Raw genomic sequence first — 41,400 nt, 5'->3', positions numbered from 1 at the left:
ACTGGTAACAATCGGCGGCGTCAAACGTATTGCCGCTTATTCGCAGTGGTTGGTACCTATCATGGGAGGCATGTATTTGCTCATCACATTAATTGTAATGAGCAGGCATTTCTCTCAAATTCCGCAAGCCTTGGCAATTATGGTTACTAGTGCTTTTACCGGCAAGGCCCTATATGGAGGAGCCGTAGGAACTACCTTATACGCCGTTGTGGTATCTGCCCTAAACGGTATGGGAATTGGCGTATCACGCAGTGTGATGAGCACGGAAGCCGGTATGGGAAGTGCCTCTATTGCCGCTTCTGCAGCCACTACACATAGTCCGGCTCGAATGGGTATTATCTCTGCCACATCTGTTATCTGGACCATGTTTATTTGTTTACTTTCCGGTTTGGTAATCATTTTGGCCGGAGATTGGCAAAATCCGGACGTATTTGCGGCCAATTTATGCAACAGCGCTTTTCACACGGTCCCTTATATTGGCACACCTGTTTTAACCTTCTCCTTAATTATTTTTTCCTTCACCACTTTAATCAGTTGGTCTTATTATGGAGAAAAAGCAACAGAATTTCTATTTGGTAGCAAATGGATTAAAACTTGGCGCGTACTTTATTTAATAGCCTGTGCGATAGGAGGCGGATTAGGGACCACTTTTTCGCTTAGTTTAACTGTTTCCCTAGATGCTTCCGAAGTGGGAATCAGCACCCGTTTCGCGTGGGCACTGGCCGTCCTAACGATGACCGTAATGACCTTGCCCAACCTGTATATGATTTGGCGCTTACGTCACAAATTAGCTACAGAAACAAAACGTTATTTGCACAAGGCACTCCGGTAAGCGATATAATCCGATTTTCAGCTTGCTTACCGTATGTAAAAATTTTATACTAAACGCTGAGAAAGCAATAAAAAACTGACTTCTGTTTCAAGGAGCATTTATGGAAGAAATAATTCAAGGAACTTATAGCAATAATTCCCAAGTAACACTTCAAATCAGCGGTATTAGCGACATCTTACACACCATTCACGATAACAGTGGCCGCTACGTAACGCCGGGCGATATGTTGGTGGCATCTTTAGGAGCTTGTATGCTTACCATGATTGGAGCCGTTGCGCAAAAATACAAACAGAATATGGACGGCTTGCAAATACAACTAAAACCTGTATTTGGCGAAAATTTATCCGGTCTAAAATCGGTTGCGGTGCATTTGCATTTTCCGCCGGATACACCGGCAGACATTCGCAACAAACTAGTGGCAGCGGCCGAAAAATGTCCGGTACATAACAGTTTACGACCCGACATTACTTTTTCAGTCACCGCTGACTAAATTTTATAGGCCTCTTGTAAAGCAAGAGGCTTTTTTCTGCGCAAAATTGCTACAATAGATATATGATAAAACAATGCCTGCACTGGATTATAGTCTGTCTACAGTTTATACGAAATAGCCTTCGCAGATACACCTTATTTGTATTGCGCTTATCGCCGCATCAAAATATGTTACGGGCGGTATTGCTATACTCCTTTACCGGTTTTATCATTTTATCCTTGCCTTTTATGCAGAGTAAACCCATCAGTTTGATTGACAATCTATTTACCGCTGCTTCCGCTGTTTCTACTACAGGACTGACAAGTGTTAATTTTGCAGAGTCTTACAATTTTTTGGGCAAACTAATCGTGCTACTGTTTATTCAGTTCGCTGGGATTGGTTACATGACTATGTCTTCTTTTATTTATCTGTCTTTTTCCCACCGGCTGCGCCACCGCCATATGGAATTGTTAAATACGGAATTTGCACTCCCCCGCACGGTACGGCTCAATGACTTTTTGCACGCGGTTATTATTTTTACTTTCGTGGCGGAACTGATTGGGACGGCTTTCTTATACAATTATTTTTATCGCCACGGCTATGGGGTATTCAATGCAATATGGTACGCTGTTTTTCATAGTGTATCTGCATTTTGTACGGCCGGATTTAGCTTGTTTCCGGATAGTTTCCTATCCTTTGAAGGGAGCAAAACAATCAACCTTGTCATTTCTCTGTTATCACTGGCGGGAGCCATGGGCTTTATTGTGGTAACCGATTTGTTTAACCGCCTTTTCCGCCGTACTGCAGAAATTTCTTATACCACTAAAATTATCGTACTTTCTACACTGGCAGCCTTGTTGGCAAGCACTTTTGTGATTATAGTGACTAATCCCGGCTTAGATGCCTCTGCGGCGCTTTTCCAAGCCATTGCGGCCATGACTACTGCCGGTTTTTCCACGGTATCTATCCAGTCATGGGCTCCTTGTTCTTTGCTCATTATCATGGCACTGATGACTATAGGCGGCTCCCCCTCCGGCACCGGCGGCGGTTTGAAAACGACCACTTTTACTTGTCTGATAGCCACTGTTTCCAGTCATTTACTGGGACGCAAACATATTACCTTTTTAGGCAAACAAATTCCGGTACACCGCTTATATATTGCTAACTCTACCTTTATTTTCTATAGCATTTTATTGTTCTGGACTTTGTTCTTGTTAGTGTGGACGGAAAATTTACCGTTCTTGGATTTGTTTTTTGAAGCGGTCGCCGCTTTGGGTACCGGCGGAATGAGTATCGGCGCCACCGAGAAGCTCAGCGTACTTGGCAAGCTAATTATTATCATGGCAATGTTAGTAGGCCGCGTCGGGGTGCTCACATTTGGTATGGCTTTGTTAAAACGGGATGAAGACGAATTGCTCAAAGAAGAAGAAAAAACCCAACGGGCCGACCTCGCTGTCTGATTTTTTATATTACCCGATATCAATATGAAATTTTCTCTGATTAGTTTAGGCTGTCCTAAAAATTTAACCAATAGCGAAGAATTTACCGCTCGCTTGCTGGCCAAAGGGCATGAGTTCCAGCTCGACCCTGAAGGAACGGATGTGCTTATCATTAACACCTGCGGCTTTATTGCTTCGGCAGTCGAAGAGGCCGAAAACGAAATCCGCGCCGCTTTGGCACTTAAAAAATCCGGCCGCATCAAAAAAGTAGCCGTGACCGGATGTATGGTGGAACGGTTCAAAGAGAAAATTTTGAAAGACTTTCCGGATATTGATGTTGCCTTTTCCATTTCCGAGCAAGAAAACATTGAAGAAACTTTACAAAAAAAGGGAGCCATACTCTCCCCCCTTCCTAAAAGTTTATATTTGCCGCAATACAAAATGAGTCTGACCGCTCCGCATACGGCATATCTCAAAATTGCCGACGGTTGTAACAACCGATGTGCCTATTGCACCATTCCTTTTTTACGCGGTGCTTACCGTTCTAAACCTATGAAAGAAGTCCTGCGCGAGGCAGATTTAATGGCTCAAAACGGGGTCAAAGAAATTTCGCTCATTGCGCAAGACACCACCTCTTACGGGCAAGATTTATATGGTAAGCCGCAGTTGGTAGAATTACTGGAAAAACTGTTGCAAAACCGTCGCATTAAACGCTTGCGTATTATGTACGGTTATCCGCATCGTGTCACGCCGCAACTGGCGCAGTTAATGGCCTCTACGGCCCGTATTTTTCACTATGTGGATATTCCTTTGCAACACATTGCTGATCCGGTATTAAAGCGGATGAACCGCCACTGTGACGGAGCGCAAATCCGCCGCACCTTGGATATGCTGAAAAAACGGGTGCCGGATGTGTCTTTGCGCACCAATTTTATTGTAGGGTTTCCGGGCGAAACGGAACAGGATTTCCAAGAGTTACTGGCTTTTACCCATGAATATGAATTTGATAATTTAGGCGTCTTTGAATATTTTAGAGAAGCCGGCACCGCCGCTTATGATTTGCCAGACCAAGTGCCGCAAGCACTTAAGCAAGAACGCCACCAACGCCTGGAAGAAGTGCAAAGCCGCGTTATTGACCGTATTAACAAACGTTTGCTAGGCACTACACTGGAAGCGATTGCCGACAGCGAAACCTTTGGGCGCACTTATAAAGATGCCCCCGATATTGATGGACAAGTGACCTTTACACGCCCTGTCAAGGCGGGCTCTATTTTCAAAGCCAAAGTAGTTAAAGCAGACGGCTACAAACGCTGGCTGGAACCGCTCCGGTAAACTAACATTTGGGCGCATTACTCGGGCAATAGGGCCCTTCACAACAGCCACCGTCATAAGTAACACTCCCGTACCAATTGCAGCCATTCACACAACACGTATTGGGAGCATTCGCAATACATTTACTACCCGCTTTAAATGTAGATCTACCACAACCTTGAGTCTGATTGGCTTTACAGCTAGCCCCCTCATTAAAAGTGCTTCCATAACAAGTAGTACTTATATTAGCTTCACATACAGCCCCACTGCTAAAGGTAGAATTTCTACAACCGTCTGGCCCATTAGCGGTACAAGTACTTTCAGATGCATAATGAGAATCCATACACCCCCATTGTGCAGTAGCGGTGCATTGGGCTCCATTTTTAAAATTACCATACCGACAGTTATCAAATGAATCTCTTGTTTCACAACTACTTTCATTTCCATCAAATGTAATATGGCTACAGCCATTGTTTCCTGTTGCGATACACATACCTTCCTTTATGGTTAGATTAGAGGAAGAAGTATTCGTATAGCCACACACATCCCCTTCGCTGGCTAAGACCGGCATACCTAAGGCTTCACATCTATCCGTTGTGGTTCGGTAACATTTGGTTTTACTCGTGCTCCAACTGCGGCTGGCGTTATCACACGTGGCTTTATCAATCTCTTGGTCTAATAAATACGCCGTGTAGCCGTCTGATGAAGTTAGTTCTTGTCCCATAAGTAATTTTCCGCAAAGTCTTTCTGCCCGTTCATCGCCTGTCTTAGCTTCACAATGCAACTGCCCGGCAAACATGGGACTTTGGTCTAAATAACTGGCTAACCGTACATTAGCTAACTTACTATTCGTCACTCTGATTACATTGGGCTCAGAGGTGTTATTGGGTGTAATTAAGTTAAATATTAAATCGCTGTTCTCCATAGTCACGTCCAAATTAGCCATCGTGTCGGTATATCCGTCATTGGACATTTTAAAGGCTTCCTCTGCGTCTTTTATCGCTTTGGCTCCCGGTAACATTGTGCTCCAATGACTTTTATCTACTGCTCCTTGGTACATTGGTATTGCAATAGCTGACAAAATACCGATAATAAGAACTACGATTAATAGTTCTATTAAAGTAAAGGCTTTCTTTGACATTTTTATTCTCCTGTTTAATAATCTTAAAACGCCCGTAATGCAACGTTTCGCAAGCAAGTGTCTTGAAAACAGCGGCGTTCTAAGAAATCGTAGCAAAAAAAAAAAACGAGTCAAGCCTTTTTTATTTCCCGACGAGAAAACGACCAAACAAGAAAAGCAGGCCCCTGCAGGGTTTCATACATTACATAAAAAGACGATGTGTCTATGAAAATTCTTTCATAACATTAGTGCGGCAAATCTGTAGGCTTTGCGGGAACAAAAGGGGCCCGCTTTTTCTGGGTATCAATATTTTTCCATATAGGTCTTTTGACCTATGGACTTTTTTGAAAGAAATGCTATACTAATATGCGAGGAGTACATTTTACAGGAGGCGTATTATGAAAAAACTAGTAACACTTATCTGCTTGGTCATCGCAAGCACCGTGCTGTTTGCTAAACCAGCAAAAAACGCTCAATCTGGCGAAGCTCTAATCAATGAAGCCAGCTTAGAGGCAGCAAGCGCAGAAGCTCAAGAAGCTTACGAACAACAAAATATCCCTGCTACCAATCCGGTAGTTAAAATTAATAATGAGGTATTGCCTCTCCGTGATGTGCATCATGGCGCATACGAGGAAGTAGATTTCTATCTCGATAAAGATGTTATAAATACTTATTCAAATGATGAGAACTCTCCTCGCCGCTTTACAGTTACCAAATACATAGTGGCGCCGCGCCTGAATTTTCCGCACTTGCAGTATTTCTATCGTAATGAGTTGTTGGCTCCTTATTCTCAGGTAAAAGCAGAGGTTTTAGATCGTCCTTACCGGAAAACGTTTAGAGGGATTAACAATAGAGATACATGGGCATCTTATTTACCGCAAACGGAAGGGGTTGAACCGACACTTTATCGCATAGTACCTGAAAAAGATTCCGCTGTATTTGCTTACTATTATCCGGAAACAGGTCGTTTTGTGGTCATCCGTATGGTCTACAATTACAATAACAAAAGATACAATTATGACGGTTCAAGCTATATCACCTCATATGTGTATGAAGATCAGCTCAAAACCGAAGGTAAAGATGAAAGACAATTACAACAATTGCAGCTGGGCATCTTCCAACAAGTTGAACAAATGCCCTTGCCCACTACTCAACGGGAAGGACAAAAAGTGAACATTTAACTATTCACTACACTTAAAAACCCACCCGTGAGGGTGGGTTTTTTATGACCAAGATTTCCATCCGTGATACGCTTAATATTCTCTCTTACGCGCGCGGTTGCGCGCAAGCGCGCGGAATTTGTACAATGTAAAGGTAGTTAGTATCTGCCGTAACCGGCAGGAAACGTTTTATATTACCAACAAGGAGATTTACAATATGGCTAAATTAGTCGCGATGGATGGTAATGCGGCCGTTTCACACGTCGCACACGCCACCAATGAAGTCATCGCTATTTACCCCATTACTCCGTCTTCCACGATGGGTGAAATCTGCGATGCGAAAAGCGCCAAAGGCGAGACCAACATCTGGGGCAATGTACCCGTTGTTACGGAAATGCAATCCGAAGGCGGTGCTTCCGGTGCCGTACATGGTGCATTAACTGCCGGTGCTTTGACCACCACTTTTACCGCTTCTCAAGGTTTACTCTTGATGATCCCGAATATGTACAAAATCGCGGGTGAATTGACCCCTACCGTATTTCACGTGTCTGCCCGTGCATTAGCCACCACGGCTTTGTCCATTTTCGGAGACCACTCCGACATTATGTCCGTACGCCAAACCGGTTGGGCAATGCTCTGCTCTGATAATCCGCAAGAAGCTATGGATATGGCTCTGATTGCTCAATCCGCTACACTCAAAGCCCGCGTACCGTTTGTACACTTCTTTGACGGTTTCCGCACCAGCCACGAATTAAACATGGTCGAACCCTTGACCAAAGAACAAATGGCCAGCATGATGGACGCAAAATTAATTGCCCAACATAAAGGCCGCGGCTTAAATCCGGAACATCCGACCGTGCGCGGTACCGCCGCTAACCCGGATGTGTATTTCCAAGAACGCGAAGCCGTGAACAAATTTTACAATGCCGTACCGGAAATCGTAAAAGAAAAAATGGCCGAATTTGAAAAATTGACCGGCCGCAAATACGATTTGTTCCAATATGTCGGTGATGCTGATGCGGAACGCTTGATCGTGGTTATGGGTTCCGGCGCCGACGTAGCTCAAATTGCCGCCGAAGCCTTGAAAGGTCAAAAAGTGGGCGTACTCAAAGTAAAATTATTCCGCCCCTTCTCTATTGCCGATTTCATCCGTGTCATTCCTAACACCGTTAAAAAAGTGGCTGTCTTGGACCGCACCAAAGAACCGGGTTCCTTGGGTGAGCCGTTGTTCCAAGATGTTTGCGCGGCTTTCTTGACCGATGAAGCAAAAGCCAAATTTGCGACCACCCCGCTTATCATTGGCGGACGTTATGGTATCGGTTCTAAAGATTTCACACCGGCCGATGTAAAAGCCGTTTATGACAATCTGGCTCTGAAAGAACCGAAAAAAGATTTTACCGTCGGAATCGTAGACGATTTGACCCATAAATCTTTGCCGACCACCACTTTGCAAGGCAAAACGCACGAAGATGTATTTGAAGCTATGTTCTTCGGTTTAGGTTCTGACGGTACCGTCGGTGCCAACAAAAACACCATGAAGATCATCAGCGCCAACGGATTTTTTGCTCAAGGTTACTTTGTGTATGACTCTAAGAAATCCGGCTCCATGACCACTTCTCATATTCGCTTTGGTAAAAATTACATCCGCGCTCCGTACTTAATTCAAGCGGCCGATTTTATCGGCGTACATATGTTTGATTTCTTGGACAAGTACGATGTGCTCGGCAAAGCCAAAGAAGGAGCCACGGTGCTCATTAACGCTCCGTATGCTGCCGATGAAATTTGGAATCATTTAACGGCCGAAGTACAAAAGCAAATTATCGACAAAAAGCTCAAAGTTTATACCATTGACGCTTCCGATATTGCTTTGGCCACCGGCATGGGTAGCCGCACCAACACCATCATGCAAACGGCATTCTTCGGTATCGCCGGTGTAATCCCGACGGAAAAAGCCATCGCCGACATTAAGCACGCCATTGAAAAAACTTATTCCAAAAAAGGCGAAGAAATCGTACAGAAAAACTACAAAGCCGTTGATGCCGCCTTGGCAGGATTACACGAAGTCAAATATCCGGCTCAAGTAACCTCTACCAAACACACCAAGGCTCCTGTACCGGCTGATGCTCCTGCCTTTGTAAAAGATGTATTAGGCGAAATGATTGCCGGACGCGGCGACAGCTTGCCGACCTCTAAGATGCCGGAAGGCGGCGTTTTCCCCACGGGTACCACCCAATATGAAAAACGCAATATCGCCATTCAAGTACCGGCCTGGGATCCGGAAACTTGTATCCAATGTGGTTTCTGCTCTATGGTCTGCCCGCACGCAGCAATCCGCATCAAAGCCTATGAAGCAGATGAGCTCAAAAACGCTCCCAAAACCTTTAAATCTGTCGACGGTAAAGCCGACTTGGCCGGTAAGAAATTTACCGTACAAGTAGCAGTAGAAGACTGCACCGGTTGCGGTGCCTGTATCTTTAACTGCCCGGCTAAGAACAAAACCAACCCGGAAAAGAAAGCTATCAATATGGTACATCAACTCGAAGTACGCGATAATGAAATTGATAATTTCGCTTTCTTCTTGGGCCTCAAACAAGCCGACGTAAAAACCAAAAAAGAATCTGTCAAAGGTTCTCAAATGAGAAAACCGTTGTTTGAGTTCTCCGGTGCGTGTGCGGGTTGCGGTGAAACGCCGTATGTAAAACTCTTGACCCAATTATTCGGCGATCGTTTAGCGGTAGCCAATGCAACCGGCTGTTCCTCCATTTATGGTGGTAACTTGCCCACTACGCCGTATTGCACCCGCGAAGACGGTAAAGGCCCTGCCTGGTCTAACTCCTTGTTCGAAGACAACGCAGAGTTCGGTTTAGGTATTCGCGTGGCCTATGACCAACTCACCAAAGATGCCTTAGCCCTCGTGGAAGAAACCAAGAATTGCTGCTTGAAAGAACACATTGCTTTAGCAGATGCTATTATCAACAACGCACAAAAAACCGACGCAGAAATAGAAGAACAACGCAAGAACGTTGCTCAAATGAAAGAAATTCTTTCTAAATCTACCTGCGAAAAAGGCCAACGCCTCTTGAGCTTTGCCGATTATCTCGTCCGCAAATCCGTCTGGATCTTGGGCGGTGACGGTTGGGCTTACGATATCGGTTACGGCGGTTTGGACCATGTGTTAGCTTCCGGTAAAAACATCAAGATTTTGGTGTTAGATACCGAAGTATATTCCAACACCGGCGGTCAAATGTCTAAAGCCACTCCGTTAGGCGCCAAAGCCTTGTTCGCTGCGGGTGGCAAAACGATGCCGAAGAAAGACCTCGGTATGATTGCCATGACCTACGGAAACATCTATGTAGCGCAAATTGCTATGGGGGCCAACATGAACCAAGCCATCCAAGCCTTAGCCGAAGCTGATGCTTATGACGGCCCGGCCTTGGTCATTGCGTACTCTCACTGTATTGCCCACGGCATTGATATGGCCAAAGGTATGGGAGAAGCCAAACGCGCCGTACAGGCCGGACGCTGGATTTTGTACCGCTTCAATCCGGAAATGCGCTACGAGGGTAAAAACCCTCTCAAGGTGGACAGCCCGCTTACCGCGCCGACCTTGCCGTTAGCCGATTACATGAGTGGTGAAAACCGCTTCAAAGGCTTAATGCGCGATAACCCGGCTTTAGCCCAAGAGTTAATCAAGCGCGCCGAAAGCGAATATGCTTGGAGACGCGACTTGTACAAACACTTGGCCGCTATCCAACCGGAAGAAAAAGTCTTGAAATAAAATCTATATCTCAAGCATTGAAAGCCCCGATTGCGCAAGCAAGAAGGGGCTTTCTTATATCTGACAGACGCGACTTATATAAACAAAACTCACGGTTATTGAGCCTGACGAAAAAATTATTACTACTAGAAACTGAACGCTAAAAACCCCTGCTCACACGAGCAGGGGTTTTTTATATATCTTATATACTATTTACTTTTATTCCATGCTATACCAATCTATTCCGTCATTGTTGACCAAACGCGTGGTGGAATAGGTTTTGCACGTCTTAAGGGCTGAAGCAGAGTTTTTATCAGCCACACAGGTCAAGCGTATTTGTGGTCCGTCTGCGGTATTGACGTAAAACCCGCTACCAATCGCGTCCGTCTCATTAGCTACTCCGTTGGGAGCATATATAAAGTAAGCCATATGTTTGGTGGTGCTGGTAATACGATATAGAACTGCATAATCCCCCACTGTACACGTACAAGACCCGCTGGGTTTATTTTGTGCTTTACAACTGCTGCTATCACAGGTCTTATCAGGGAAATCCAACAATTCACTAAATTCCAACAGGTTAGGCATAGCATCATTCTCCATTACCCACGCAGCCGCTTTATCACGCATGGTGCGCGCCATGACCAGTCCCTGTGCCGTGCGTGCTTTTTGCACAGCCTTATTGTACTGTGGCAAAGCAATGGCTGACAAAATACCAATAATTAACACTACTACCAATAATTCAATCAACGTAAAGGCTTTCTTGTTCATAATTCCTCCTTATTATCAAAAAGGGTACTTCTTTGTAGTATAGCTGAAAAAACCCCAGAAATCAACTTTTACATTTTGCTACAATAGACACATGAAGAAATTAATTATTTTTCTTTTAATCATTTTGGTGTCTATATTAGCCATCGGCTACCGCAAAGCCCATCAGGCCCAATTGGGAGAAGAACTTATTGCTGCCGCCTACGAGGGCGATTTAATCGGCGTAAAAAATCTTTTGGAAGAGGGAGCCCCTCTGAACTATGTGCTTTATTTTAATGACCCGGCTCGCCATTACGAAAATATGGATTTTGATCCGTTACAAGCCGCCGCTTCTAGCGGTAATGAAAAATTAATCTCTTATTTAATCAATCAAAGATTGGATGTAAACATAGAAAACAGCCGCCAATGGACGCCCTTGTTTATTGCCGTGCGAGATGGACATGCGGAATCAGCAGCCCGCTTAATACGAGCCGGCGCGGACATCAATCATCTCACAGACACAAAAACCACCGCTCTTATCATGGCAATACTGGCCGATTTCAAAACAGAAAAAGACCGGGAAACCCTCATAAAATATTTACTGAAAAGAGGAGCCAACCCCAATTTGCAGACTCAATGGAAAACCGATGCGCTTTATTATGCTGTTACGGAATTGCAAAGTCCGGCAATCGTACAACTGTTATTAAAGTACAAAGCTAATGTTTGCCAAACTTACGAAGGAAAATCGGCACCGGAAATAGCTCCGGCGCCGATGTATGATTTACTGCAAGATATCTATCTGAAAAATTGTCTTGCGGGCAATAAAAATTCCTATTAATTGCTTGTATTACACGTTCCGACTGAGAAATTATCCATACCATATTCTTCACAGTGTGTACCGCCGCAAAACACTTTCGTACTGCGCAAGCAATATTCATGGCACACGCTACCGCTACTGTGCGAAGTAGAACAATCACAATAGTCCGCGGCAGCATCCCCTAAGTACAAAAAGACAGTGCCCTGATATTCTCCTTTTGCCCGCACCGCGCAAACAGCATTGGGATAACTCTCCGGATACAACGAATAGGTAAATTCATTACTAGTAGGCATTTCTACGTCCAGAGATTTCATGTTGAAATCATTACTGGCACCCCCATGAAAATTAGCTAAGTTCATCTGATCCATAATCCGCAACTTGGAATCCCCAATCTTTTTCAAAGTGGTACTTACTTCCGCCACACGGGATTTTTCAATAGCCTTCTCATACATTGGCACCGCCATTGTGACCAAAATAATCATAATTAAAACAGCTACCAGAATCTCAATGAGAGTAAAACCATTTTTATTATTTTTCATATATACTCCTTAGTCCAAACCATAGACATTGCAAGCTGTTGCATTGCCACTGCAAGAAAAACTGGCCCCGTTATATCCAACGGAAACCCCGGCATAGGCATCTCCGGATGGCTTAGTAATGGTTACGTAACAAGCTCCGGAATTGCGCAATGTGTAGATAAATCCGGCCCCGGTAATAGTTTCCCCGGATATACTGAAACCATTAGGTAATAAACTATTTTCGCCAATATCCAAGCGGGCTAATTTACGTGCGGAAGAATTAATATCCCCCCACTCTTCTACGCCCCACTCCGCTACCATACGCTCGCAGGAGTCATACAAAGACTTAGCCATCACTTCTGCCTTGGTAAAACTAGCTTTTTCCATCACTTTACGGTATTGCGGTAAAGCAACCGCCGACAAAATACCAATAATGACTACTACCACCAACACTTCAACCAACGTAAATCCTTTTTTATTCATAATATCCCCTTATTTATTCCACGTACTGGATCCCCAGGCTGTACAGGCATTGGCTGCGTCACCGGAAGAACCTGCTTGGCAAGTAAATGTTTGTCCGTTAAACTTAACTACAGCTCCTGCATAGTTTCCTTTTGTAGCTTGTGCTTTTAATCCCGCAACACCACTTTCTGATAATTTGTAGGAAAAGTTTTCCGTATTGAGGGTAAGATCACCATCTGCGTAAGTCCCTTTTACAGCAATGTCTAACTTAGGGAATGTAATCTCCCCTTCGCTAATCGCCTCTTCGCACGAATTCCATTGTTTTTCCCAGGCTCTTCTCTCGCAAGAGTCATAAATAGCACGTAGCAAAGATAATGCTTCCGCCACGCGCGTTCTTTCTATTGACCGCCGGTATTGTGGCAATGCAATAGCAGATAAAATACCAATAATTAACACAACTGTTAACAGTTCTATCAAGGTAAAACCCTTTTTTCTATTTTTCTGAGACATAATTCCCCTTCCCAATAATATATTTCCTATTTTCCATTATAACTTAATCCCTTCAATTTGCCAATACCTCGCTTCAAATTTGCTATGATATGTAGCGGACTTGTTGATGACTTATTTTAGTATGTAGGAGAGATTATGCGAATTCAAGATGATATTCAGTTAGATTATTGTGATGTATTATTACGTCCCAAACGTTCCATGTTGGCCTCACGCTCTCAAGTAAATGTATTACGCACGTATTCCTTTAAGTGGTGTCCCCGTTCCATTGAAGCGACCGGTATTGTGGCATCTAATATGTTCACCACCGGTACTTTTGCCATTGCCAAAGAGATGCAAAAACATCATCTTTTTACTGCCCTGCATAAACATTATCAAGTCGATGAAATCATCACCTTTTTACAAGAAAATTTAAAGCAATTTAAAACCAATGATTTACTCTTTATCAGTTCCGGTGTTTCGGAAGAGGACTTTCAACGGATAAGCACCATTATGAAGTCCGGACTGGTTCATAATATTTGTATTGATGTGGCCAACGGATACTCTCCTTATTTGGTAGATTATGTCAAAAAAGTACGCTCCGCTTGGCCGGATAGTTTAATCATGGCCGGAAATGTAGTAACCGGTGATATGTGCGAAGATTTAATTTTAAGCGGAGCCGATATCGTCAAAGTAGGCATCGGTCCCGGTTCTGTTTGTACAACTCGCAAATTAACCGGCGTGGGCCGACCGCAATTTTCTACGGTGATTGAGTGTGCAGATGCCACCCATGGGCTAAGCGGTATGGTGTGTGCGGACGGCGGCTGCACGTGTCCGGGAGATATTTGCAAAAGTTTCTGTGCCGGTGCGGACTTTGTTATGTTGGGCGGTATGTTGGCCGGCCACGAAGAAAGTGACGGAGAACTAGCCACCAAATATTATCAAACCCCCGAAGTAGAAATGATTGATAAAGAACATTGTGCTTTGCATATTGAAGAAAAACAATTTAAGAAATTCTACGGCATGAGCTCTGCCTATGCGCAGGACGCCCACTACGGTGGCTTGAAAAAATATCGTGCCAGCGAAGGCAAAGTGGTGGAAATACCTTTCCGCGGGCCGATTGAACCTACCTTACTGCAGATTTTAGGTGGACTGCGCAGCTGCATGACCTATATCGGATCTAAACGGCTAAAAGACATGTCCAAACGAGCCACTTTTTACCGTGTAAACCGGCAGCTGAATAATATATTTGGGAGTGAGTCTTAAATTTGTTACAATAGGAAAAACCGCCCTGACCAGCGGATAAAGGAGAAAAACATGATTCAAAAAGGCGCAAAAGTAAAATTTGATTATACCTTAACTGTAGACGGCAAAGTACAAGATACTTCCGCCGGACGGGGTCCGCTGGAATATACGCACGGTGCCGGACAAATCATTAAAGGATTAGAAGAAGTATTGGAACAAATGAATGTCGGCGACAAAAAAACTGTAAAAATTGCCGCCGAAAAAGCATACGGTCCCGTATTGGAAGAAGCTATCAAACGTGTTCCTAAAACCGCTATTATGAATGCAGATCAACTCAAAATAGGGGATATGGTGGGAGCCAGCAATGCCGGACATACCTTCCGCGCTATTGTGAAGGAAATTTCCGATCAAGAAATTACCTTGGACTTTAATCACCCACTGGCAGGCAAAGAATTAACCTTTGAAGTGGAAGTAAAAGAAATTAATCAATAGTCGCTGGAAATGCGGCTTGTTGTCACCCTAGTATAAAAATTTTGTTATACTAGGTACGTAGTATCAATTTAATCTGTTTTTGGAACCGCATGTGGAATGCGGAGAGCTTTGGGGAACCCCAAGGCACTTTTCACCTCCAAAAACAGCTCGTTATCAGGCAAGTATCTTAATGGGTAGCTCCCAAAGGGATACTTGCCGAGTGTTTGCCACGCCTTCGGGCGCGGCAAACCACGGCTGTTTTGTTTGGATTAGGTGAAAAGGCTCAAATAGGACGGCCGTTTTTTTGCGTCTATTTTCCAAAACAGAAATAAAAGGAGAATAGTATGCAAAACAGCAAACATGCCTTTACCCTAGTAGAACTACTAGTAGTCGTACTGATTATCGGTGTTTTATCAGCCATTGCTATCCCCATGTATCAAGGCGCAATTGACAAAAGCCGCTGGAGCACCCTATTGGCCCCGGCCAAAGCATTACAAACCGCTCAAACGGCCGCCTATATGGAAAACGGAGCATACGCAGAGGATACTAGTGCATTAGTCTTATCTTTGCCCGGAGAAGCGCAAGATAATAAATATATTATGCCGGATGCCGAGTATAGTATAGATACCAAAACCGCCAGTCAAAGTACCATTACCGGACAATTAGATACCCTGCCGAATGTAAGACTTTCTATGGCACTTAAAAACCCGGACAGTTATTTGTTTTGTGAAGCCAAAAGCGGAGATGCCCGGGCGGAGCGCTTGTGTAAAAATCTATTAGCCGGACAAAAGGCAGGCAGTAAAAACGGCTATGATAAATATTTATTAGATTACCCCGGCCCCTGTGCGTGGGCCAATACGACGGGGCAATGTTATGTGAGTGAAGAAGCGCGCTGTACTGCTATGGGTATGCCATATGCAAATGGGATGTGTGGGTACAAAAATGATTGGACAAATCCGATCATTAACGAAGGCGGTATATGCGAAGCAACTGACGGTGGGTGTAGATCTGTGAAAGTATATGATGGAGGAATATGTAAGTCAGATGCAGGATACTGTTCGTGCAGTTATGCAAAAATTTATAATGGAGGAGTATGTGAAGCTAATCCGGGTAGTGGTACCGCTCCGTGTGTTTATGCCACAATCTATGAAGGAGGAGCTTGTGTCGCGAATCGCAGTGATGGATGTATTGGAACCACGATTGATGGTGGTAAATGTATTGCAAATGTACCTGGTGCTTGTTCCGCAGATAGTAGTTTTTTACCGGTAACTTACAAAAACGGAGGGTTTGTGAAGATTATGGAAAAGGATATTGTTCCGCATCTGCGCCTAAATGTTAATCTTGCAAAAATCCCCCAACTTTGCATTGGGGGAGTTTTATTAGGAAGGTTTTACTTGTAGCGTAACCAAATAATCTGCCAATACTTGACCGTCCGAAGTATCTCGCTTGTTAAACGGCACAAAGCTCATATGTAAAGGCAGTTTGCCTTCTCCGGTAATACGCCCGGGGAATTTCTCGGCTGCTTTATCGAAATCAAACACCCAATCCATTTCTGTCGGTTGCCCTTGGGACATTTGCCGCCGTGTTTCCAGCGCCAACATAGGGCGCATGTAAACATTACGATAAAACACTTTATCTTTTTCTTGCAGGTGAAAGAGTTCCCGAGCAGATTGGTTCATGGTCTGAATATATCCTTTAGAATTCAAAATCAACATCGGGTGAACTGCTTTTTCAAACGCATTTTTGAAAGTTTCACGCTCGGAGCGGATTTCCCGCATCATCTTATTGGCGCGTGTCATATCTCGGAAGAAAACCAACACAATACGGCGGCCCAAATACTTTTCAGCTAAAGCAGATAGTTCCACTTCCGTTCTGCCTCCATCGGGCCGGGCAAAATACAATTGTAACGGTTCTTGAGACCCTTCCAAACCATTGACCACCGCTTCGTATTTTTCGCGCGCAATCGGTTGATGATCCGGGCTAATGAAATCCGCTAACAATTTATCCGTTAATTCCTCAGAGGAAGATACACCTAACATTTGGCAAGCGGTGCGGTTGGAATAAATAATTTTCCGATCTTCTAAAATGACAATTCCTTCTTGCACATTTTCTACTAGCAAAGAGTTCTTCTCCCCCGCTTCCCGCATTTTGCGTTCCATTTTGGTCTTGCTCGTAATATCTTCCGATACATTGAGCAAATAATCGGCATCTCCGTCAGAATTATACAAAGGAGTTTTGACGGTGTGCATAATTTTCACACCTTCGTTGGGGGTAGAAATCAGCTCTTGGGCGATGTTGAGCTCCCGATGGCTGTTAAACACCTTCTTATCGGACTCCAACACAAAGTCCAGCTGTTCTCTGGTAATGTCCTGACGGTAATCTTGTTTACCGATGACGGTATTAGCCGCCACTCCAAAAATTTGTTCACTGCGTTTATTCCACAAAATATAGGTACCATCCGGTTTTTTAACAGACAAGGCCACCGGCAAATTGTCTACGATATTTTGTAAGAAATTTTTGCTCTGCAGAATTTCTTTTTCTTGTTGCTTCTTTTGCGTAATATCTTCGGCAATAGAAAGCATCATGAACGGACGCCCTTCTTGATCCATTACGGGTACTTTAATCAAGTGGAGCAGTAGTCTTACATTGTTTCTATTAATATATTCCTCTTCCGGAATATCCAAAATAGTTCCTTCTTCTAATACTTTCCGTTCTCGCTCGCTATAAAAGTCATGTTCATCTAAATACAAAGTTTCCTGCGGGAAGAGTTCTTTAGCTTTTTTATTGATAAAGGTCCATGTTTTGTCCATACTGCGGGCATAAATAGCTAAAGGCGCATTGTCTAAAACAGCTTGTTGGAATTGACTGAATTTAGCCAGTTTGCGTTCCTGTTCTTTACGTTTGGTAATATCTTCCACCATCGTAATGACGAAGCTAAATTGCCCCGCCACATCAGAAACAGGCACCTTCACGATATGCAACGAAATCCACTCGCCGGTTTCCGTCATATAAGGCTCTTCGGCGATATCCAAGATTTGGCCGCTTTCTAACAAATCCGTTTCGCGTTTCAAATACTCGCGAATTTGATCTTCTGTTTCATGCGCGGCCGCCCCCCGCTCATCCAACTGATCGTTTTTATCGTGGAAAATTTCTTCGCTCTTTTTATTGCTCAGCAACATTTTCCCGTCTTTATCGCGGGCATACAATCCCACCGGCATATTTTCTACGATAGCGGTTAAAAAGGCATTGGCACGCATCAGCTTGCGTTCCTGTTCCCGTTTTTGGGTCACATCTTCTACAATACTAAGCACGAGCGGTTCCGGACCGGCATGCATCAACGGAGCTTTAATCATATGAATCACTTTCTCATTTCCCTGTTGATCCACAAAAATTTCATCCGGATATTCTTTTAATTTTCCCTCTTCCAAAATGGCCTTCTCACGGCTGGCATATCCGCGCACATCAGATAATTTCTGATTGGGGTGCGGAGTGGTAACGTATTGCGTATTTGAAACTCCCAGCACCTTCATGCTCTGTTTGTTATAATACGTCATGCGGCCTTCGGCAGTGCGGGTATAAATGCCTAACGGAACATTATCCAAAATAGCTTGCAATAAATTACGGGTTTGCACCAATTCGATTTCTTGTGCGTGGCGCGATGTGATATCTTCAAAAACGGTCAGAATGGAAGCCACGCGGTCTGACTTGAGCATAGGCACTTTACTTACCGCTAAAGCCACTTCTTCTCCGTTTGGCTTGCGAAAACTCATGTTACGGGAGAGATAACTTTGCTGTTGTTGCAATACCTCATGGTCCAAGATCCCCAGTATTTTAGACAATTCTACCGGCATGAGTTCCGACACTTTTCTTCCTACAGCATCGGCGGAAGAAACGTGAAACAGCTGTGTCATCTTGTCATTCCAAGCACGGCACACGCCGTAAGCATCTTGCACCATAACGGCAAAAGGATAATGCGAGACAATAGATTGTAAAAACTGTTTCTCTCCGATTGTTTTGCGGTAATCCGGCACGTCTTCAAAGGTAAGTAAGGTGTACGGGCTATCCGGCACGCGGGTAGCACCGACGCTCACGTGCAAACTTTCCATGTCGCGTGTGACAATTTCCCGAATGATTTTATCGGTAGCGGAAGCTTTTAATAAGGCTTGCACATCTGCCCAAACCAGCCCATATTTAGAGAGTGGCTGGCCGGCAATTTGCTCACTGGTAAATCCGATTAACTGTTCCATGCGAGTATTGATGCCGATTACTTTCCCGTCGGCATCCACCAAGGTTACCGGTACCGGTAACCAAGTGAGCATCTCCAGAAAAGATTTTATTTTCTCAGGCAATTGATTTTCTTTAGAAAACATGGAAAACAGATGGCTCCCCATAGTCGCTCCTCACACGTAAACACAGCTTAACACGCCGTTTGTTATATGCTAATAAATTCACAACACTCTTGCAAGGCAAAATTATTGAAATTTTCTGCGGCACGTCACTTCCGAGCCGACAAAAAACAATTGATTTCGTTTGAACACACAGGAAACCAAAGTGGCTGACGGCTCCGGCCCGGTCGTATGATCCGGCAAGTAACAGTCAATCCGTTTACAGTCATACGTTTCCCGACATTTTTCAAAAGAGGAAGATGGAAAATTGACTAAATACCATGAAAATTCCAAATTATCTTGCAAGGCCTGTAAAAAGGATTGGCAATTGGGTTGCATGTTGGCCGGACACTCAGGTTGAGCGGAAACAGTTTGTTTTTCCACTTTCTCTTGCAATAATGTATAACGTTGCTCCGGGGCAGGACTACCCTGTACCATATAGGCATCAAAGCATCTCATGCCGTCCGGCATATCTTTTGTACAAGTGTATTGCTTGAGAATATCATTTCCCGGACAAGTATCTTCCACTTGTTCGGCCTCGGTGGTCAAATAATACGGCGTTTGCCGTAAGGTATTCATTTTGTAGCCGTCTGTTTCCCCTAACAAACCGGCACATGCAGTCAGCAAACAACAACCGCACAACAAGATATATTTTTTCATAGGGCCCCCTCTAACTGCTTTTCTAACAAGAATATGTTTTTGGCACATCCTTTTTATATAATACTATTTATGAACTGTATATTTTGCGCAATTGTAAGCGGGGAAGTAAAAAGTCAGCTCGTGTACGAGAATGACGACGTGGTCGCTTTTAAGGATTTAAATCCGCAAGCCCCCACGCATTTACTAATCATCCCCAAAAAACACATCAGCCGCTTGGCAGAAGCGCAAGACGGCGACGCGGAACTCTTGGGTAAAGTATTACTGGCCGCACGTGATTTGGCTAAGAAATACAATTTACCGGATTTCCGTCTGGTAACTAATAACGGCAAAGGCGCCGGACAAAGTGTGGACCATTTACACTTTCACTTAATGGCCGGCAGACGCTTTTTATGGCCCGCCGGATAACTATTGCAGAAAGAAGCATTAAAAGCGCCCCGCTTGAAAGTAGCAAGCGGGGTGTTTTGTGTTTTATAATAATCTACGGTATTTATTCTTGAGCCGGAAGATCTTCAAATTTTGGAGTATAACGTTATTGCGAGACCCTATCCCGCACTACAACATTGCGGGATGACAAGGGATACTAAGATGAGATGACGGTGGGTAGAGTAACGAAAAACGACAAAAGAAGAAACAACAAATAGAGTTATTTACAAGATTCATAACTTGGTTTTGCTATAATATCTATATGAGTTTGGAAGAAATTGAACAGAAAGATTACTTTAGCATCGGTGACGTCAAACGCATCACCGGCGTGCCGGAGTATTCTATACGCTACTGGGAAGCGGAATTTGGCTTAATTAAACCGATTCGGCTTGAGAGCGGACATCGCCGTTATACCAAGGAAGATGTTTATTCCATTCTCAAAATTAAAGATTTGATCTATAAGCACAAACTTACCTTGGAAGGGGCCAAGAAGCAACTCTCCAAACATGGTTTGAAATACGGTGAAAAAGCCAACACCGTAGATGTGAAATTTCTGACAGAAATAAAAGAAACTCTTTCACAAATCCTCAAAGAATGCTAAAATATAAGTACGGCACAACTTGTAGCCGTAAACATTTTGACAATCTATCGGGGAATGGCTCAGTGGTAGAGTGCTCGCTTGGGGTGCGAGAGACCGCGGGTTCGATTCCCGCTTCCCCGACCATTTAGATTTGTTACTAAGCAGTAAAGTTGTTTTACGGGGCGTAGCGCAGTTGGTAGCGCGCACGGTTCGGGACCGTGAGGTCGTGGGTTCGAATCCCGCCGCCCCGACCATTTTTTCATCTAAAATCCTTTGACTCGTTGTTGCAGACTCGGTCGGGTACCTCGGCCTCCGGCCTTTTACAGTACACACTTCCTTGTCTGCGTCTAGATTCAAAGGATTTTTTTTGAAAAATCTGCAACTGGTGCAAATTCTATTGCCCGACCATTTTGCAAAAATAGAAAACCACCGCGAGGTGGTTTTTGTTTTGGTAAATTAAAAACGTGAAACGGAAGAACTAATCCCAAGTAGGACGTAACTTTTTGAGTTCTTTTTTAATAGCAGGTTTTAATGCAGGATCTGCATGATCAATAAACAAATGTCCTTCTAAGTGATCCATTTCATGCTGAATGGCTTTAGCTAGTAAACCGCGGGCGCGGATTTTCACGCGTTGGCCTTGTTCATTGAGGCACGTAATCGTTACATCTGTAGCACGCGGAACTTCCACCCACAGACCGGGTAAAGATAAACAACCTTCTTCCTCTACCACTTCGCCCTGTTTTTCCACAAACTCCGGATTAATAATTACCACTCGTTTTAACGGAGCGTTCTTTCTCTCAGATTCGGGAATTAAAATCAAAGCCAAGCGGTAATCCAACCCAATTTGATTGGCCGCCAACCCCACACCGTGCACCGCCAAGCAGGTCTCTTCCATATCCGCCAGCAATTGCGGCAAGATAGGAGCCAGTACGGAAAAATCGGTTGGTTTTAATTTCTGGCGCAAAATAGGGTCGCCGTATTTTACCACTTTATATTTCATATTCGTATTATAGCATTTATACAACTTATTGCTTTTTTCCCAATTCTTCTAATACTTCCTGCGTAGTGACTAGACAAGACAAACGAGTTAACAACTCCGGCGTAAAAGTTTCGGCTAAATGAGCCAGTAATTGTAGATGTTGTTGAAAAAAGGCCGGCCGGTTTGGAGATAAAAATAAAAACATGGCTTTAATCTGTTTGCCGTTTGTATCGGGCAATGCTTCGGGCAAAATGGCTAAAGCGGCCGTCACTTGTTCCACCTCGTCAACACGTATATGAGGAATGCTTAGTCCTGTATCTAAAGTAGTAGACATCGTTTGCTCGCGTTGCAAAAGTTGCTTTTGCAGGGAAGAAGCATCTAAACTAGGTACCGCACGACAAATTAATTTTACTAGTTGAGATAATACTTTCTCTTTGGTTTGTCCCGCAGCACACAAAACAATGCGGTCTGCCAATAAAGGTACTATTGATATATTGGTTAAATGGTTCATATTCCTTCTCTTATTTCTTCTTGAGCTGACGCAATAATTTAGCGGCGGGTTTTTGAGTAGCGGCCGCCTGTTGCAAATAAAATATCGCCTTTTCGTTTTCCCCCAGGGCCGCATAGACAGCGCCTAAGTGATAAGCTGCGTCCGGATTTTCCAAAATAAATTCTTCATCTAAACTATTTAATAATTGTAAAGCCTGTGGATATTTATGCTGTCGGTAATATACCCACGCCAATGAATCTATATAAGACCGATCCGTAGGAACAGCCGTCACGGCTTTCGTAACCAACTGCTCGGCCTCTTCCAAGCGCGTATTTCGGTCTGCCAAACTAAACCCTAGCAAATTATTCGCTGCCGGGTGTTGTGGATTTTTAGCTAAAATCAAACGGACTTGCTCTTCCATTTGTTTGTACTTTTTACATCCATCTAAAGCAAAGGCATAGGCTAAGCGGGCATTTTCATAATCGGGATTGGTAACTAACACACCCTTGAGCACCTTGGCCGAACGACTATATTGCTTTTCATCTTGTAAGAGTAGTCCGTAAAAATATCCTATTTCTACATTTTGAGGAAAACGCTGATAGGCTTGCTCTAATGTTTTTAAGGCTTGTTGTTCCTCTCCGACTTGTTGCTGATAAAAGCTCACTTGTAGCCATCGCGCCGCATTTTTCGGATAATCGGCCGTTTCTTGTAAGTATTTCGCCGCCTGCAAAAAATCTCCCTCTTGCTCGGCAAATACCGCTAAAAAGTAGCCCGCTATATTCTCTGAAAAATCTTCCTCTTTCGCCTTCAAAAAATAACTTTTGGCACGTTTTTCATCTTTTACCAGTACGTAAAAAGATCCCATACGAGAGAACATTTGCGCATTATGATAGCCTATTTTTTCTAACTCTTCAAATTCATGCATCATTAAAAAATATCGGGAAAGTTTTTCAAAAATTTCTGCCCGCGCCAAACGCGCTTCTACGTAGCGTGGTTGTTGATCCAATGCCCGCTGGTAATAATTCAAAGCCTGTTGCCAATTTTTATGTTGACGATACAAATTGCCCGTCTCATAATCTAAAGCGGCAGAAAGATCCGGCAAAGAAGATTTCGCCCCTTGTAATAAAGCCACCGCACGGTCTAAATCTAATGAGCTGACCAACACCACATATTGATATAAAGCACGGGAATCATCCGGAGCCAGTTGTAAAGCTTTTTGGTAGTATTCTTGCGCACTGGCTATCTCTCCGCGACGCCATTGATAAAAAGCATATACAGAGAAATCATCTGCTTCGTTAGGTTCCTGATTTATAAAATCAGCATATTGGGCCGCTTGCTCCAGCTCGTTTTTCTCCATGGCACACACCAAAAGCTGTCGCTTAATATATTTATTGTCCGGCGAATAAGAAAGTGCTTTTTGATAATGAGAGCAACCTTCTTGTCTCTGATCATTTTCGGCCAAAAATCCTTGCAACATTTCCAAATACAAAGCCGCTTCCTGCCGGCCTTGCTTGCTTACGGGCAACTCTTTAGCCAACAAACAAGCACCTACCGTTACCAGGCCAAAACTCAGCAATGTAATTAAAATTTTTTTCCCCATATCCAAGCGTCTTTCCCCTGTCCGTAAAAATCCTTTCGTTGGCCCCACATCGCAAATCCGGCTTTCGCGTATAAGGCATTGGCCGCAGTGTTATCTTGGGCAGCCTCTAAACTTACTTGCTCCGTTCCACACGCCTGCAAATCAGCCAATGCGCGTTGCAAAAGGGCGTAACCTATGCCTTGTTTCGTGTATTGCGGATCAACCGCCACGTTCAAAATTTCACATTGACCGGCCGCCAGGCGTACGGCTACAAATCCTATAATTTGCCCATCTTCTGCACACCAAATGCGCGCCGCCGGTTGCTCTAATTCCGTTCTAAAACCATGTTCTCCCCAACCAGCTGCACGCGGTTGTCGCTGTTCCAAGACAGCCAAAGCAGGAGCATCGGTTCTGACGGCTAAACGTATATTCACTGTCCCAACTCAAAACGCGCCGGTTTTAAGTACAACGGCTCTAATGCGTTTTTCTCATACACAGGATTAGCGGCCATTTCAAGCAGAGTTTGCACGCGAATATGACTATCTACTAGGGGAGCCAAACGGTATTTATCTCCTAACAAAGTTTGTAAGGATTGTCCTTCCTTGTCCATACCCGCCACATATAAGGGGGCCGTTTGTTTAGCCAACTGATTTAATAATTCTTCTTTGGATAGCCACATGGGGGTAGCATTTTCCGAATTAAAAAGTTGCAAAAAATACTCTTCCCGAAAAGCGTGTAACACAACGGCTAATATCCCTTGCGGATGGTCCTGCTGCCAACGAATAAAGGCCTGCGAATGATGTACTTGGGTCTGTAAAATTTCAAAAATAGTAGCACTGGATACCCGTGCCCCATTCAGAGCCTGCATCATGGAAGCAAAAGTAAGCGAGATACGAATTCCCGTAAACCGGCCCGGACCGCGTACAAAAAAGATATGTTTAATATCCGGTAAAGAAGCATCTGCCTTAGCCAACAATTTTTGTAAGGCAGGCAGGAAAAATTGTTCCTGCTTAATTCCGCGTCGCTGGGATTTATAGATTTTCTCCCCTTTTTTTATTCCTAACAATAACAGAGGATTAGAGCTATCCATTGCTAAAATGACAGGTTGTTTGTTTTGCATATATGCTCCGCTAAATTCTGAGAAACCGTTCCGTGTGCTTGCAAGGTAATTTGACGACTATCCCCACCGGTTAACGTAAAAGTCATTTCCAAACGATCTGCCGGCATCATGTGTGCCAGCGGGTCCGGCCACTCCGCCAGAATAATGGCTTTTTCATCCTCCAACATCTCTTCAAATCCCAAATTAAACACCTCTCCTTCCGTCAAGCGAAAAAGGTCAATATGGAACAAGGTATATTGGCGATTTTGGTATCGTTTCATCAGGCTGAAACTGGCGCTAGTAGGGGAACTTTTCAAACCCAATGCTTGGGCAATTCCCTTTACAAAAATGGTTTTTCCTGCCCCGATGGGCCCCCGCAAAAAGATAATCTCCCCGCCCTGCAATAAAGCCGCGAAACGTTGTGCTAAGGCTTGTGTTTGAGCAGGAGAGGAAGAGCTAAGAACCCATGAATTTTTTACTTGACTGTTTTGATGCATACCATCCGCCCGTTTTCTTCTACGCGGTCTAAATTACTGGGGTCTAAAACATCTTTTCCGTCCACCACAAAGACATATTTATATTCACCGCTCGCCAAAGCCAGTGAAATTTCAAAATAGCCTCGCGCATAGGATTTTAAGACAAGCGGCACTTTTCCCCATCCGTTAAAATCAGCTTGCAACTCTACCTTTTTAGCCCCGGGGACAGTAATAAAAAAATTGCGGAATTTGATTTCTGTATTTAACTTTTCCTGCGTGGGGGTGGTTAGTTTGGTTAAATCGTCTTTATCGAGTGGCACCGAAGAGGCGGCACTCTCTACAGAACCGGCTGTATAATCGTAAAAATCCTCCGCCACGACAAAAAACCACGTGAGTACGCCACACAATATCAACAACAAAAAAGCAAATAGAGTTCCGGGTTTTTTATTGTTCATCCAAAAACTCCCTTTCATTAAACTGGGCCCCATATTGGCAGGCTAACGCCTGTACGGCTTGCGGATTGGCCCCCGTGTTTTCCACACAGCTGGCCGTTACCCGTGTAAAACCGGCTTGGGAACATAAATGTATAAAATCCAATACTGCCGGGAAACCGTTTTCATATCCGGGTGCCGGACGAACCAGTTGGCGCCACAAGGTTTCATTTTCCGCATTGAGGCTGACACAAATGATGTCTACCGCTTGTTTCAACTCCGGTACAATGTTACGCTTATTGATTAAATTGCCCAGTCCGTTGGTGTTTAAGCGAATGGGAAAAGCCGGGTATTTACCTTGTTGTTGGGCTTGTTTCAAGCTACGCCCGATTTCCACCAAGGTGTCTAAACGCATGGTACATTCCCCATACCCGCAAAAAACTACTTCCTTGACCGGGGCCTTCGTTATCTCTTTTTCCAAAGCGATTAATACTTCCTGCGCGGTAGGTTCTTGACCGGCCAAATCCAAATTATGCCCATCAAATTGCATATGCCATTTTGTTTTAATACAGAAAACACACAAATTCGGGCACCGGTTTGTTAAATTAATATACAAACCTTCTTTGAAACGATAGACAATAGTCCTTTCTGCCATATACAAGCCTCTTTATAAATTATAGCAGTTTAGGAACATGCAAAAATAGAAAGTGCAGACAGGTCTTTCAAAATTTCATAAAATAAGAGAAGAGGAAGGGTGGCCGAGCGGTTTAAGGCGTCAGTCTTGAAAACTGATATACGGGAAACTGTATCGAGGATCCGAGTTCCTCGCTTTCCGAATTGATTTGACTAATGCACGACGAAAAAAACGATAAAAAGCCTTTTCACTAAACGGAAGGCTTTTTTAATCATCTTTAACAAAATTTAATGATTTTTAACCCAAAATGGACACTTTTTGGACACCTTATTTTAGAACCTTTACCGACGAGAAAAATGAAGAAATGAGGTAAAAAACTCAAAAATTTCTTATTTTTATGTTTATTTTTTTAACAATTTATCGGATATTTTCTAGTTCTTTCCGAAGACGCCATAGCTAAAAAATATTTTTTATAAACCTATAATTTCTTTATTTTCTTTAATTATTTTATTTGTTTTAAGATTTTTCCCTTCCGAAAGGTTTAATGCGCAGCACATCACGACTGTTCTAGGCCAAGGTTTACCCACGGAGCAAGACACGCTGGACCTTGCACGGCAAACAAATCTTGATCTGCAAACGTAGCAAGCAGATTATTGAACAAGTAAAAAAGGTGTTTAAATAAAAAAAGATAACCTCTAAATTACTTCATATATCGGGGCCTATCTTCTACGTATATATAATAATTATCAGATGGCTCAAAAGCAGCTAATTTTTGCTTTAATTTAATAGGATACTTGGCATATTTTTTATAAATATACCATTTGTATACACGCGAAAATAATTTTCGAGTTAGCCTTTTTTCCCACTCAATTTTTTTTGGTTTGATTAAGTGATAATATTTAAATAGTCGCTGCTGCCATGACACATAAAACGAAGGATCACAATAGTTTTTATAATCTTCTTGCCATTGAGCATGAGAGGTTTGGCCATACGGAATTTTTCCCATGTCTTCTTGATATTTAGACATAGAAATATGCCATTGTCTGTAATCTAAAATTACAAAATTATTTATCATCATTCGACGTGAGAAATCCTCTTTTTTACGCGTAACATCTAGATAATGCTCAAATGAAATAGTAGGAAATCGCTTTTTAACTGCAGAATAGAATAAATATTGCTCTGGAGAATAACGCCATTGGCTAGCGGGCCAACAATTAACTTGATGAGGTGGTTTTTGATGTATAGTCCACCACAGCGAATATTCTGGATCTGGTTGTAAGGGTATGGAATATAAAAATTGAATATCTTCCGTTAACCCAAAAAACATCCAATCAGACGGATGAAATAAACTTGGAAATTTCCTCCCATAATAATTGCCAAATTGAGGGGTAAATAAATAGTAATTAAGAACTCTGTGTTGGAATAAGCTGTATTGTGAATCTCGTACAGAGAATTTATCCCAATAATTTAGAAAATCTGCATCATGTAAAATAATATCGCTACGAAGTTTGAGTGTATAAGGGGTACGTACTTTTTTCAGCCCTTCTTGAACACCCAAGATCATACGATTTGTATTGTTATAAAAAGTCTTTTCTTCTAAATCTTTGCTCTTAATTCCTCCTGGATCTTTGCTTAGGACCAATTCATCATATTCCAACCCATCCACATTACTCCCTTGCCATGTAGACAAGATAAGGGTAGAACCAGGCAAACATCTGCGGACAGAGGCCAAACACGTAGGCGTCTGGGTAGGATCTACAGTTCCTTGCACCACCACAGAGATATCTTTATATAGAGTCATTATTTGTACCGTTTATAGAATTTGGGGATATACAACAATACTCTAATTGCATAATATACAATAGCAATTGGCTCAAAAAAATTATTCAGAAATTCACCGAATCGCTTAACATGTTTCTGCAATTTCAGATAATATTTAGTTTTTTTAAGTAAAATCGAATAGGAGTTACTTACCCCAAATGCGTGATCTTGCGATGCCGCTAAAATATTAGGTTGTAGAATATCTAAAAATGCTTTTTGTAATAAATAATCTTCCAGATGATGTGTTTCACATCGAATAATACTAAAACTCTGACTTTTACATAGTTTAGCTAATTTTTGGTAATTAGATTTAGATAATAAACTCATAATACGCTCTAGAAGACCGCAATTTCCTTGAAAATATAAATCATGTCGTTTCCTATAAAACTCTAATTCTGTTTTATTTAGATGTTCTGCAAGAAGCTTGTCAGCATCAATTACACGATATTTATAAGCACTGCTATTGTGGTATAAATATGTTTGATACAATACTATCTCAAAAACCCCTGCTTCAATACTACTTTCATGCTGTAAATCATATATTTTCTTTACTAGTTGAATTGGAGACCCAAACTCGCTAAAGAGTCGTTTTAAATGTATTTTGTCATAAAACCATATAAAATTCTCTAAAAACCATTTATCACATTTTTTATTCAATAGATAATTAACATTTTGAATAACATTCTGAGTAAAAGGATCAACACAAGGGCGCTTCCTTATTGATGAATATATTAAAAAAGGATGTTTATAATAATTTTCAAATAACTCTGTCATTACGGTCGGTCTAATCCACATAGATTCAGAATCTAAGACTAAGAAATAATCAGCATCTGAGTCTAGCATAGTATAAAATTTCTTTAATGTTTGAAATGAATATTTTTTATATCTTTCCAGCAATTCTTGTGGCGTATAAACAATATTATATTTAGCAAGCAAATCTTCGAAGAGAATAATTTTAATATTAAGATTTGAATACTTTTCTAATATTTTAGAAAAAGATTCCTTCTCATCTTTAGAAATTGTAAATATGATTTCTATCTGCTCTTTATCTTGTACATAACGGTTATAACTTTTTAAATATTTATCTACAAATTTAAAATGTGGAGCATACGTCGGGGTAACAATCGCATATTTCATAATGATCTATCTCTCCTTCGCGATTTTAACAAGATCTTCAATCTGTATATTCTTCCAATCAGTAAAGCGTACCACTCTATCGTCTATAGTAATATCAGCGTTGGGTTTACCAAAGAAAATCTCGTCGTATTGTATTTCGTGTTCATCCAACCAGTCTAGGGTGATTTTGCCAATATTTTTCATTACTTTTCCTACATTATGTCCCTGTGTTTTCATATTGCGTGCAGTATTGATAATAATCGTGTGTCCGTCAGCTTTTAAAGCATCTATGAATTCTTTTGCTCCAGGTTGTACTTTGACATCTGCATAACTCTCATTTGGCTTTTTAATTGTGCAAATAGTTCCATCTAAATCAATGCATATTCTTAAGGTCTTTTTTTCCATAATTAATTTCCTCTTTTGCCTGACTTAACACATCATTTAGTAATTCTACTGCTCGTATATAAAACATTTTCTGTCTATTAAAATTGTCCTTGTGAAGAGGGATCATTGACAAAAACAAAAGTCCCTCTATAAACTTAATATCTTGGGGATTATATCCATTCTGAACAGCCAATCTATCAAAGATATTTTCTAGTACTGCATATTCTGGCATGGCAAAAATTTTATATTCAAAGTTTTTCTGTTTTTCACTAATTTTAAATAACCCCTGCACAATAAAATCATACAATCCACATACACTGTGCCTCAATTTAGCAATATCATAGCGAGGATCCCCATAAATAGTAGCTTCAGCATCCAATCTGCCACGTGGGTCTATTAACCGAAATGTATAATTGGACGAATCAAATAATATATTGGAAAAACAGTAATCTCCATGAATAATGGTTTGCGGTATATTTTTGCTTATTCTTGTGGCATATTTGATGATTTCTTCTTTTAAATAATGAATTCCGTGGTAAGAGGTAGCATTAATTGTCAAAATATCTTCTCGGAATAATTGTTGCCAATATACTTTTTGCCGTTTTAATTCCTCTATTCTTTCCGCAGTCTTATCTACATATAGCCATCGTAAAGCTGATTCATTTTCTTTACTAGTATATTTCTCAAATCTTTTGTGCAATGCAAATAATTTTTCCAAAATATAACTAAAATCTTCTATATTCACTTCTCCCGACAAGTACAATTCTTGCAAAGATGGATAACCATACAATTCCTGGGTTAACTCAGCCTTATGATTTCCTTTTGTAAAGCTAATAAAACGTGGAGTTAAAATTTTTAGCTCATTTGGTAAGTGATTAAACCAATAGGCTTCATCTTCAAGCTTTTGTATTTTGGTGCTGGATTTAGTAAGCGTGCCTAACGACGTATCTACCGTAATAGAATTAAAATCTCGAACACTAAACAAAGTATTCTTTAATTTAATAAGACCCGAAGTATGTCTCAAATCATACCAATCTTCTATTTTTTTAGTAGTAATAGGATACTTTTGCTGGTACATTTCCAAAGCGGTAGAAATTTCTTTTTTAAGCATAATACGGGCTTTGGTACAACAATGTAACAAGAACTTAGTATCTGAAAATGAAAAATATCCTACCAAAGCTTCTTTATTCTGTAACGGAATATTTAATTCCTTATCAATAAATTTTAAATACCCCTTTGAATTCTTATCTACAAGGCACCAATTTTTAGAAGAAACAATTTTATTTGATGTAAACAATACATCTGTTTCATCATTAATACTTTCAGGAATAAAACAATCTCCCAGAATAACCCGAGTTGGCAGATTCATATCAGCCTTACGCAAGGCATATTTGAGTGATGATAAAATATTTTTATTACTTCCTACTTGTACTAGCTGTATTTGGAAATGAGCAGCTAAGACATTTTTTACATAATCTGCTAGCTTAATATTATCCTTGGTGATGGCTAAAATTACTTGATCTATTCCATAACTTTTCAAATTTTCTAACTGCCACCAAATTATAGACTTTCCTCTTAAAGGTAAGAGTGACAGAGAAGAATAAAACCCCATAGGCATATTCTCGTTTTTTGTCTTACCACCAAATAGAACAATATTATTGAATTCTTGCATGATGATTCCTCTTTAAATACTCATTTAACTGCTCTGGTGTGCCGACACAATCAAAATGTTCTATATCATAGAGTCCAATTTGAGAAGTAAATTTTTTCAAATGATTAAACACATTTGACATGTAAAATTCTCCCTTCGATAAATCCGCCTCTACAATCATATCTATCACTGCATCTTTAAATACTTCTAATGCCTTAAAATAATACATACCTGCAATAGCATGGCAAGAAATAACTTCTTTTTCTTTCGTCTCAATTAAATATCCTTCCTCATTTGTTTTGGCATAGGAAAAACAAGGTTTATTCGAAAAGAAAGTAAGCATTGCTCCTGCTAGGTCTCTTTCTCGGACATTAATTAAAAAATCTTTAACATCCTTAGGAGAGAATATATTATCAGAATCAGCAAATAATAAGTCAAAATTAGGGTCTATTTTTTTATGTGCAGCCAATGCAGTAATGGCGGCGCCCATTGTTAATTTTGGCACAGTTACAAAATCAATTGGGTAATGCTGTTGTATTTTTGCAAGTTGCTCTTTTTGTTCTTCTAAAAATTTTTCCTGAAGCACTAAAATAATATGTGATTGAATTGCAGAAAAAGATGCTAATACATGCTCAATCATCATTTTTCCTTCAAACTCAATAAATGGCTTTGGCAAGGCATATCCTGATGCCCTAAATCGACTTCCTGCTCCTGCCATAGGAATAATCACATTGCATTTCATATTATGCTCCGCTAAGAAATATATTCTTTGAAACGAAATTTTCTTTTACTGTGAGGAAATAAATAGTTTCTGTGTTTATCAGCGTGTTCTATAACTTGCATTATTGATTCCACACTAAAATTATTTCCATTAGTCAAGAACAGATGAGTTTTTAGTGATTCAATAACAGATTTATTTCTTTGTGGAGCCGTACAAATTAACACTTGGTCTGCTGAAACCCCCATTTTTTTAAATATATTGAGGTACAAGCTCGAAAGAGAATAGTCTGCTTGAACCTTCTGATTAAAAAATGAGTTGTCAAATAAGGAGAGCAAATTACTTTTATTTAGTATTTCGGAAGCAATAACTTCATCCAATGGGGTATATACAGCTAAATGATACCCCTTCCGTTTGAGCGCTCTTAATGTTTTGAGAAAACAAGGATTTACTACACAAAGTTGCGGATCTATGTAACGATAGAAATACTGCATTAATTTTTCGATTTCAACATATGTTTCTTGAGTTTGATTTGGGATATGAATTCTAAGTATTAAGTCGGTAGGTAAACAATTAAATTGCGTTAAATATCCTGAATAAGACAGAGGAGCAAATCCTTTCTTTGTTAAGGCTGTGTTTAGCACTTCATAATAACATCTTTTTGTATCTATGAATACATCTAAATCGAATAATATAGCATTAACAGTCATATTCTCCTCCTAGGTATAAATCAAAACTACTGACTAAATACTATATCCTATAGAGAAGAATAAAAACGAGATATAAAAAAACGGCCGCCTAGTACTAAGTCAATGAGAGTGCCTTAGATCCTAAACAGCCGTGGTATCTATTAATGCTCTAATAGATACACTTGGCAGAGCATAGAAGGCTCATGACTTCCTTCTACGTTCTGCCTAAACCAGCTATTTTTGGACTCTCATTGAACTTTGGTTTATCACCAAGGTGCAATCCTATTCTCTATAGGATTCCAAAAACAGATTAAATTGTAAGTTACGCCATTGTTTGGGCTGTACTATAAACTCCTCAAATAAGATATTGATATTTTAGCAAATAGTATGTAAAAATGAAAATTTATCTTATTTTATATCCAAAAATAATAATATATTGATATTATATTTTTACATTATACAAATAGCAAATGATTAGGAGTAAAAATGTGAAATTTAGTAAAGAAAAGAGACAGTAATGATGCTATCAGAAGATGGATAGATGCTAATATAGAAAGTCATCTTGAATCTTTAATTGAAGAGGCAATATCTAATAGAAATTCTCTCAAATAATGTAATAAATCAGTATTTCTAATCACTATCCCACCCGTTATATGGTGGGATTTTGATAGCATTACAATATAAAAACATAAGCCAACCTATGGATAGATTAGCTTATTGAGAAATTTAATTTAACTTTATTTGATAGTTTTTAGTAATAAGGCTTAAATTTTTATAGTTTTATAAGGTTTAAAGTTATTGGATTGGGTATATTATTGATTGATTGTAGTACTATAGGGTGTTGGGGGTCTTTTTTATTAATTTTTGTTGGTATTGATAGTTCATTACATCCGCTTTTTTTAGACGATATTTTCCTCCAACAAAGAAACTGGGGATTTCTCCCGAGCGGCATTTATTTTGAACAGCACGTTCGCAAATACCGAGGTATTCTGACGAATCTGCCGTAGTCCACCAATCTTCTACTAAACACTGAGAAAATTCAAACGGTCTTTCATTGGGTTTAAAAATATCTTCCATTTTCAGCCACCACCGCGGGTGCGATATAGCATAATCTAATTTGTCTATAATATCATACTTATTATCTACGATATTAAGAATAGGATATCGTTTATAACAAGCAATGATATTATGGGTCTCTTGTTTGCCAATCTCTCGCTCAAAAAAACATTTTGTATAGCAAAAACCTTCACGATATTCCATTTCTTTGAAAGCCAATAGATTTATATATGATTGTGGCTTTAGATGAGATTTAACTTGAGCCAACTGTGCCTGGGGAGAAAGATAAATAGGATTGTGTTTACTTGCTTTTACAAAAGGGTTCCAGTACTTTTCAACAACCTCTTCATAACAATCTTTTTTGGCTGCCAAATCACTTAAACTAATGGCCGTTTTTCCAAATAAAGTTTTTAAGGCCGATTTATTTAACCGCACCTCAAAACGTAAAATATTCGGCCTACAAAAAAAGAAACCCTCCATATTCTGTTGGAGTTTATCCTGTAATTCTTGAGTTTTATTATAGAATGTCACTTCATGACTTCGACTATAAAAACGGCATTGATTGTTTCTTGTTTGTGAATGATAATAATCTTCAGCGGGGTCCATATAGCCACACGGAGCTGGAAACTTTTTCAAATAATCCACTACTACCCAAGCAGGTAAAGAATCCAAATTTATATTCTTTCCTATTTCCAAAGCACTCATCGTACTATGCTCCCATAAAACTTCAAACGGCGCTTTTATGCCCATTTTTTCAAGTTTTTCACATAACTGTTCAGTACATTCTCTCAATAGCCCTGGAGAAGCTTCCAATAGATTATTTCCATATAAAATTTTAGAATGAGAATATTGAATTAATAACTCAAGCCCATAATGGGTATCATTTTTTACGGATACTTCAGGAAAATATTCATTCGAAAATTCTTTCTTCCAAGGTTTAAATTCCAAAGGATATCTTTCCTTCACTTCAATTTTTTTCAATGGGATATATAGTCGTTGTCTATCCATATTTTTTCTCCTGTTATTTTCATTTAGGAGCAATTTTCATTGTTCCTATAAAGATTTAAATGAAAAGATCAAAATTCATTGGTGTATATCAAAAAGCATTCTTTATGATTTAAATGATTGAAGTAAAAGTGACTAAATCAAGATTTTGAAAAGTTTCTTAGTATCATATATAGAGGAAGATCACTATTTTTCTTCCAAAACCATGAAGAACAGCACTCGAAACCGTGAAAAACAGACAAAAAGATGCTACCATGGAGATGCAAATTAAATATTAGGCAAAATAAAGGACCTTAAGAAGAATTCATTTATATTTATATATGGTTTCGGTTAGAACTATATAAATTTAATAAATGGATACGATTATGACACAAGAAACTCGTTTGATAAACAGTAAAGAATTAGCCGATTACATCGGCAGTACAGAAGGAACCATTCGTACCTGGCAATGCATAGGTAAAATCCCCGCTAAATGGTGTGTTAAAGTAGGAAGCTCAGTGCGCTATGACCGATTAGAAGTGGATAAAACTATTGAAATGTGTAAGAAGCAAAGTTATAACTTAAAAGACCTCTTACAAAATGCAAGCTTGTTGGAGGTAACTTATGTCAATTAAAGATAATGGAAACGGAACAGTAACCATTGATTACCGCGATGCTCAGCACAGGCGCCACCGTCAAACCATTGTCGGCGGAAAAACGCTGGCAAAGAATATATTGGCTAAAATTAAAAGCGATATCGCCGAAGGCACATTTTTTCCCGATTTGAAAAAGCAAGAATTGAGCTTTGCACAAGTGGCCGATAAATACTGGGATATCCATTTATCCCATAAGAAAAGTGGCCCCAAATTGAAAAGTACGATCAATCTATTAAAAAAGCACTTCGGAGACAAACTCCTTTCTCAAATCACCACAGAAGATGTGCAACGGTTCTATAATGAGAAGTCAGCTCAAACAAGTGCTCCGACTGCCAATAGACATCTTACTACACTTAATGCAATTATTAATAAAGTAATTATGTTGAAAATATATAAAGGTGAAAATCCTTGTATTGGTGTAGCGAAACAGAAGGAGAACCCACCACGAAACAATTTCTTGAGTAAAGCACAAATCAAAGATATGTTGTTGTGTATAGCTGAACGTTCTAAAGCCCTATTTGCTTTTGCTATCTATACAGGTATGCGGCGAGGAGAAATTCTGCGTGTAGATTGGGAAGATGTTGATTTGGAAAACAACATCATCCACATTTATGAATCAAAATCTGGTTATAAACGAGAAGTACCCATTGCGCCAACGCTGAAACAGATTCTGCTTAGTTTAAATCCACAAAAGAGCGGAAAAGTATTTAATCTATCCACAAAACAGATAGAATTTGACTTTAACCACGCCCTCAAACAGGCGGGTATCACAGGCATTTGTTTTCACTCGTGCCGCCATACATTTGCAAGCCATTTTATGATGAACGGCGGAAGTGTTACGGACTTACAGCGTATATTGGGCCATAGCGACTTAAAATTGACCCAACGCTACGCGCATTTAAGTCCTACTTATTTACGCAAATCAATTGAAGTAGTAGATGATTTAATTCCACAACTGCAATAGAATAGAACCTCTTATGCTAATCTACACATAAAACTATCAAACTATGTGTAGGTTAGCAAATAGTTTTAACTACTTTTTAAACTTCTTACGTTTTTAATAAAAGTTTAAACTACCGTTAAAGTTTTATATGATTTCATTAATTTATTACTAAAAATATATAAAAACTATGTAAATTTATATAGTTTTTAATGTTATACTGTAAAAACTATTGACTTTTTACAAGTTTTTCTATATACTATAAATACATTGAGAGGTACTATTTATGATAAACAGACCCGATTATATTGAAAAAATAAGCAAATTTATAGATGTCCCCATTATTAAAATACTGACAGGAATACGTCGAAGCGGCAAATCCACTATCTTTCAAATGATACAAAATGAACTTCTCAAGCGTGGTATCAAGAAGGAACAGATTATTGTCCGCAACTATACCAATGTAGAATTAAGCGGCCTAACTGCTAATGAAATGTTGGCTGATGTAAAGAAAGATATTACTAACAATGATAAATATTACCTATTTTTAGATGAACTGCAGGAAATTGATGGGTGGGAGAAGGTAGTAAATCAGTTAATGGAGCAAGGCAACATAGATATTTACGTCACCGGGTCTAACTCTAAACTAATGTCTAGTGAAATAGCCACCTATTTATCAGGCCGTTATGTGTCTATTCCTGTCTATACATTATCTTTTGAAGAATACCTTGCTTTTATGCGCCCTTCTGAACTAACTGCCCAACAACTACTTGAAAACTACATCAAAATGGGCGGTTTCCCCCTTATTGCCGCTAATAAACTAGATACGCAGTCTGCTTATCAAATCGTACAAGATATTTATAAAGCTATTGTTACAAATGATATTATCCGCAGACACCGTATCAACAAACAGGATTTATTTGACCTTGTGGTAAAATTCATTTTGGATAATATGGGTAAAACATTCTCTGCTAATTCTATTGCTAAATTCTTACGCAGCGAACATCGGACCATATCGGTAGAGAGCATTTATAACTACCTAAAATGGTTGGAGCAGGCCTTCATTATTCATAAATGCCAACGCTATGACGTAATAGGCAAATCCATCCTAAAAACCCAAGAAAAGTATTATTTGGGGGATGTATCCTTAAAATATGGGTTGATGGGTTACAATGCCACGATGTTACCTGCCGTTATTGAAAATATAGTCTACCTAGAACTTCGCCGTAGGGGTTATGATGTGTTTATTGGTAAAAATCAAAATAAAGAAATTGATTTTATCGCCCAAAAACAAGATGAAAAAATATATGTGCAGGTCTGTGTTAATCTGCCGCCAAATTCTACCCGTGAAACGGATAATTTGCTTGCCATTAAAGATAATTACCCTAAATATGTGGTTACATTAGACAATTTGGCTGTAGGAAATGTGAACGGGGTACAAATTATCCACTTGTCTGATTTTTTACTGGGTACTAAAACAAACAAAACCAGATAGGATAAAGTGGCATTTTTGGAAAAAATGGACACTTTTTGGACACTTCACTCATAGTTTGCTACAATAAGATATAACTTATCGTCGTATGGAAGGGTGGCCGAGTGGTTTAAGGCGTCAGTCTTGAAAACTGATATACGGGAAACTGTATCGAGGGTTCGAATCCCTCCCCTTCCGTGCTTTGACGAAAACCCCTTTTTATATCGTAAGGGGTTTTCTTTTTGTGTTTTATCGTCGGAAAACGCGCCAAACATTACCAAACATTACCAAACTAAAACAGGGAAAAACAAGGTTTCAAACTGGGTACAAAAACTGGGTACAGTTATCGTATCGTTTTGGGCAAAGACAAAATATATTTCTTAATTTTTTGGATCTGCACTAACTGCGCGTGTTCTTGCTGGCGCAATAAAGTATCTGCATTGATGTAATGTTTCTCGCTAGTTTTTTTGTTTGCGTGCCCTAAACTTAAAGAAGCATCTTGTTCTTCTAGCCCCATATCCATAAGAGCCGTGATGTTTGATTTGCGCAGGATTTTATATGTGCAACGAATAGGTGGTGTGTCCGGCTCGTTACGCAAAATGCAACGGTTGACGTGTTTAAGATTTTTGTTCCACGCCTTGCCAAAGTTATCCAAATCGTACCGCTCGCCGTGTTTGTTAGTTAGTACATATTCTTTCGGGTGCAGTTGTTTAATATCTTTTAGCACATCGGGCGGCAAGAGTACTAAACGGCGCTTATCTCTTTTGGGAGCCCAAGCCACAATACCACGGCGTTGATCGGCCGCGTGCTCCCATATTTTTGTAATACCTGTTTTGAAATCAATTTTTGATACCAACAGATTAAGCATTTCTTCGGGGCGCAACCCAGCATAATATCCTATTTTGACAGCTGTGCTCCATTTTGCAGAACTATATTTGACTAAAAGAGATACTGCCGAGTTAGTAAGCGTTTTTACAATAACTTTACCCGTGTCAAGTTTTGTTTCCAACGGGGCTGTGTTAAAAACATTTATAAGGCCCTCGGCCATTCCCCACTTTAGGGCACGTGTAACACTACCCATTTTCTTATTTACACCATAATAATTTTGCTTTGCCTTATCGGCCGCATCACGAGATTTACGCCTAAACTCTGCCAACATTGCATAATCTACATTTCCGGCATAGCGTATCTTCATTACACGTTCAAACTCCGCTAGGTGGTAGCGGTATTCTTCCACCGTGCGCGGACTATACCGTAACTCTCCTGTATTTTTATCTTTAAGGGTTCGGATATAAGTAACAAATTTTTCTCTAAAATCTAAAAAAGTGATAGAGTTATCTACTGCACTACGCGCGTGTTTCTTTTCTAATTCGGCCACCCATTCTTTGTACGCACGCTCCCGCTGGTCCGCATTACCAGCTATCCATTTGTCATAAACACGACCGTTTATTTGCTTGCGATAGCGCTTGCCATTCCGGCCAATGCGCCCTACACAAGATATTCTTTTTGCAGACATAACTAATCCTTTTTTTCGGCGGCAAAAACATCGTCTAATGTGTGTTTGCCTGCGCGGCGTTTAATGCGCAAAGAAATTTTGTTTTTGACAAGACGGAATAATATATAAAGGATAAAGATAAAAAACAAACAACCGCCTAACCAAATTAAAACTGTATAAAATTTTTCACGGGCTATTTCTTCACTTCTCCATTTTTCCAAATTGTCGTAATAATCCTTATGTATTTCATATTCCCGCGCCCAAAATTTCTTATCATATTCTATACACGCTGCACTATTTCTATCTAAACCCGAGCAAGCATCCAAACATTCACTGGAATATATATTTTCTTCCAAACATTTTTCTATTTTTATTTTTGTCTTAAATGATATATCAGTAAAGAATTTACTTTTCTTGTTTGTATTATCCTGCTTGACGGCTAAACTCTCTTGTACCATTTGTACGGCTTTGGCGACGATAGCGCGGGTCTGTGCTTCTTCGTTTTGGTCGTCTTGTTTGTCTTTTTCTACAGGACTATCTGCCTTATCGGTAGGGGCTGTAGTCGTTTCTGTATTGGATGTTTGTGCTTGCTCTTGGCGTAAATTTCGCTCATAGATAAGTTGAAAACTAACGATAGACATAATGACGCAAAAAACAACAAAGGCGACTTTATGGATGCGGGGCGACTTGCGCGTATGACATACGGCTATTAGATAGCCAATGCCAAGCGGCAAAAGCATAGTGCCGATCACATTTCCTACGTATTCTAGCCAGTTACCGCACGGTAAAAAGACCCCTGCGTAAATGGCCGCGATAACAATTTCTGCAAGTAGAAATTTCTTCATTTATGATTTTTCTTTAATAGGTCGTACTTCATTGACAGCATTTCTAATTTGCTTTCTAAAGCAGCTACTTTGGCTGTTAGTAGGGCGACGTCTTTGCGCAATGCTTCGTCGATGGCTACATTGATATTTTTGCCGACGACATTGCCATTGCCGCGCACGTCAGTAGAATTATCAAAAAAATAATTGATAGGTTTTTTGAGCGTGTCGGCCACACGGGAAATAGTATCTATGTTAGGTGTACCTTTTCCCTTGAACCAGGCACTAACAGCGGCTTGAGTAATCCCCAATTTTTGCGCTAGTTGCGTTTGAGAAATACCACTTTCTGCCATTGCTACCTTTATCTTTTTGAGTATTTTTTCCTTTTCTTTTTTCGTCATAGAATTATTGTTTTTACAAAAAACACTTGACATTTACAAATTAAATTTGTAAATTATAAATGTGATTTGTAACACCTCCGTACATAAGTCGGAGTTTTTGGTACACACTAGACGGCTTCAAAAAATCGCAGTTAAACAATTTGCAACAAACGGAATGAAGCCCCGTTTGTGTACCAAAAACGTACGGAACTTTACCAGAGGGACCGTACGTTTTTATTTTAGCATATTCCCCCAACAAAATGGGGGCAGGCGCAAAGATTTGTAGGTGGGTTATGAAACCGATATATAAGAAACTGGATATAAAAATGTTTGACCGCAAGGAAATTATCAAAGACCTGGCGGGCAATATGTTTTTGAAACGCCAGGCCGTAGCGCGGTTATTTCAATGCTCCCTAGAAACATTGGCCACCACCTATAAACGCAAAGGCCTACGCCCGTTGGACCGCTACATAAAAGGATGCTCTATTTACTTATTAGAGGATGTAGAGCAAATGTATAACCGCCGGGCCGAATACTAAACAAAAAAGGAAGTGAATTATGATAGAGGGAAACCACAACCATAAAAGAGTATATGCACATAAAGAAACTATTGTGTGCAAATTAGTCATTGCCGGATGGCCGCCACATATT

The 41,400-nt window shown here is 40.5% G+C and carries 40 protein-coding genes, 4 tRNA genes and 1 pseudogene; 20 read left to right on the top strand and 25 right to left on the bottom strand.

Annotated features, from left to right (window positions below; translation table 11 throughout):
• The 4 genes from IKN49_04515 to rimO form a co-directional block, all read left to right on the top strand.
• The coding region (locus IKN49_04515) for an alanine:cation symporter family protein (GenBank protein ID MBR3632299.1) at window positions 1-832 on the top strand (832 nt) is incomplete at its 5' end.
• A gap of 100 nt (window positions 833-932) precedes the next feature.
• Window positions 933-1,322: an OsmC family protein gene (locus tag IKN49_04510; protein ID MBR3632298.1), complete on the top strand. Its 390-nt coding sequence runs from the start codon at window positions 933-935 to the stop codon at window positions 1,320-1,322.
• A gap of 167 nt (window positions 1,323-1,489) precedes the next feature.
• Window positions 1,490-2,761, top strand: a complete 1,272-nt coding sequence (locus IKN49_04505; GenBank protein MBR3632297.1) for a hypothetical protein — start codon at window positions 1,490-1,492, stop codon at window positions 2,759-2,761.
• 24 nt (window positions 2,762-2,785) lie between these two features.
• Window positions 2,786-4,072: a 30S ribosomal protein S12 methylthiotransferase RimO gene (rimO, locus tag IKN49_04500; GenBank protein MBR3632296.1), complete on the top strand. Its 1,287-nt coding sequence runs from the start codon at window positions 2,786-2,788 to the stop codon at window positions 4,070-4,072.
• Window position 4,073: 1 nt separating this feature from the next.
• Here rimO and IKN49_04495 read toward each other — a convergent pair whose 3' ends face one another.
• Window positions 4,074-5,192 carry a pilin gene (locus tag IKN49_04495; GenBank protein MBR3632295.1) on the bottom strand — a complete coding sequence of 373 codons (1,119 nt, stop codon included), beginning with the start codon at window positions 5,190-5,192 and terminating at the stop codon, window positions 4,074-4,076.
• A gap of 377 nt (window positions 5,193-5,569) precedes the next feature.
• Here IKN49_04495 and IKN49_04490 point away from each other — a divergent pair, with 377 nt between their 5' ends.
• Window positions 5,570-6,352: a hypothetical protein gene (locus tag IKN49_04490; GenBank protein ID MBR3632294.1), complete on the top strand. Its 783-nt coding sequence runs from the start codon at window positions 5,570-5,572 to the stop codon at window positions 6,350-6,352.
• 196 nt (window positions 6,353-6,548) lie between these two features.
• The gene (gene nifJ, locus IKN49_04485; GenBank protein MBR3632293.1) at window positions 6,549-10,109 is read left to right on the top strand and encodes a pyruvate:ferredoxin (flavodoxin) oxidoreductase; all 3,561 of its coding nucleotides are present in this window, start codon (window positions 6,549-6,551) and stop codon (window positions 10,107-10,109) included.
• Window positions 10,110-10,769: 660 nt separating this feature from the next.
• Here the strand turns inward: nifJ and IKN49_04480 are convergent.
• Window positions 10,770-10,859 (bottom strand): annotated as a pseudogene (locus IKN49_04480) (prepilin-type N-terminal cleavage/methylation domain-containing protein).
• A gap of 88 nt (window positions 10,860-10,947) precedes the next feature.
• On the opposite strand from IKN49_04480, the gene IKN49_04475 reads away from it, so the two are divergent.
• Window positions 10,948-11,670 carry an ankyrin repeat domain-containing protein gene (locus IKN49_04475; GenBank protein ID MBR3632292.1) on the top strand — a complete coding sequence of 241 codons (723 nt, stop codon included), beginning with the start codon at window positions 10,948-10,950 and terminating at the stop codon, window positions 11,668-11,670.
• On the opposite strand, the gene IKN49_04470 is transcribed toward IKN49_04475, so the two are convergent.
• From IKN49_04470 to IKN49_04460, 3 genes are read right to left on the bottom strand one after another with little or no spacing between them, the layout of a single operon-like run.
• The gene (locus IKN49_04470; GenBank protein MBR3632291.1) at window positions 11,667-12,188 is read right to left on the bottom strand and encodes a prepilin-type N-terminal cleavage/methylation domain-containing protein; all 522 of its coding nucleotides are present in this window, start codon (window positions 12,186-12,188) and stop codon (window positions 11,667-11,669) included. The genes IKN49_04475 and IKN49_04470 overlap by 4 nt on opposite strands.
• A 9-nt stretch (window positions 12,189-12,197) precedes the next feature.
• On the bottom strand, window positions 12,198-12,650 hold the full coding sequence (locus tag IKN49_04465) for a prepilin-type N-terminal cleavage/methylation domain-containing protein (GenBank protein MBR3632290.1): 453 nt from the start codon (window positions 12,648-12,650) through the stop codon (window positions 12,198-12,200).
• A 9-nt stretch (window positions 12,651-12,659) separates the two neighbouring features.
• The gene (locus IKN49_04460) at window positions 12,660-13,139 is read right to left on the bottom strand and encodes a prepilin-type N-terminal cleavage/methylation domain-containing protein (GenBank protein ID MBR3632289.1); all 480 of its coding nucleotides are present in this window, start codon (window positions 13,137-13,139) and stop codon (window positions 12,660-12,662) included.
• 135 nt (window positions 13,140-13,274) lie between these two features.
• Between IKN49_04460 and IKN49_04455 the strand changes: the two genes are divergently transcribed.
• From IKN49_04455 to IKN49_04445, 3 genes are all read left to right on the top strand, one after another.
• The gene (locus tag IKN49_04455) at window positions 13,275-14,381 is read left to right on the top strand and encodes a GMP reductase (protein ID MBR3632288.1); all 1,107 of its coding nucleotides are present in this window, start codon (window positions 13,275-13,277) and stop codon (window positions 14,379-14,381) included.
• Between the two features lie 51 nt (window positions 14,382-14,432).
• Window positions 14,433-14,852, top strand: a complete 420-nt coding sequence (locus IKN49_04450) for a peptidylprolyl isomerase (GenBank protein MBR3632287.1) — start codon at window positions 14,433-14,435, stop codon at window positions 14,850-14,852.
• A 323-nt stretch (window positions 14,853-15,175) separates the two neighbouring features.
• Window positions 15,176-16,231 carry a prepilin-type N-terminal cleavage/methylation domain-containing protein gene (locus IKN49_04445; GenBank protein MBR3632286.1) on the top strand — a complete coding sequence of 352 codons (1,056 nt, stop codon included), beginning with the start codon at window positions 15,176-15,178 and terminating at the stop codon, window positions 16,229-16,231.
• On the opposite strand, the gene IKN49_04440 is transcribed toward IKN49_04445, so the two are convergent.
• Together IKN49_04440 and IKN49_04435 are read right to left on the bottom strand one after the other, a co-directional pair.
• Window positions 16,211-19,222 carry a PAS domain S-box protein gene (locus IKN49_04440; protein MBR3632285.1) on the bottom strand — a complete coding sequence of 1,004 codons (3,012 nt, stop codon included), beginning with the start codon at window positions 19,220-19,222 and terminating at the stop codon, window positions 16,211-16,213. The two genes, IKN49_04445 and IKN49_04440, sit on opposite strands and share 21 nt — an antisense overlap.
• Before the next feature lie 81 nt (window positions 19,223-19,303).
• On the bottom strand, window positions 19,304-19,876 hold the full coding sequence (locus IKN49_04435) for a hypothetical protein (protein ID MBR3632284.1): 573 nt from the start codon (window positions 19,874-19,876) through the stop codon (window positions 19,304-19,306).
• A 69-nt stretch (window positions 19,877-19,945) separates the two neighbouring features.
• Between IKN49_04435 and IKN49_04430 the strand changes: the two genes are divergently transcribed.
• The 4 genes from IKN49_04430 to IKN49_04415 all read left to right on the top strand — a co-directional run bounded on the left by IKN49_04430 (window position 19,946) and on the right by IKN49_04415 (window position 21,133).
• A complete protein-coding gene (locus IKN49_04430; GenBank protein ID MBR3632283.1) occupies window positions 19,946-20,281 on the top strand; it encodes a histidine triad nucleotide-binding protein in 336 nt (111 codons plus the stop codon).
• Window positions 20,282-20,561: 280 nt separating this feature from the next.
• Window positions 20,562-20,900: a MerR family transcriptional regulator gene (locus IKN49_04425; GenBank protein MBR3632282.1), complete on the top strand. Its 339-nt coding sequence runs from the start codon at window positions 20,562-20,564 to the stop codon at window positions 20,898-20,900.
• A 48-nt stretch (window positions 20,901-20,948) separates the two neighbouring features.
• A tRNA-Pro gene (locus IKN49_04420) sits at window positions 20,949-21,023 on the top strand.
• Window positions 21,024-21,057: 34 nt separating this feature from the next.
• Window positions 21,058-21,133, top strand: a tRNA-Pro gene (locus IKN49_04415).
• A 224-nt stretch (window positions 21,134-21,357) separates the two neighbouring features.
• Here the strand turns inward: IKN49_04415 and def are convergent.
• From def to IKN49_04375, 8 genes are read right to left on the bottom strand one after another with little or no spacing between them, the layout of a single operon-like run.
• Window positions 21,358-21,879: a peptide deformylase gene (gene def / locus IKN49_04410; GenBank protein ID MBR3632281.1), complete on the bottom strand. Its 522-nt coding sequence runs from the start codon at window positions 21,877-21,879 to the stop codon at window positions 21,358-21,360.
• 25 nt (window positions 21,880-21,904) lie between these two features.
• Window positions 21,905-22,369 (bottom strand): PTS sugar transporter subunit IIA, encoded by a 465-nt coding sequence (locus tag IKN49_04405; protein ID MBR3632280.1) that lies wholly within the window; start codon window positions 22,367-22,369, stop codon window positions 21,905-21,907.
• Window positions 22,370-22,379: 10 nt separating this feature from the next.
• Complete coding sequence (locus IKN49_04400) at window positions 22,380-23,948, bottom strand: tetratricopeptide repeat protein (protein ID MBR3632279.1); 1,569 nt, start codon at window positions 23,946-23,948, stop codon at window positions 22,380-22,382.
• Window positions 23,930-24,361, bottom strand: a complete 432-nt coding sequence (gene rimI / locus IKN49_04395) for a ribosomal protein S18-alanine N-acetyltransferase (GenBank protein MBR3632278.1) — start codon at window positions 24,359-24,361, stop codon at window positions 23,930-23,932. The genes IKN49_04400 and rimI overlap by 19 nt, the downstream gene beginning before the upstream one ends.
• Window positions 24,358-25,047 carry a tRNA (adenosine(37)-N6)-threonylcarbamoyltransferase complex dimerization subunit type 1 TsaB gene (gene tsaB, locus IKN49_04390; protein MBR3632277.1) on the bottom strand — a complete coding sequence of 230 codons (690 nt, stop codon included), beginning with the start codon at window positions 25,045-25,047 and terminating at the stop codon, window positions 24,358-24,360. The genes rimI and tsaB overlap by 4 nt, the downstream gene beginning before the upstream one ends.
• Entirely contained in the window at window positions 25,020-25,523 is a 504-nt protein-coding gene (tsaE, locus tag IKN49_04385; GenBank protein MBR3632276.1) for a tRNA (adenosine(37)-N6)-threonylcarbamoyltransferase complex ATPase subunit type 1 TsaE, read from the bottom strand. Before tsaE ends, tsaB begins: the two co-directional genes overlap by 28 nt.
• On the bottom strand, window positions 25,502-25,957 hold the full coding sequence (locus tag IKN49_04380; GenBank protein ID MBR3632275.1) for a glycogen-binding domain-containing protein: 456 nt from the start codon (window positions 25,955-25,957) through the stop codon (window positions 25,502-25,504). The genes tsaE and IKN49_04380 overlap by 22 nt, the downstream gene beginning before the upstream one ends.
• The gene (locus IKN49_04375; GenBank protein ID MBR3632274.1) at window positions 25,947-26,588 is read right to left on the bottom strand and encodes a TatD family nuclease-associated radical SAM protein; all 642 of its coding nucleotides are present in this window, start codon (window positions 26,586-26,588) and stop codon (window positions 25,947-25,949) included. The genes IKN49_04380 and IKN49_04375 overlap by 11 nt, the downstream gene beginning before the upstream one ends.
• A 93-nt stretch (window positions 26,589-26,681) precedes the next feature.
• Between IKN49_04375 and IKN49_04370 the strand changes: the two genes are divergently transcribed.
• Window positions 26,682-26,768, top strand: a tRNA-Ser gene (locus IKN49_04370).
• Between the two features lie 499 nt (window positions 26,769-27,267).
• Here IKN49_04370 and IKN49_04365 read toward each other — a convergent pair.
• From IKN49_04365 to IKN49_04335, 7 genes are all read right to left on the bottom strand, one after another.
• Entirely contained in the window at window positions 27,268-28,368 is a 1,101-nt protein-coding gene (locus IKN49_04365; protein MBR3632273.1) for a hypothetical protein, read from the bottom strand.
• On the bottom strand, window positions 28,368-29,525 hold the full coding sequence (locus IKN49_04360; protein MBR3632272.1) for a hypothetical protein: 1,158 nt from the start codon (window positions 29,523-29,525) through the stop codon (window positions 28,368-28,370). The genes IKN49_04365 and IKN49_04360 overlap by 1 nt, the downstream gene beginning before the upstream one ends.
• A gap of 6 nt (window positions 29,526-29,531) precedes the next feature.
• Entirely contained in the window at window positions 29,532-29,909 is a 378-nt protein-coding gene (locus IKN49_04355; GenBank protein MBR3632271.1) for an HAD hydrolase family protein, read from the bottom strand.
• Window positions 29,878-31,560, bottom strand: coding sequence for a hypothetical protein (locus tag IKN49_04350; protein MBR3632270.1), 1,683 nt, complete (start codon window positions 31,558-31,560; stop codon window positions 29,878-29,880). The genes IKN49_04355 and IKN49_04350 overlap by 32 nt, the downstream gene beginning before the upstream one ends.
• Window positions 31,544-32,281: an NTP transferase domain-containing protein gene (locus IKN49_04345; protein ID MBR3632269.1), complete on the bottom strand. Its 738-nt coding sequence runs from the start codon at window positions 32,279-32,281 to the stop codon at window positions 31,544-31,546. Before IKN49_04345 ends, IKN49_04350 begins: the two co-directional genes overlap by 17 nt.
• Window positions 32,282-32,292: 11 nt before the next feature.
• Window positions 32,293-32,967, bottom strand: coding sequence for an HAD hydrolase-like protein (locus IKN49_04340; GenBank protein MBR3632268.1), 675 nt, complete (start codon window positions 32,965-32,967; stop codon window positions 32,293-32,295).
• Window positions 32,968-33,777: 810 nt separating this feature from the next.
• Window positions 33,778-35,010 carry a helix-turn-helix domain-containing protein gene (locus tag IKN49_04335; GenBank protein MBR3632267.1) on the bottom strand — a complete coding sequence of 411 codons (1,233 nt, stop codon included), beginning with the start codon at window positions 35,008-35,010 and terminating at the stop codon, window positions 33,778-33,780.
• Window positions 35,011-35,372: 362 nt separating this feature from the next.
• Between IKN49_04335 and IKN49_04330 the strand changes: the two genes are divergently transcribed.
• From IKN49_04330 to IKN49_04315, 4 genes are all read left to right on the top strand, one after another.
• Window positions 35,373-35,621, top strand: coding sequence for a hypothetical protein (locus IKN49_04330; protein MBR3632266.1), 249 nt, complete (start codon window positions 35,373-35,375; stop codon window positions 35,619-35,621).
• The gene (locus IKN49_04325) at window positions 35,611-36,606 is read left to right on the top strand and encodes a tyrosine-type recombinase/integrase (GenBank protein MBR3632265.1); all 996 of its coding nucleotides are present in this window, start codon (window positions 35,611-35,613) and stop codon (window positions 36,604-36,606) included. Before IKN49_04330 ends, IKN49_04325 begins: the two co-directional genes overlap by 11 nt.
• Before the next feature lie 262 nt (window positions 36,607-36,868).
• Window positions 36,869-38,077, top strand: a complete 1,209-nt coding sequence (locus tag IKN49_04320; protein ID MBR3632264.1) for an ATP-binding protein — start codon at window positions 36,869-36,871, stop codon at window positions 38,075-38,077.
• 87 nt (window positions 38,078-38,164) lie between these two features.
• Window positions 38,165-38,251, top strand: a tRNA-Ser gene (locus tag IKN49_04315).
• A 145-nt stretch (window positions 38,252-38,396) separates the two neighbouring features.
• On the opposite strand, the gene IKN49_04310 is transcribed toward IKN49_04315, so the two are convergent.
• Genes IKN49_04310 through IKN49_04300 form a run of 3 tightly spaced genes read right to left on the bottom strand, consistent with a single transcriptional unit; the run spans window position 38,397 to window position 40,770 of the window.
• Window positions 38,397-39,569, bottom strand: coding sequence for a site-specific integrase (locus tag IKN49_04310; GenBank protein ID MBR3632263.1), 1,173 nt, complete (start codon window positions 39,567-39,569; stop codon window positions 38,397-38,399).
• 2 nt (window positions 39,570-39,571) lie between these two features.
• A complete protein-coding gene (locus IKN49_04305; GenBank protein ID MBR3632262.1) occupies window positions 39,572-40,393 on the bottom strand; it encodes a sulfite exporter TauE/SafE family protein in 822 nt (273 codons plus the stop codon).
• Window positions 40,390-40,770, bottom strand: a complete 381-nt coding sequence (locus tag IKN49_04300) for a helix-turn-helix transcriptional regulator (GenBank protein ID MBR3632261.1) — start codon at window positions 40,768-40,770, stop codon at window positions 40,390-40,392. The genes IKN49_04305 and IKN49_04300 overlap by 4 nt, the downstream gene beginning before the upstream one ends.
• Window positions 40,771-41,042: 272 nt before the next feature.
• On the opposite strand from IKN49_04300, the gene IKN49_04295 reads away from it, so the two are divergent.
• Window positions 41,043-41,288, top strand: coding sequence for a hypothetical protein (locus IKN49_04295; protein MBR3632260.1), 246 nt, complete (start codon window positions 41,043-41,045; stop codon window positions 41,286-41,288).
• Window positions 41,289-41,400 lie beyond the last annotated feature (112 nt).

The organism is Elusimicrobiaceae bacterium, from assembly GCA_017528825.1.
Lineage (GTDB): Bacteria > Elusimicrobiota > Elusimicrobia > Elusimicrobiales > Elusimicrobiaceae > Avelusimicrobium.
The sequence above is the reverse complement of the archived record's forward strand: the minus strand, read 5'-3'. Positions and strand labels throughout refer to the sequence as shown.

What these genes read in the sequence shown, in the direction of transcription:
- IKN49_04310 (MBR3632263.1), bottom strand. Translation starts at nt 39,569, where the DNA reads ATGTCTGCAAAAAGAATATCTTGTGTAGGGCGCATTGGCCGGAATGGC.
- IKN49_04455 (MBR3632288.1), top strand. Translation starts at nt 13,275, where the DNA reads ATGCGAATTCAAGATGATATTCAGTTAGATTATTGTGATGTATTATTA.
- IKN49_04350 (MBR3632270.1), bottom strand. Translation starts at nt 31,560, where the DNA reads ATGCAAGAATTCAATAATATTGTTCTATTTGGTGGTAAGACAAAAAAC.
- IKN49_04375 (MBR3632274.1), bottom strand. Translation starts at nt 26,588, where the DNA reads ATGGCAGAAAGGACTATTGTCTATCGTTTCAAAGAAGGTTTGTATATT.
- IKN49_04335 (MBR3632267.1), bottom strand. Translation starts at nt 35,010, where the DNA reads ATGGATAGACAACGACTATATATCCCATTGAAAAAAATTGAAGTGAAG.
- IKN49_04325 (MBR3632265.1), top strand. Translation starts at nt 35,611, where the DNA reads ATGTCAATTAAAGATAATGGAAACGGAACAGTAACCATTGATTACCGC.
- IKN49_04465 (MBR3632290.1), bottom strand. Translation starts at nt 12,650, where the DNA reads ATGAATAAAAAAGGATTTACGTTGGTTGAAGTGTTGGTGGTAGTAGTC.
- IKN49_04430 (MBR3632283.1), top strand. Translation starts at nt 19,946, where the DNA reads ATGAACTGTATATTTTGCGCAATTGTAAGCGGGGAAGTAAAAAGTCAG.
- rimO (MBR3632296.1), top strand. Translation starts at nt 2,786, where the DNA reads ATGAAATTTTCTCTGATTAGTTTAGGCTGTCCTAAAAATTTAACCAAT.
- IKN49_04400 (MBR3632279.1), bottom strand. Translation starts at nt 23,948, where the DNA reads ATGGGGAAAAAAATTTTAATTACATTGCTGAGTTTTGGCCTGGTAACG.
- IKN49_04510 (MBR3632298.1), top strand. Translation starts at nt 933, where the DNA reads ATGGAAGAAATAATTCAAGGAACTTATAGCAATAATTCCCAAGTAACA.
- tsaE (MBR3632276.1), bottom strand. Translation starts at nt 25,523, where the DNA reads ATGCATCAAAACAGTCAAGTAAAAAATTCATGGGTTCTTAGCTCTTCC.
- tsaB (MBR3632277.1), bottom strand. Translation starts at nt 25,047, where the DNA reads ATGCAAAACAAACAACCTGTCATTTTAGCAATGGATAGCTCTAATCCT.
- IKN49_04490 (MBR3632294.1), top strand. Translation starts at nt 5,570, where the DNA reads ATGAAAAAACTAGTAACACTTATCTGCTTGGTCATCGCAAGCACCGTG.
- IKN49_04300 (MBR3632261.1), bottom strand. Translation starts at nt 40,770, where the DNA reads ATGACGAAAAAAGAAAAGGAAAAAATACTCAAAAAGATAAAGGTAGCA.
- IKN49_04305 (MBR3632262.1), bottom strand. Translation starts at nt 40,393, where the DNA reads ATGAAGAAATTTCTACTTGCAGAAATTGTTATCGCGGCCATTTACGCA.
- IKN49_04380 (MBR3632275.1), bottom strand. Translation starts at nt 25,957, where the DNA reads ATGAACAATAAAAAACCCGGAACTCTATTTGCTTTTTTGTTGTTGATA.
- IKN49_04340 (MBR3632268.1), bottom strand. Translation starts at nt 32,967, where the DNA reads ATGACTGTTAATGCTATATTATTCGATTTAGATGTATTCATAGATACA.
- IKN49_04330 (MBR3632266.1), top strand. Translation starts at nt 35,373, where the DNA reads ATGACACAAGAAACTCGTTTGATAAACAGTAAAGAATTAGCCGATTAC.
- IKN49_04295 (MBR3632260.1), top strand. Translation starts at nt 41,043, where the DNA reads ATGAAACCGATATATAAGAAACTGGATATAAAAATGTTTGACCGCAAG.
- IKN49_04440 (MBR3632285.1), bottom strand. Translation starts at nt 19,222, where the DNA reads ATGGGGAGCCATCTGTTTTCCATGTTTTCTAAAGAAAATCAATTGCCT.
- IKN49_04355 (MBR3632271.1), bottom strand. Translation starts at nt 29,909, where the DNA reads ATGGAAAAAAAGACCTTAAGAATATGCATTGATTTAGATGGAACTATT.
- IKN49_04505 (MBR3632297.1), top strand. Translation starts at nt 1,490, where the DNA reads ATGTTACGGGCGGTATTGCTATACTCCTTTACCGGTTTTATCATTTTA.
- def (MBR3632281.1), bottom strand. Translation starts at nt 21,879, where the DNA reads ATGAAATATAAAGTGGTAAAATACGGCGACCCTATTTTGCGCCAGAAA.
- IKN49_04425 (MBR3632282.1), top strand. Translation starts at nt 20,562, where the DNA reads ATGAGTTTGGAAGAAATTGAACAGAAAGATTACTTTAGCATCGGTGAC.
- IKN49_04435 (MBR3632284.1), bottom strand. Translation starts at nt 19,876, where the DNA reads ATGAAAAAATATATCTTGTTGTGCGGTTGTTGTTTGCTGACTGCATGT.
- IKN49_04320 (MBR3632264.1), top strand. Translation starts at nt 36,869, where the DNA reads ATGATAAACAGACCCGATTATATTGAAAAAATAAGCAAATTTATAGAT.
- IKN49_04495 (MBR3632295.1), bottom strand. Translation starts at nt 5,192, where the DNA reads ATGTCAAAGAAAGCCTTTACTTTAATAGAACTATTAATCGTAGTTCTT.
- IKN49_04450 (MBR3632287.1), top strand. Translation starts at nt 14,433, where the DNA reads ATGATTCAAAAAGGCGCAAAAGTAAAATTTGATTATACCTTAACTGTA.
- nifJ (MBR3632293.1), top strand. Translation starts at nt 6,549, where the DNA reads ATGGCTAAATTAGTCGCGATGGATGGTAATGCGGCCGTTTCACACGTC.
- IKN49_04360 (MBR3632272.1), bottom strand. Translation starts at nt 29,525, where the DNA reads ATGAAATATGCGATTGTTACCCCGACGTATGCTCCACATTTTAAATTT.
- IKN49_04460 (MBR3632289.1), bottom strand. Translation starts at nt 13,139, where the DNA reads ATGTCTCAGAAAAATAGAAAAAAGGGTTTTACCTTGATAGAACTGTTA.
- IKN49_04475 (MBR3632292.1), top strand. Translation starts at nt 10,948, where the DNA reads ATGAAGAAATTAATTATTTTTCTTTTAATCATTTTGGTGTCTATATTA.
- IKN49_04445 (MBR3632286.1), top strand. Translation starts at nt 15,176, where the DNA reads ATGCAAAACAGCAAACATGCCTTTACCCTAGTAGAACTACTAGTAGTC.
- IKN49_04365 (MBR3632273.1), bottom strand. Translation starts at nt 28,368, where the DNA reads ATGACTCTATATAAAGATATCTCTGTGGTGGTGCAAGGAACTGTAGAT.
- IKN49_04345 (MBR3632269.1), bottom strand. Translation starts at nt 32,281, where the DNA reads ATGAAATGCAATGTGATTATTCCTATGGCAGGAGCAGGAAGTCGATTT.
- IKN49_04470 (MBR3632291.1), bottom strand. Translation starts at nt 12,188, where the DNA reads ATGAAAAATAATAAAAATGGTTTTACTCTCATTGAGATTCTGGTAGCT.
- IKN49_04405 (MBR3632280.1), bottom strand. Translation starts at nt 22,369, where the DNA reads ATGAACCATTTAACCAATATATCAATAGTACCTTTATTGGCAGACCGC.